The sequence below is a fragment of the Chryseobacterium luquanense genome (assembly GCF_026460945.1).
In the GTDB taxonomy this organism is placed as follows: domain Bacteria; phylum Bacteroidota; class Bacteroidia; order Flavobacteriales; family Weeksellaceae; genus Chryseobacterium; species Chryseobacterium luquanense.
Genome location: NZ_JAOVZV010000024.1, coordinates 1 through 49,499, shown reverse-complemented (window position 1 = coordinate 49,499; position 49,499 = coordinate 1). Strand labels below are relative to the sequence as shown.

At 33.7% G+C, this 49,499-nt stretch carries 45 protein-coding genes; 19 read left to right on the top strand and 26 right to left on the bottom strand.

The features are described from left to right. Window positions 1–17: 17 nt before the first annotated feature. The 5 genes from OEA66_RS19020 to OEA66_RS19000 all read right to left on the bottom strand — a co-directional run bounded on the left by OEA66_RS19020 (window position 18) and on the right by OEA66_RS19000 (window position 4,720). The gene (locus OEA66_RS19020) at window positions 18–713 is read right to left on the bottom strand and encodes a YjjG family noncanonical pyrimidine nucleotidase (protein ID WP_267282891.1); all 696 of its coding nucleotides are present in this window, start codon (window positions 711–713) and stop codon (window positions 18–20) included. Between the two features lie 198 nt (window positions 714–911). Next, on the bottom strand, window positions 912–1,499 hold the full coding sequence (locus OEA66_RS19015; protein WP_267282890.1) for an RNA polymerase sigma factor: 588 nt from the start codon (window positions 1,497–1,499) through the stop codon (window positions 912–914). Between the two features lie 187 nt (window positions 1,500–1,686). Further along, on the bottom strand, window positions 1,687–2,169 hold the full coding sequence (locus tag OEA66_RS19010) for a hypothetical protein (protein ID WP_267282893.1): 483 nt from the start codon (window positions 2,167–2,169) through the stop codon (window positions 1,687–1,689). A gap of 88 nt (window positions 2,170–2,257) precedes the next feature. Next, window positions 2,258–3,538 (bottom strand): methionine adenosyltransferase, encoded by a 1,281-nt coding sequence (metK, locus tag OEA66_RS19005; RefSeq protein ID WP_267282889.1) that lies wholly within the window; start codon window positions 3,536–3,538, stop codon window positions 2,258–2,260. A gap of 231 nt (window positions 3,539–3,769) precedes the next feature. After that, on the bottom strand, window positions 3,770–4,720 hold the full coding sequence (locus OEA66_RS19000) for a LysR substrate-binding domain-containing protein (RefSeq protein WP_267282888.1): 951 nt from the start codon (window positions 4,718–4,720) through the stop codon (window positions 3,770–3,772). Between the two features lie 108 nt (window positions 4,721–4,828). Here OEA66_RS19000 and OEA66_RS18995 point away from each other — a divergent pair, with 108 nt between their 5' ends. The 5 genes from OEA66_RS18995 (at window position 4,829) to OEA66_RS18975 (ending at window position 9,091) form a co-directional block, all read left to right on the top strand. Then, window positions 4,829–6,316: a catalase gene (locus tag OEA66_RS18995; RefSeq protein ID WP_267282887.1), complete on the top strand. Its 1,488-nt coding sequence runs from the start codon at window positions 4,829–4,831 to the stop codon at window positions 6,314–6,316. Window positions 6,317–6,417: 101 nt separating this feature from the next. Beyond that, entirely contained in the window at window positions 6,418–7,185 is a 768-nt protein-coding gene (locus tag OEA66_RS18990) for an enoyl-CoA hydratase-related protein (protein ID WP_267282886.1), read from the top strand. A 34-nt stretch (window positions 7,186–7,219) separates the two neighbouring features. Further along, window positions 7,220–7,651, top strand: coding sequence for a deoxycytidylate deaminase (locus tag OEA66_RS18985; RefSeq protein WP_267282885.1), 432 nt, complete (start codon window positions 7,220–7,222; stop codon window positions 7,649–7,651). A gap of 13 nt (window positions 7,652–7,664) precedes the next feature. Then, entirely contained in the window at window positions 7,665–8,579 is a 915-nt protein-coding gene (gene xerD / locus OEA66_RS18980; RefSeq protein ID WP_267282884.1) for a site-specific tyrosine recombinase XerD, read from the top strand. Beyond that, entirely contained in the window at window positions 8,576–9,091 is a 516-nt protein-coding gene (locus OEA66_RS18975; RefSeq protein ID WP_267282883.1) for an NUDIX hydrolase, read from the top strand. Before xerD ends, OEA66_RS18975 begins: the two co-directional genes overlap by 4 nt. 69 nt (window positions 9,092–9,160) lie before the next feature. On the opposite strand, the gene OEA66_RS18970 is transcribed toward OEA66_RS18975, so the two are convergent. The 8 genes from OEA66_RS18970 to OEA66_RS18935 form a co-directional block, all read right to left on the bottom strand. Beyond that, on the bottom strand, window positions 9,161–9,619 hold the full coding sequence (locus OEA66_RS18970) for a heme-binding domain-containing protein (RefSeq protein WP_267282882.1): 459 nt from the start codon (window positions 9,617–9,619) through the stop codon (window positions 9,161–9,163). Beyond that, window positions 9,619–11,391, bottom strand: a complete 1,773-nt coding sequence (locus tag OEA66_RS18965; protein WP_267282881.1) for an Ig-like domain-containing domain — start codon at window positions 11,389–11,391, stop codon at window positions 9,619–9,621. Before OEA66_RS18965 ends, OEA66_RS18970 begins: the two co-directional genes overlap by 1 nt. A 25-nt stretch (window positions 11,392–11,416) precedes the next feature. Then, window positions 11,417–12,679 carry a serine hydrolase domain-containing protein gene (locus OEA66_RS18960; RefSeq protein WP_267282880.1) on the bottom strand — a complete coding sequence of 421 codons (1,263 nt, stop codon included), beginning with the start codon at window positions 12,677–12,679 and terminating at the stop codon, window positions 11,417–11,419. A gap of 127 nt (window positions 12,680–12,806) precedes the next feature. Beyond that, window positions 12,807–13,736, bottom strand: coding sequence for a 2-hydroxyacid dehydrogenase (locus OEA66_RS18955; RefSeq protein WP_267282879.1), 930 nt, complete (start codon window positions 13,734–13,736; stop codon window positions 12,807–12,809). A gap of 53 nt (window positions 13,737–13,789) precedes the next feature. After that, window positions 13,790–14,317 carry an acyl-CoA thioesterase gene (locus tag OEA66_RS18950; RefSeq protein WP_267282878.1) on the bottom strand — a complete coding sequence of 176 codons (528 nt, stop codon included), beginning with the start codon at window positions 14,315–14,317 and terminating at the stop codon, window positions 13,790–13,792. Next, the gene (locus OEA66_RS18945) at window positions 14,305–15,078 is read right to left on the bottom strand and encodes an HU domain-containing protein (RefSeq protein WP_267282877.1); all 774 of its coding nucleotides are present in this window, start codon (window positions 15,076–15,078) and stop codon (window positions 14,305–14,307) included. Before OEA66_RS18945 ends, OEA66_RS18950 begins: the two co-directional genes overlap by 13 nt. A gap of 195 nt (window positions 15,079–15,273) precedes the next feature. Next, window positions 15,274–17,376, bottom strand: coding sequence for a TonB-dependent receptor (locus OEA66_RS18940; protein WP_267282876.1), 2,103 nt, complete (start codon window positions 17,374–17,376; stop codon window positions 15,274–15,276). Between the two features lie 271 nt (window positions 17,377–17,647). Further along, the gene (locus OEA66_RS18935; protein ID WP_267282875.1) at window positions 17,648–18,415 is read right to left on the bottom strand and encodes a WG repeat-containing protein; all 768 of its coding nucleotides are present in this window, start codon (window positions 18,413–18,415) and stop codon (window positions 17,648–17,650) included. 383 nt (window positions 18,416–18,798) lie between these two features. On the opposite strand from OEA66_RS18935, the gene OEA66_RS18930 reads away from it, so the two are divergent. Next, window positions 18,799–21,579 (top strand): bifunctional aconitate hydratase 2/2-methylisocitrate dehydratase, encoded by a 2,781-nt coding sequence (locus OEA66_RS18930; protein ID WP_267282874.1) that lies wholly within the window; start codon window positions 18,799–18,801, stop codon window positions 21,577–21,579. Between the two features lie 432 nt (window positions 21,580–22,011). Next, a complete protein-coding gene (locus tag OEA66_RS18925; RefSeq protein ID WP_267282873.1) occupies window positions 22,012–24,279 on the top strand; it encodes an aconitate hydratase in 2,268 nt (755 codons plus the stop codon). Window positions 24,280–24,329: 50 nt separating this feature from the next. Here the strand turns inward: OEA66_RS18925 and OEA66_RS18920 are convergent, their stop codons facing one another. From OEA66_RS18920 to OEA66_RS18910, 3 genes are read right to left on the bottom strand one after another with little or no spacing between them, the layout of a single operon-like run. Beyond that, complete coding sequence (locus OEA66_RS18920; protein WP_267282872.1) at window positions 24,330–25,013, bottom strand: LytR/AlgR family response regulator transcription factor; 684 nt, start codon at window positions 25,011–25,013, stop codon at window positions 24,330–24,332. Continuing rightward, window positions 25,000–26,028 carry a sensor histidine kinase gene (locus tag OEA66_RS18915; protein WP_267282871.1) on the bottom strand — a complete coding sequence of 343 codons (1,029 nt, stop codon included), beginning with the start codon at window positions 26,026–26,028 and terminating at the stop codon, window positions 25,000–25,002. Before OEA66_RS18915 ends, OEA66_RS18920 begins: the two co-directional genes overlap by 14 nt. After that, a complete protein-coding gene (locus OEA66_RS18910; RefSeq protein ID WP_267282870.1) occupies window positions 26,025–26,372 on the bottom strand; it encodes a hypothetical protein in 348 nt (115 codons plus the stop codon). The genes OEA66_RS18915 and OEA66_RS18910 overlap by 4 nt, the downstream gene beginning before the upstream one ends. 169 nt (window positions 26,373–26,541) lie before the next feature. On the opposite strand from OEA66_RS18910, the gene OEA66_RS18905 reads away from it, so the two are divergent. The 3 genes from OEA66_RS18905 to OEA66_RS18895 are packed head-to-tail and all read left to right on the top strand — an operon-like array spanning window position 26,542 to window position 31,730. After that, window positions 26,542–27,390: a DUF5694 domain-containing protein gene (locus OEA66_RS18905; protein WP_267282869.1), complete on the top strand. Its 849-nt coding sequence runs from the start codon at window positions 26,542–26,544 to the stop codon at window positions 27,388–27,390. A 34-nt stretch (window positions 27,391–27,424) separates the two neighbouring features. Then, entirely contained in the window at window positions 27,425–29,551 is a 2,127-nt protein-coding gene (locus tag OEA66_RS18900) for a TonB-dependent receptor domain-containing protein (protein ID WP_267282868.1), read from the top strand. A gap of 55 nt (window positions 29,552–29,606) precedes the next feature. Next, window positions 29,607–31,730, top strand: coding sequence for an outer membrane beta-barrel protein (locus OEA66_RS18895; protein ID WP_267282867.1), 2,124 nt, complete (start codon window positions 29,607–29,609; stop codon window positions 31,728–31,730). 66 nt (window positions 31,731–31,796) lie between these two features. Here OEA66_RS18895 and OEA66_RS18890 read toward each other — a convergent pair whose 3' ends face one another. From OEA66_RS18890 to OEA66_RS18870, 5 genes are all read right to left on the bottom strand, one after another. Continuing rightward, window positions 31,797–33,635, bottom strand: a complete 1,839-nt coding sequence (locus OEA66_RS18890; protein WP_267282866.1) for an NIDO-like domain-containing protein — start codon at window positions 33,633–33,635, stop codon at window positions 31,797–31,799. Between the two features lie 151 nt (window positions 33,636–33,786). Then, window positions 33,787–34,464, bottom strand: coding sequence for an RluA family pseudouridine synthase (locus OEA66_RS18885; RefSeq protein ID WP_267282865.1), 678 nt, complete (start codon window positions 34,462–34,464; stop codon window positions 33,787–33,789). 3 nt (window positions 34,465–34,467) lie between these two features. Beyond that, window positions 34,468–34,800, bottom strand: a complete 333-nt coding sequence (locus OEA66_RS18880; RefSeq protein WP_267282864.1) for a hypothetical protein — start codon at window positions 34,798–34,800, stop codon at window positions 34,468–34,470. Next, the gene (panB, locus tag OEA66_RS18875) at window positions 34,800–35,615 is read right to left on the bottom strand and encodes a 3-methyl-2-oxobutanoate hydroxymethyltransferase (RefSeq protein ID WP_267282863.1); all 816 of its coding nucleotides are present in this window, start codon (window positions 35,613–35,615) and stop codon (window positions 34,800–34,802) included. Before panB ends, OEA66_RS18880 begins: the two co-directional genes overlap by 1 nt. Window positions 35,616–35,679: 64 nt before the next feature. Next, window positions 35,680–36,393, bottom strand: a complete 714-nt coding sequence (locus OEA66_RS18870; RefSeq protein WP_267264180.1) for a Crp/Fnr family transcriptional regulator — start codon at window positions 36,391–36,393, stop codon at window positions 35,680–35,682. Window positions 36,394–36,484: 91 nt separating this feature from the next. Here OEA66_RS18870 and OEA66_RS18865 point away from each other — a divergent pair, with 91 nt between their 5' ends. From OEA66_RS18865 to OEA66_RS18825, 9 genes are all read left to right on the top strand, one after another. Further along, a complete protein-coding gene (locus OEA66_RS18865) occupies window positions 36,485–38,860 on the top strand; it encodes a heavy metal translocating P-type ATPase (RefSeq protein WP_267282862.1) in 2,376 nt (791 codons plus the stop codon). A 109-nt stretch (window positions 38,861–38,969) separates the two neighbouring features. Beyond that, window positions 38,970–39,191 (top strand): cbb3-type cytochrome oxidase assembly protein CcoS, encoded by a 222-nt coding sequence (gene ccoS / locus OEA66_RS18860; protein WP_267282861.1) that lies wholly within the window; start codon window positions 38,970–38,972, stop codon window positions 39,189–39,191. A 5-nt stretch (window positions 39,192–39,196) separates the two neighbouring features. Beyond that, window positions 39,197–41,458 (top strand): cytochrome-c oxidase, cbb3-type subunit I, encoded by a 2,262-nt coding sequence (gene ccoN / locus OEA66_RS18855; RefSeq protein ID WP_267282860.1) that lies wholly within the window; start codon window positions 39,197–39,199, stop codon window positions 41,456–41,458. Window positions 41,459–41,474: 16 nt separating this feature from the next. Next, complete coding sequence (locus tag OEA66_RS18850) at window positions 41,475–41,672, top strand: cbb3-type cytochrome oxidase subunit 3 (RefSeq protein ID WP_267264177.1); 198 nt, start codon at window positions 41,475–41,477, stop codon at window positions 41,670–41,672. Between the two features lie 9 nt (window positions 41,673–41,681). Next, entirely contained in the window at window positions 41,682–42,560 is an 879-nt protein-coding gene (locus tag OEA66_RS18845; RefSeq protein WP_267282859.1) for a cbb3-type cytochrome c oxidase N-terminal domain-containing protein, read from the top strand. A gap of 95 nt (window positions 42,561–42,655) precedes the next feature. Then, window positions 42,656–44,110, top strand: a complete 1,455-nt coding sequence (gene ccoG, locus OEA66_RS18840) for a cytochrome c oxidase accessory protein CcoG (protein ID WP_267282858.1) — start codon at window positions 42,656–42,658, stop codon at window positions 44,108–44,110. A gap of 18 nt (window positions 44,111–44,128) precedes the next feature. Next, a complete protein-coding gene (locus OEA66_RS18835) occupies window positions 44,129–44,581 on the top strand; it encodes a FixH family protein (RefSeq protein ID WP_267282857.1) in 453 nt (150 codons plus the stop codon). Continuing rightward, window positions 44,572–45,333 (top strand): sulfite exporter TauE/SafE family protein, encoded by a 762-nt coding sequence (locus OEA66_RS18830; RefSeq protein ID WP_267282856.1) that lies wholly within the window; start codon window positions 44,572–44,574, stop codon window positions 45,331–45,333. Before OEA66_RS18835 ends, OEA66_RS18830 begins: the two co-directional genes overlap by 10 nt. A 10-nt stretch (window positions 45,334–45,343) precedes the next feature. Further along, window positions 45,344–46,360: an alpha/beta hydrolase family protein gene (locus OEA66_RS18825; protein ID WP_267282855.1), complete on the top strand. Its 1,017-nt coding sequence runs from the start codon at window positions 45,344–45,346 to the stop codon at window positions 46,358–46,360. Here OEA66_RS18825 and OEA66_RS18820 read toward each other — a convergent pair. From OEA66_RS18820 to OEA66_RS18800, 5 genes are all read right to left on the bottom strand, one after another. After that, on the bottom strand, window positions 46,296–46,745 hold the full coding sequence (locus tag OEA66_RS18820) for an IS1 family transposase (protein ID WP_267282854.1): 450 nt from the start codon (window positions 46,743–46,745) through the stop codon (window positions 46,296–46,298). The two genes, OEA66_RS18825 and OEA66_RS18820, sit on opposite strands and share 65 nt — an antisense overlap. A gap of 20 nt (window positions 46,746–46,765) precedes the next feature. Further along, complete coding sequence (locus OEA66_RS20570) at window positions 46,766–47,056, bottom strand: IS1/IS1595 family N-terminal zinc-binding domain-containing protein (protein WP_445986222.1); 291 nt, start codon at window positions 47,054–47,056, stop codon at window positions 46,766–46,768. 67 nt (window positions 47,057–47,123) lie between these two features. After that, a complete protein-coding gene (locus OEA66_RS18810) occupies window positions 47,124–47,711 on the bottom strand; it encodes an RHS repeat domain-containing protein (protein ID WP_267282892.1) in 588 nt (195 codons plus the stop codon). A 109-nt stretch (window positions 47,712–47,820) separates the two neighbouring features. Then, window positions 47,821–48,537, bottom strand: a complete 717-nt coding sequence (locus OEA66_RS18805; RefSeq protein WP_267282852.1) for a hypothetical protein — start codon at window positions 48,535–48,537, stop codon at window positions 47,821–47,823. A gap of 5 nt (window positions 48,538–48,542) precedes the next feature. After that, window positions 48,543–49,499 (bottom strand): RHS repeat domain-containing protein (locus tag OEA66_RS18800; protein WP_267282851.1); only part of this gene is annotated, 957 nt, incomplete at its 5' end.

Sequence of the window (49,499 nt, the reverse complement as noted above, 5' to 3'; positions counted from 1 at the left end):
CGGCCCCCCCGAAACTTTTATAAATAATCTCTTATCTGTAAAAGATGTTTAATTGTTTTTAAATTTTCCTGCTGCGGATTTTCATTTAAAACATCAAAGAAAATACAATCTATACCAAAATTTTGCGATCCGATAATATCCGCAATCCAGTCATCGCCAATCAAAATACTTTCTTCTTTTTGAACTTCAGCAAGATTTAAAGAATATTCAAAAATCTCAGGATTTGGTTTTCTAACCCCAACAGAATCTGCACTTGTAATAGTTTGAAAATAATGATCAATTTTGGAAAGAATACATTTTCTTTCAGTAACTTCCTGAAATCCATTTGAAATAATATGAAGCGTATAATTTTTAGATTTTAAATAATCTAAAATATATTCCGCACCTTCAACCAAATGATTGTAATTTAGAATTTTATCTAAGAAATGTTCTTCGAAAAACATTGATAATTCGACATCATCAATTCCAAAACGATTAAAAGTATCATAAAAACGATGTTTTCTAAGATATTCTTTATCAATTTCGCCGTCTCTAATCTGCTCCCAAAGTTTTTCATTAATCTCATGATAAACAGAATGAAATTCTTCAAAATCAATATTGTATTTTAAAGTGATTTCTTCTTTTTCGAAAAGATCTTTTATTGTAAGATAGGCGTTTCTTCGGTGATCCCAAAGTGTATTGTCAAGGTCAAAAAAAATGTGCTGAATTTTCATACAGCACAAAATTAATGATTAATTTTTTGAAAGGTGATAATGATTGTTTTTAATCTTTACCACGTCAAGACTTTTTGAGAAACTAAGCAAAAAATCAATGGTTTGTTTTTTGGGTTTCAAACTTTTTAATTTTAAAGAGTCGATTTTTTTCATAGGCGAAAATTACTTTTTCTTTAAAACGTGAAACCTTATGAAATATTATCTCGTTAAAATAATATTATTCTCTTCCATAATTTTTCTGAGGTTAATCAACGCATATCTTACACGCCCTAAAGTAGTATTAATACTCATATCTGTATGTTCTGCGATCTCTTTAAAACTCAATCCGTCAAAAAACCTGAGTTTTATCACCTCTTGTTGATTCTCCGGAAGAAACTGCAACATTTTCAATAAATCTTCCTGAATCTGTAGACTTACCAATTGATCTTCAATATTTTCCGAAGGTTCTCTTATTAAATCAAAAATAGAAAATTCATCATTATCAAAAGTGGTTTCAGAAACTTTTACATTTTTTGCTTTGGCACGAAAATGGTCTATGATAAGATTCTGAGCAATTCTTTTTGCCCAAAGAATAAATTTTCCTTCTTCATTGTAGCGTCCTTCTTTAAGCATTACAATGATTTTGATAAACGTATCTTGGAAAACATCATTTGCAAGATCCTGATCATTTATTTTGTATAAAATAAATGTAAAAAGCTCTCTTTGGTGGCGATGGATTAATGTTGACAATGCTTCTTCGTCTCCTTTCTGGTACAGAGAAATTAATAGGCTATCTGTTGATTTCATAACTTTTCTCAAATTTATCCGCCGACAAACTTTTTCCTGACTAGGATCAAGTATATATTTTAGTTCGCCGTAATCGGTATTAGAGTAAAGTCTTATCTATAAGCATCAAATTATGCTGTAAATATAAATAAAATTTTAATAACTGTTAAGTAATTATTAAATATTCTAAAGAATTATTTAAAAAAATCTACTTTAACATATCATGTAAGAAGGATGTAGGAATATTTAATGAGAAATTAACATTTAGACCCTTTAATTCTTTACCATTCAAACCTGAATTTCCAACAGGAAAAGCATAACCTCCCGTCAAATCTAAAATCCCAAAAAGAGTAACACCAATTTTTGGAGCAACGTATTTATTAGTTCCTTCCACTCCCGCAAGAAAATAATAAGAGTGGTAAAAGTCTACATTTCTTTCAAAATTAAACAAAATATCACCCTGTAATTTAGGCATAATCGCAAATTCTGAATTTACAGCCCCCATCAAAGCAGAGGCTCCCAACCTGTAAATCACATCATCATTTTTTAGAAACATCAACTTCGCTCCTATTTCACCGAAACTTTGATTTTGGTAAACGTAGCCTACATTAATCATTTTATGAACAGTGTATTGAGCTTTTACCAAAGTTCCTACAAAAAAAAGAAAAAGTATTGTGATTGCAGATTGCATATTCATTATAAAATATTTAGAGTGTAAAAATAAAAAAAACTGCTTTAGCATTTTCATGTTAAAGCAGTTTCTATACCGAAAAGCAGAATTAAATTCCGAAAGCGGATTTAATTTCTTCTACTTTGTCTAGTTTTTCCCAAGTGAAGAATTCCAAACCTTCCAAAGTCAACTCATTTTTGTGACCTTTATTGAAAGTTTTATCTGCAACAAAGTGCTCTCTTCCCATGTGACCATAAGAAGCAGTTTCCTGATAAATAGGATTTCTAAGTTTTAAATTCTGCTCAATTGCATACGGTCTCAAATCGAAAATTGTAGACACTTTTTTAGCAATTTCACCGTCGTTTAAACCAACTTTAGAAGTTCCGTAAGTATTGATGTACAAACCACAAGGTTCTGCAACACCAATTGCGTATGAAACCTGTACCAAAACCTCATCAGCAAGACCTGCAGCAACTAAATTTTTAGCAATATGTCTTGTTGCATAAGCAGCACTTCTGTCTACTTTTGAAGGATCTTTTCCAGAGAAAGCACCACCACCGTGAGCTCCTTTTCCACCATAAGTATCAACAATAATTTTTCTTCCTGTAAGACCTGTATCTCCGTGAGGACCACCGATTACGAATTTTCCAGTCGGGTTGATGTGATATTTAATCTGATCATTAAATAAAGCTTTGATTTCTTCAGTCTGCAAAGCAACAACTCTAGGAATCAAAATATTTTTAATGTCTTCTCTGATTTTATTAAGCATTTCCTCTTCAGCTGCGAAATCGTCATGCTGAGTAGAAACTACAATAGAATCAATTCTTACCGGTTTGTGATCATCAGAATACTCAATTGTAACCTGAGATTTTGCGTCCGGACGAAGATATTTTATTTCAGAATCTTCTCTTCTGATTGCGGAAAGTTCTTTAAGAATAGTATGTGCTAAATCTAAAGCTAGAGGCATATAGTTTGCCGTTTCGTTGGTTGCATAACCAAACATCATTCCTTGATCACCTGCACCTTGAGCATTTGCTTTTGTTTCAAAAGTTTCGTCAGCAACTACTCTGTCAACACCTTGATTGATATCCGGTGACTGTTCGTGGATTGCAGAAATTACTCCGCAAGAATCTCCATTGAACATATATTCACCTTTTGTGTAGCCAATTCCGTTGATTACTTCTCTTGCAATTGTCTGAACATCTAGATAAGCATCAGATTTTACCTCTCCTGCCAAAACAACCTGTCCTGTAGTCACTAAAGTTTCACAAGCAACTTTTGAAGTTTTATCGTATGCTAAAAAGTTATCGATCAATGCATCGGAAATCTGATCGGCGATTTTATCCGGATGTCCTTCTGAAACAGATTCAGATGTAAATAAATAAGACATATTATTCTTTGTATTTTTAAATTAAAAATATGAAGAAAAAAATGATAATTGCCCGAAAATGCTAAAAAGAATTACTGTTTTAGCATTTTTTTAGAGAGGTTGCAATCAGGTCAAATTTTTCCTCGTTCATAAACGTCTGCAAATTTAAGTACTATTTTTTTAATACTCAAAACTTTTCGTTGTTTATTCTAATTTTCTTGAAATTAATGATTTATATAAAATCCCAATAAGTTATTGAGGTTTAATACTTACATAATCTTTCGGAGCACTGTTATAATTAAGTTTTGTATCTAAAGAAGATTTAATAAACGAACCTAATTCGTCAATAATTTTCTGCTTAAATGTCGGCTTATAATAAATAATGCTGATTTCTCTATAAGGGAAAGGTTTTTTAAATCTATAAACTTTGCTTTTTTGCTCTTCTGAAAGTTGATTTAAAGCCAATTCAGGCAAAATACTGATTCCGCCTACTTTATCAACCATGTGAACCAAAGTCTGAATATTTGATGCTAGGAAATCTAAATTTTTAGGCTTCAATGTATTCTCTTTTAAATGACAAATGTTTTCAAACTGATTTCTCAAACAATTTCCTTCTTCTAAAAGCCAAACTTTTTCAACATTTAATTCTTCAGGAACGATAAAAGTATTTTTCTTGTTTGCTTCTGTATCTGAACTGTAAATCATCAATTCTTCGTTAAATAAGAAGTCCTGATAAAATTCGTTGGCATTATCGTAAGGTGTAGAAATAATTCCAGCATCTAATTCTCCAGCTTTTAAAGCTTTGATAATATTATCCGTCGTCATTTCCTTTACGTTCATCTGAATTTTAGGATTATCCTGAAGAAAATGGAAAATTTCAGTTGGCAGAATAAATGAAGAAACCGTTGGAATGATTCCTAAATTAATTGTACCGCCCAAAATATTATTCAGCAAATTGGCTTTATTTTTCAGCTCATTCACTGCCTCAATAATAACTTTTGCCTGATCAATAATTTGCAAACCGACATCAGTAGTTCTTATCGGGTGAGTTGTTCGGTCAAAAACTTTTACATCCAGCTCATCTTCAAACTTCTGTATCATTGCACTCAGTGTTGGTTGAGTTATAAAACACGCTTGAGCTGCTTTACCAAAATGTTTGTACTTATCTACAGCGATAAGATATTCCAATTGCTGAATGTTCATTTGATTAATATTATCTATGACAAAGATATGACGTTTTTAGCATAAGCAATTAAAAATTGGCATAAATTTGATGTTGAAAAATAGAAATAAACCTCAAATCAGAACTATATGGATAGTAAAAAATTAACGACAGGCAGTGGAGCACCTTATTTTGAGCATCAAGATTCACAAACAGTAGGATCGCGTGGTCCGGTTTTATTGCAGGATTTTATTTTGCAGGAAAACCTTGCTCATTTCGTAAGAGAAAGAATTCCCGAAAGAATTGTTCATGCTAAAGGAACTGGTGCATACGGAACTTTTACCGTGACACATGACATTTCACAATATACAAAAGCAAAAATATTTTCAAAAGTTGGAAATTCATGTAGAATGTTTGCAAGATTTTCTACAGTTGGTGGAGAAAAAGGAAGTGCAGATACAGCGAGAGATCCACGAGGATTTGCCTTGAAATTCTACACCGAAGACGGAAATTGGGATTTAGTAGGAAACAACACTCCTGTTTTCTTTATTAAAGATGCTAAAAAATTCCCTGATTTTATTCATACTCAAAAAAGAGTTCCGAAAACTAATCTGAAAAGCGCAACAATGATGTGGGATTTCTGGAGTTTAAATCCTGAATCTCTTCACCAGGTTTTAATTTTAATGTCTGATCGTGGAACTCCTTATGGTTACAGACATATGCACGGATTTGGCTCTCACACTTTTTCAATGATTAATGATAAGAATGAAAGAGTTTGGGTGAAATTTCATTTTAAAACAAAACAGGGAATTAAAAATTTCAGCAATGATGAAGCGACAAAAATGGCAGGTGAAAATCCTGATTTTGCGCAAGAAGATCTTTGCAACGCTATAGACAACGGTGATTTCCCAAAATGGGCAGTTTATATCCAGGTAATGACCGAAGAACAGGCAAAGGAATTCAGATGGAATCCTTTTGACATTACTAAAGTTTGGTTTCAGGGAGATTTCCCATTAATTGAAGTTGGCGAAATGGAATTGAATGAAATTCCTGTTAATTATTTTGCTCACGTAGAACAATCAACATTTTCTCCAAGTAATTTAATTAACGGAATTAGTTTCTCACCAGACAAAATGCTTCAGGGAAGATTATTCTCTTATCCAGATGCACATCGATACAGAGTTGGTGTAAACGCTCATCAGCTTGAAGTTAACAGATGTCCTTTTGCCGTAAATAATTATCAAAGAGATGGTTTTATGGCAGATTCAAGTGAATATCAGGATAAGCCAAATTATCATCCAAACAGTTTTGATGACATCGTACCAGATTCTTCGTATAAAAATTTCGAGTATGAATTAGACAGCAATCATGTTGCAAATTTTAACAGAAATGAAAATGACGATGACCATTATACTCAACCTGGACTTTTATACACAAAAGCAATGAATCAGGAAGACAGAGAACATTTGGTGAACAATATCATAGATGCGATGAGTGGAATTGACGGACCAAAAAGAGATGAAATCATCAACCGACAATTATGCCACTTTTTTAGAGCAAATATTGAGCTTGGCATGAAAGTAGCATCAGGTTTAAGTGTCAATATTGATGCAAACATGATGAATCATTCAAAGTAAACTATTAAATAATAAATACTTAAAAGGGAAAAAATTAAATTTTTTCCCTTTTTATTTGCAAAAAATTTTTAATTTGCAAGTTCTTAAAGATTAAGAGAATAATGACTTACGAAAATATCCTATTAAAGAAAGAAGAAAGAATTGCTGTACTTACTATCAACAGACCTGAAAGTTTGAATGCTTTAAATGCTCAAACAATAAGAGAAATCAGTTCTGCATTGGATGAATTACAGTCTGACAATGAAGTAAGAGTAATTATTTTAACCGGAAGCGGAGAAAAATCATTCGTTGCCGGTGCAGATATAAAAGAATTTAGTAACTTTAATCAGGAAAAAGCAGAAGAGCTTGCAAGAAATGGACAAAATATTCTTTTTGATAAAATCGAAAACTTGTCTAAACCCGTTCTTGCTGCAGTTAATGGCTTCGCTTTAGGTGGTGGTTTAGAATTAGCGATGGCTTGTCATATTAGATATGCCTCAGAAAATGCTAAACTTGGTCTTCCTGAAGTAACTTTAGGACTTATTCCCGGGTATGGAGGAACCCAAAGACTTCCAAAATTAGTAGGAAAAGGGATTGCTAATGAGATGATTTTCTCAGCAAAGATGATTCCTGCACAAAAAGCAAAAGAAATTGGTTTAGTAAATGAGGTTTTCCCGATTGGTGAACTTCTTTCGAAAACAGAAGAATTGGCAAAAATTATAGCTAACAATTCTCCGATGGCAATTTCAAAAGCTATTAAAGCAACCAATCTGTCAGATACGGATAAAGGTTTTGAAACCGAAATTAAATTTTTCGGAGAGCTTTTTGAACTTGACGACAAAAAAGAAGGAGTTACCGCTTTCATTGAAAAAAGAAAGCCAAATTTCTAATACACCACATCACTGATTATTTCGAAAAAAACCGATGCAGATGTATAATAAGTTTGACAAAGCTTATCTAAAAATGGCTCTAGAATGGGCAAAACTTTCCTACTGTGAAAGGAAACAAGTAGGAGCTCTTATCGTAAAAGATAGGATGATTATTTCAGATGGATATAATGGTACTCCATCAGGATCTGAAAACTGTTGTGAAGACGAAACCGGCAAAACCCACTGGTATGTTTTACACGCAGAAGCAAATGCAATTTTGAAATTGGCAGGCTCTACACAATCTGCCCGCGGTGCAACACTGTACCTCACTTTATCGCCCTGTAAAGAATGCAGTAAGCTGATTTTACAGGCAGGAATTTCAAAATTAGTATATATAAATGCTTATTCGGATAATGAAGGAATTGCTTTTTTAAAAGAACATCAGATTGAAATAATACAGGTTTCAGAAAATGAATTAAAAATTTAAAAAACACAACACAATGACTTGGGATGAAAAAATTAAAGATTTTGAAATTTTTCTTCGTTTTGAACGAAATTTTTCAGAAAACACACTCGACGCTTACATTCGCGACATCAAAAAACTTAAAGACTACGCTGTAGGAGACCTTGAAAACACAGGCCCTGAAACAATTACGTATGATAATCTACAGGAATACATTTTCAAATTATCAAAACAAAAATTTAGTGAAAGATCACAAGCCAGATGGATTTCTTCCATTAAAGCTTTTTTCAGATATCTTTTAGAAGACGAAATCCGTGATGATAACCCTTCATCTTTATTGGAAGGACCAAAGTTAGGGCTGTATTTACCCGATACTTTAAGTCTTAGTGATATTGAAAAGATTATTCAGGCTATCGAAATAACTTCAGCTTTAGGACGTAGAAATCACTGCATCATTGAAGTGCTTTACGGTTGCGGATTAAGAGTTTCTGAATTGATTGATATTAAAATTTCTAATATCAACTTTAAAGAAAATTACATTAAAATTACAGGAAAAGGCGAAAAAACACGCTTTGTACCTTTAGCTCAATTTACCGCAAAGCTTTTGAAAGAGTATATTAATGAGGTACGCTCTAAATGTAAAATCAACAAAAAGCATGAAGATATTCTTTTTCTCAACAGTAGAGGAACTTCCATGTCTCGTGTGATTGTATTTATTATCATCAAAGAACTTACCGATAAAGCCGGAGTTAGCAAGAAAATTTCTCCGCATACTTTCAGGCATTCGTTTGCCACTCATTTGTTGCAAAACGGTGCAGATTTGCGTTATATTCAGGAAATGTTGGGACATTCAAGTATTACAACAACCGGAATTTATACCCATCTAAAAACAGAAGAACTTCGGGATGTAATATTGAATTTTCACCCGAGAAATGCTAATATTGTTGAATGAAAATATTAAAATTTTGTCCGAATTGCGGAAAAGAAACCCTCAATTGGGATGGAGAAAAAAAGTGGAGCTGCCCAGAATGCAGCTTCAATTTATATAATAATGTTGCAGGAGCCGTTGCAGTGATCATCCGTTATGGTGATGAAGTTTATTTAACAAGAAGAAATCAAGAGCCTAAAAAAGGGAAACTTGATTTGGCAGGAGGATTTGTAGATCCAAAAGAAAGCGCAGAAAACACTTGTAAAAGAGAACTCTATGAAGAACTTGAACTTGAAATAGATATCAAAAATTTAAAATATCTCACAAGTCTTCCAAATGTTTATCAATACAAAGAAATCGATTATAATACAATTGATTTGTTTTATGAGTACAATGTTTCTGAGAAGTTTGACGTTAATTTAGCCTTATCTGAAATTTCTGAAACGCAATGGATTAAAATTTCAGAAATCAATTTAGATGATATTGCTTTTGATTCTCAGAAAACATTCTTTGAAAACTATATCAAGAATATTTAATCAGAATCTTAAAAAAAATAAATTCCCGCAAATTTAGAAATCTGTGGGAATTTTTATTTTCTGTTAAACCTAGTAAGTTTTTGAATTCAGTATTTCTTCAAAATATTTAGTCAAAACTTTTCTATCATTTGTAGTGAGATTTGCTTCGTCATGATAAATAATGTAAGCGGGCATTGGCATTACTTTATTTTCAATTGTCTGAATCGAATTTTTAAGCATACTTTGCTTTAAATCTTTATTATAAGTTTCCCAAATTGAAAAATTAAGATGTTGTCTTCCGTCATTAACGTGACTTTTCACAGACCATGAAAACGGAGCAATATAAGCATATTTTGGATAAACGGTCTCGTTTGAATGACAATCATAGCAAGCATTTTTGATTAAATCTACAACTTCTTTGGGAGTATTTTTAACATCAATAAAATTCTTGGTTTTATCTACAGGTTGATTCACTTTATCAATAGGAATAAACTGAATTATCGCAAAGCCAACCAAACACCAAAATACTATTTTTTTAAACTTCTGCATTATCTGTTTAATTGAAGTTCTCTACCGTTTCCTCTTGTTCCAGAATTGTTATTTTGAATTGTAGTATTCGTTGTTGGTCTGGTTTGAGTTGGTTGAGATTTAGTGTTTTTATCTGTTGTAGTCGTCGTTCCCATTTTACTCGTATCAAGAACTCTTACATCTTTCAAATCCCAAGTTTCTTTCGAAGTCCATAAAGGACGGATTAGAGCAGTTTTGTAATAAATATAAGAATCTTCGGCAAAAGTTCCGTTTTCGAAATCTGCTTCGTCCCAGTATTTATTTTCATTATTATCAACCAAAATTCGGAGAATATATTCGCCAGGTTTGAGCACATCAAAAGTTACTTCACTTCCGCTTGTATATTTTTGGTAAATAGGTTTTTCACTTGAATCTAAAAGCTGCAACCAGTATTTTTTGTCGGGAGCATTTTCAAGAATAACCTTTAAAAGCCCGTAATTTTCAATTTTATCAACTTCAAAATCAAAACGTTTTGAATCTGGATTTTTATCAAAATAAGAAGAAATTGTTGTTTTAGGAATAGTCAAGTGATATTTTTTTCCGGAAATAAAATCTGACTGAATTAAAATTTGATATGGATTGGTTTCAGAAATTTTTGCCGTGAAAGGCTGAACTATTGTGCTGTCAATTTTTAAAGACCATTTATCAAAGTTAATTTTGTCTACTATGTAATTTGATAATATTTTAAAATCAGTTTTTGGAGGCAATAAAGATCCGCCATTATCACTGTTAATATTCATCACATTTTTCTTATTATACTTAAAGAACGTAGAAACAGTATCCTGTACTTTACCTGTATCATAGCTGAATTCCAATTTTTCATTAACAGTTTGTCCAACGTCACTTTTTACAGCATCAAACCAAATTTTCACAGAATCTGATTTTGGAGTATGAGTAACTTTAATATCTTTCAACTTTTCGCTTACAGAAAGTACTTTTACTTCATCCGGATTTCCTTCAAATAACATCATCACTCCACCTGCCATATCTTTAAACTCAGGTTTTTTGAAAGGTTTTTTTGATGGGTAAAGTTTTAAATTTAAACCTGAAATAGACTTTTCTACAGTTACCGTATCTTTTCTAAAAGCAATTTTTTCTTTTCCGGGATTGTAAATAGAATTTTCATTATCATCATCGAAAGCAATAATCTTATATTTTCCGGGGGCCAAATAATTTAATTCATAATAACCGTCGTCATCAACTTTTGTAATGTAGTAAGGTTTTTGTCGATAATCCATACTGTCTTTCAACTGATAAAGACCTACAACCATTTTATTATCGGAGCTGCTTTTCTTTTTTATTGTAAAACCATCTGTAACTTCACCACTGATGTATAAATCATCCAATTTTTCACCCGTTGAAAAAGCAAAATTGTAATACCTCAAAGGATTTCCTTCGCTGTTATCTACAATTGCATTTCCAAAATTGAAATTATATGTTGTATTTGCCTGCAAAGTATCAGTCCATTGAATGACCATATATTTATTGGCAATATTTGACGGAAGAATTCTTTTAATATTCTTTATTGGCGGGGAAATATTAAGATTTTTATTAATATCTTTTAAAGTAATATATTCGTTAAAATCAATTCGCAGTTCTTTGATGTCTCTTCTTACATTCACTCTTGTGGTATCTATATTTGAACCGATAACTTGCGGAGCTAAAGTATCTTTTGCGCCTCCAATTGGCGAACCAACTCTCGCACAAGACTGTACAAGAATACCGATGATAAATAAAAGAAAGAATCTTTTCATGAAATTATTTGAGCAAAAATAAACATTATTCTCCAAAAACTTCAGTTTGAGTTTTCAAAGTATCCTGATTATCATTCATTATGCTGTGAAGTTTATCTTTTTGAGCCGGAAAATCTTCAAATAATCCCGACAAAGCCAAAGCTGTGTAAACCTTTCCTGAATATTTATTTCCAATTGCAATAATTGTCACTTTAGATTTTAAAAGATGAGCAAAAACGGAATTTGTTCCGTGCCACCATCCGTTGTGATACGTAAGTTTTTCGCCATTGTCAAAAATTTTCATTCTAAAACCTAAACCATAATTATTTTGCCCGGCTTTCTCATTACTGTAAGGAGTGAAAACCATTTGCATCAATTCAGGTTTTAAAAAATCTTTAGAAAACATTGCTTTAGAAAAATTAAGCAAATCTCTCGGTGTTGTATAGACATTTTTATCACCGTAAATCAAATCCAATCGATCTAACGGATACAATTTATTTCCGCCATAATAAAAAGATTGTGATGCAGTTGGAATATCTTTCTCCTGAAAAATATAAGTATTTGTCATTTTCAACGGAGTGAAAACCATCTCTTTCATCGCTTGTGGAAAAGGAGTTTTGGTCACTTTTTCAATCAATAAAGCTAAAAGTGCAAAATTGGTATTGCAATACATAAAACCAGTATCAGTGTCTCTTGCCAACTCAGGTTTGTATTTAATAATCATATTTAAAACATCCTGATTTGTAATGTAGGTCTTCGAAAGTTCTGCGGGAGCTGGTTGAATTTTAGTAATAAAATATTCGTATTTCGGCAGTCCGCTTCTTTGGTCTAATAGAGTCTGAACCGTCACATTAGGATAAGGAAACCCGGGGAAGAATTGCGTTAAATGATCTGATAATTTTATTTTTCCGGCTTCGATTAATTTCATCATTGCCATTGCCGTCATTGTTTTTGAAACTGAAGCGACATGAAGTGGCGTATTTTTATCAATCTTGTTTTGATTGCCTTCTCGTGCAAAACCGCGGTAATTTTCATATAAAACATCATCACCTTGCGCAACAAGAAAACTTCCGCTCAGATTACCACTTTCCCAAACTTTTTTATAGTACTGATCGATATAATTTACAGCTTGTTTTTTGTCTACCAAACTGAAATCACGATCTGCAAAAACTTTGCTTAAATCTACGTTTCCGTAATTCGGAAGATTTGTGGTAGACTCTGCAGTTGCAGCATTGTTTTCGGATTTATTTTTACAGGAAAACAGGAATAAAAATAGGGTTGTAACGAGTACAAGGTTAAGCTTCTTCATGGGTTCAAAAAATGAGTGGCAATTTAATAAAACTCAGTTCAAATATGAAAAGGCGATTATCAATTATGAATTATTTAACATAAAATTTCACACCCTAAATGAGTAATCTAATTCGTTGGTTTTTGAACTAACAAAACGATGCAATAATTTTATCTACAATAACCTGCGCTAATTTCTCTTTACTCTGATGTGTCCAACCTGCTATATGAGGTGTTACGATTGCTTTTTCTGAATTTAAAAGATAGCTTAAATCTTCATTGTCTACTTCAAGATTTTCAAATGAAGACTTTTCATATTCCAAAACATCAAGACACGCACCTTTTACTTTTCCGGATTTTAATGCCTCAACTAAATATTTCGTTTCAATATTTTTTCCTCTTGCTGTATTAACAAAATAAAAGTCATTTTTCATTTCTGAAATAAACTTTTCATTTATTAAATAGTGAGTTTCCTCTGTCAATGGAATATGTAAACTTAAAATCTCAGCTTTTTCCTTTAATTCTTCTAAACTTACTTGTGTTGCAAATTCATCTGAAAGATTTGGCAGAATATCATGGAAAATCACTTTACAACCGAAACCTGAAAGCCTTTTTGCAGTCGTCTTTCCCATGTTTCCGTAACCAATTAATCCAACAGTTTTTCCTAATAGCTCGTCACCACGATTTTCTTCACGAAGCCAGACTCCGTTTTTTACTTCCTGAGAAGCGATGAAAAGTCGGTTCATTAAAATCAACAACATTCCAACAACATGTTCTGCAACAGAATCACGATTTCCTTCCGGAGAATTGATCAATTGAATTCCTAATTTTTCAGCAACAGGAATATCAATGTTTTCCATTCCCGCTCCTACTCTTGCAATGAATTTTAAGTTTTTACCTTTCTCCAAAAAATTAGCATCCAAAGGAATTCTGCTTCGGATAATTACACTATCATAGTTTTGAATTTTAGCACAAACCTCATCATAAGAAGACGAGAAATCTTCTTCCAGAATAAAGTTTTTTTCTAAAAGCTGATGGGTAATAAGAGGATGGTTTTTATCTAATAATAAGATTTTCATTTTTGTAACTTACATTTAAAAATAAACGGAAGAAAAAATCCTTCCGTTGTAAATTATTGTTCAATCTCTCCTGCAAATAATTTTTTCAATTCTATAGAATCTGTAGGTTTCATTCTTCCTGAAAGAATTAAAGACAATTCTTTTCTTCTTAATGCTGCATCAAATCTTTCTACTTCAAGTTCTGTTTCAGGTTCCATTTGTGGAATTGGAATTGGTCTGTTGAATTCATCAACTGCAACAAAAGTGTAAATTCCTTTATTGGTCTGAATTTTTTTATGATTAATAGGATCATCCAACCACACATCAACATAAATTTCCATAGAAGTTCCAAATGCGCGAGAAACTTTAGATTCCATCACAACAATTCCACCTTCAGGAATCGGATGATCGAAAGAAACATGATTTACAGAAGCTGTCACCACTCTTCTTTCGCAGTGTCTTGTTGCTGAAATCGACGCACAACGATCCATTCTTGCCAACAATTCGCCTCCGAAAAGGTTTCTAAGCTGGTTGGTATCATTCGGAAGAACGATATTTGTCATCACCGTAAGAGATTCTGACGCTTTTTTTATTTTTGCCATTTAGGTTTTGATTTTTGAGTTGCCGGAACTTTTACAGATTTCACGGCTGTTTTTTTAATAGAATCCTGAATTAAAGAATCTTTTTTCAGTTGAGCCTGCTTTGTAGAATCATTAATCTTCAATTGAGCAGAATCAATTTTTACCGGAACGGTTTTTTCAATTCTTTTGGTTTTGGTTTGTACCGAAACATCATCAAAAGATTTTTTACCGAAAAGTAATTCCTGTTGCATGTAACCAAAATACAGAATTCCTAAAACCGGAATAATGAAAAGGAAAATCCACAAAATAGATTTGTTGAATTTATAATCTTTCTCTTTATTAACCGTAGGAATTGAGCTTTCATCATTTTTAATATCCGAAAAACGAATTTCTTCCAAACCATAAAAATCCGGATGATCAGATTCAAGGCGATTTCCCTTGAAAGTCAAAATTCCGTCTTCAATAAAAATAGTTCCAAGATTTTGTATTTCTAAAGTTTGCTCTGCCTGAAGTTTTTTCTTCCAGAAATCGGTCTGAACCTGCAGTTCGCTTTCAGCAGAATTCTTAGAAACACCTTTTTCGGTGCTTATAAAATTTACCAGATCATCTGATGAAACCTGATAATCTGAATGGAAAGCAATCTTGCTTGAAGGCGGAAGAATACTTCCGTTTTCAGAATTGATGACTGCCTTGGTATTTTCGAGTGAGAAAACGCCAAACTGCGGAACCACAACTGTTCCGAATTGCTTCAGATATTCTAAAATGTAAGCTGAAATATTCATTTGACCGCAAATTTATGACTTTTTCGTGACTTTTTAAGAGATTTATTTTTAGTTTAAAATGTTAAAAATCATAAATAAAATATTGAGATTTTGTTTAACTCTTAATTTAAATATAATAAAAAAGACTGCCGAAACAGTCTTTAAAAAATTTAATAAGAAAACTAACTATAATAAAGTGAAATGGTGTTTTATTGATTATTGAATTTTCCAGCTGATTCCGAACATAAAATTGGTTCCAGCCTGAGCGAAGTAAATCGGACCATTGTAAACATAACCGTTATTCACATATTTTTGATCGAAAATATTATTGACCAAAAGCTTTAAAGCGACATCGTGCTTCGAAATTTTAAAGTCATACTGTACATTAAAATCTGTCAGAAAATAATCCTTCAACAATAAACTCTGCGTCTCTGTATTGTCTAAATACTGCTTTCCAACATATTGATTCATTAAAGCAAAATGGAAATTCTTAGTAGGATTAAATTTCAGGCTTAAATTAGCAATTACATTCGGCGAAAAGGAAATTTCAGTATTTCCGAGATTATTGATTCCGCTTTCATTTTCAATTCTAAAATCTAAATTTCTGTTTTGGCTTAAACTTACATTTCCGGAAACTTCCCATTGTTTTGAAAGTTTTGCCAAAGCTCCAACTTCAATTCCTCTTCTGTAACTTTTCCCGGAATTGGTTCTGATAAATTCTCCTATATTGCTTATCTGCCCGTTTAAAACCAACTGATTCAGATAATACATATAATATATATTGGCAGTAAAAGCAACCGGACCAAACTGTTTTTCGATTCCTGCTTCCACATCATGAAGACTTTCAGATTTTACATCATTGTTTGATATTAAATCATCACGATTCGGTTCACGTTGCGCATGAGCATACGAAACAAAGACTTTTCCGTTTCCTAATTTATAATTTACACCAGCTTTTGGATTGAAAAATAACCAGTTTTTTTTCAAATTTGCGCCTTCATCATCACCTTCCATCAAAATTTTGGTATCGTAGTCGATATTTCTCAACTGTAAATCTCCGAAGAATTCAAAATCATTTACCTTAATTAAAGCTTTCGCAAAACCGGCAACTTCATTCTTAACCGAACGATTTCGGTAATATTCATGTTGCGGAATTTCAGCAAAGAAAACATCTCTTACATTACCGTAATGTCTACCATAATATTGGTTTCCGACAACCCCAAAGTTCAAATCAAGATAATCGAATTTTCCATATAAAGTAGAAACTACACCGTAGAAATCATTATTTAACCATTTTTTTCTAATAAAATCTGAAGATTTATTTCCATTAAAATCAGGCAAATTATATCTTGCGTAAGGATCACCTTGTTTATAATTCTCATAATAACCTCTTCCTTTTGTATAATGAAGCGTTGTTTCGAGATTCCAATTATCATTTAACCCTTGTTCCCAAAGCAATTGATAATGATTTTGTCTGTAATTATCGGTTTCATTATCATAAAAACCAACAATATTTTCCCAGTTTGCATCATAGATTGCTCCTGATAAATTGGTTTTAGGATTGGTTTCCCAAGTTTGACGATCAACACCATTCCAAGCTTGATATGTTTTTTCTTTTCCGCCAAAAGCCATCAAACGAAGTTTCGTTTTTCCTTCTTCAAATAGTGCTGTGAAATTGTATGAATTTAAATCTGAAGCAGCCCTGTCAATATATCCGTCAGAATGAATGTTAGAATATCTTCCCATTATAGAAAGACGATCTTTCCAGAATTTTCCAGAACCAATTTCTGCAGAGTATTTGTACGTATTAAATGATCCGTAACTGTCATCTGTTTTAAAATAAAACTTGTCTTCCGGCTCTTTTGAAATCACGTTGATACTCGCTCCGAAAGCAGAAACTCCATTATTTGAAGTTCCAACTCCACGCTGAATAACGATTTGCGACGCAGAACTCGTTAAATCCGGAACATTTACGAAAAAAGTCCCCTGACTTTCTGAATCATTGAACGGAACACCATTCATCATCACATTAATTCCTCTTCCGGCAACTCCACGAATTCTAAATCCGGTGTAACCAACCCCATTTCCGGCATCGGAAGTGGAAATAATTGAGGTCTGATTTTTCAAAAGAATAGGTAAATCCTGTCCAAGATTTCTACTGTCGAGATCTTTTTGAACATTAATAATTTCTTTGGCAACGGGAAGCCTTTTGGTGAAGTTTACAGCTTCAATTTCTCTGGCTTTCAGAGAATCTGGGTTTTGAGTTTGTGCGAAACTCAAAGAACTTGCGGTAAGTCCTAAAAAAAATAATCCTTTCATTCTTATAAATTTTAAAAATTTAATGGAATAAAAGGGGCGACTATAATTTATATCTGATAAGTTATGATTGATAAATGATTTTTAAAATATCCTTTATCATCTATTATTATCATTTATAATAAATGTTTCCCTAAACAGCATTACCTGTTCCAGGTTCATTGGGTATAATCTCAGCTCCGATTGGGGCACCCCTTTAATTTCAGCGGCAAAATTACAAAAAATATTTTAACTCAAAAATATGATTTTTTAGATATAAATTTTCACACAGAATTTAATACGAGCGATTATCAGAATCGATATAATAGTAATTTTTATCGTCTTTAGTTACATCAAACATCTTCCCCAATTTCCAGCTGTAATTTCTTTTTATGTCTGAATATTCAAATGGAATAATGATTTTATTATTAACATCAATCACTCCAAATTTATCGTTATACGTTGCGACAATCATAGGATTTGAAACATCATCACCTTCCAAAATATAGAGATACTGGTAATTGGGGTAAATAGTGAATTGATTTTTATCTGACGGATTTTTAAATTTTGAATCTTCAATAATCCCGTATTTTCCGTTGAGAATATAGGCATGAAATAGAGATTTTTTCAAATCAAACTTACATTTTCCTAAATCGTCATTTTTATATTGATATACTCTTTTGCCTGATTTATTGATTCTAAATGTAACTCCGGATTTTTCAACTGTTGCAAAATCTACCGTGCCAAATTTCTTCACTTTATCATTGGGAGAGTTTAAAAGATTGCAATCTTCACCAAAAAACATCACCAAATCATACTCCGGCTGAATCACAAATTTTCCTTTTTGATTAACAAAACCAGATTTTCCATTCTTTTTTTGCGGAATCAATAACGGAATATTTTCATTAACCATTGGAAGACCATGAGAATTTTTCTTAGTAGCCGCTGAATTAGAAACACCTTTTGACTTATTTAAATCATTAATTTTCAAAGCTTTAGACTGAGAAAAATTAAAATTAAAAAATAGAACTAAAAAACTCAACATCAATATTCTTAAAATCATCTTTCATGTAAATTTGTGCCAAAAATAGAAAATATAAAAAACATATTTATAAAGAATCTAAATAATTTAGCCTAAGAAAAAAATTAAAATTCCGTATTTTTGGAAACATTTTTAAATGTACGATAATTTTAAAACGTTTTAAGGTATCGCATTTGATTTTATCATTTAAAATCTAACAACGTTTTATCCGAAAAAGAGTTCACGGCGAAATCAATTGCAAAGTAAATTCTTACATTTTCAGAGAAAAGTCCTTATTAATATTTACCCATTGGGACAGATTATCTCACATTTTCAGAAATGTTGTAGATTATACAGCTTCTGCACTTTAACAGATGTCTACCAACCAATAATCTACCTTTAATTTTTAAAAAGAACTTCTATTTATGAATATTTATCAGGATTACATCCAAGAGATTGAAGAAAGAAAAATTCAGGGTCTTCACCCAAAACCAATTGATGGTGCTGAACTTTTAAGCGCAATCATTGCACAAATTAAAGATAAGAATAACGAATACAGAGCAGATTCTCTGAAATTCTTTATCTACAACAGTTTACCGGGAACAACACCTGCAGCAGTTGTGAAAGCTCAGTTTTTAAAAGAAATCATTTTAGGTGAATCCGTATTAGAAGAAATCACTCCTGCTTTTGCGTTTGAATTGTTATCTCATATGAAAGGTGGTCCGTCAATCAAAGTATTGTTGGATTTAGCTTTAGGAAATGATGTTGCAATTGCTAAAGAAGCTGCAAACGTTCTAAAAACTCAGGTTTTCCTTTACGAAGCTGATACGGATCGTTTAAAAGAAGCATTCCACAACGGTAACGAAATTGCAAAAGAACTTATTGAAAGCTACGCACAGGCTGAATTCTTTACAAAACTTCCTGAAGCTCCTGAAGAAATTAAAGTAGTTACCTATATTGCTGGTGAAGGTGATATCTCTACAGACTTATTATCTCCTGGAAATCAGGCGCACTCAAGATCAGACCGTGAACTTCACGGAAAGTGCATGATGACTCCAGAAGCTCAAGAGGAAATTAAAGCTTTGCAGGCACAACATCCTGACAAAAGCGTGATGTTGATCGCTGAAAAAGGAACAATGGGAGTTGGTTCATCAAGAATGTCTGGTGTAAACAACGTGGCACTGTGGACTGGTAAACAAGCGAGTCCTTATATTCCATTTGTGAATTTCGCACCAATTGTTGGTGGAACAAACGGAATTTCTCCGATTTTCTTGACTACTGTTGACGTAACTGGTGGAATTGGTATCGACCTTCAGAACTGGGTAAAAAAACTAGACGCAGAAGGAAATGTTATCCGTAACGAAAATAATGAGCCAATTCTTGAGGAAGTTTATTCTGTAGCAACAGGAACTGTTCTTACCATTAATACAAAGACTAAAAAATTATACAACGGCGATCAGGAATTGAAAGATATTTCCAAGTCATTCACGCCGCAAAAGATGGAATTTATCAAAGCTGGTGGTTCTTATGCGATCGTTTTTGGTAAAAAATTACAAACTTGGGCATCTGGGATTTTAGGAATTGAAATTCCTACGGTTTACGCTCCTTCAAAAGAAATTACAAAAGAAGGCGTTGGTCTTACTGCTGTTGAAAAAATATTTAACAAAAACGCTGTTGGTTTGGCGCCAGGAAAAATATTGCACGCTGGTTCAGACGTTCGTGTAGAAGTAAATATCGTTGGATCTCAGGATACAACGGGTTTGATGACTGCACAGGAATTGGAATCAATGGCTGCGACAGTAATTTCTCCAATCGTTGACGGTGCTTACCAATCTGGATGTCACACAGCTTCGGTTTGGGACAAAAAAGCTCAGGCTAACATTCCTAGATTGATGAAATTTATGAATGATTTCGGTTTGATCACTGCCCGTGACCCGAAAGGTGAATACCACGCAATGACAGATGTAATTCACAAAGTTCTGAATGATATTACAATTGACGAGTGGGCAATCATCATCGGAGGTGACTCTCACACGAGAATGTCTAAAGGTGTTGCTTTCGGAGCGGACTCAGGAACAGTAGCTTTAGCTCTAGCGACTGGTGAAGCATCAATGCCAATCCCGGAATCTGTAAAAGTAACTTTCAAAGGCGACATGAAACATCACATGGATTTCCGTGATGTAGTACATGCGACTCAACTGCAAATGTTGCAGCAATTCGGAGGAGAAAATGTATTCCAGGGTAGAATCATTGAGGTTCACATCGGAACACTTCCTGCTGATCAGGCATTCACATTTACAGACTGGACTGCAGAAATGAAAGCAAAAGCTTCAATCTGTATTTCTGAAGACGATACTTTGATCGAATCATTGGAAATTGCGAAAGGCAGAATCCAGATTATGATCGATAAAGGAATGGATAACCACAATCAGGTTCTTCAAGGTTTAATTAACAAAGCGAATAAGAGAATTACCGAGATCAAATCTGGCGAAAAACCAGCTTTAACTCCGGATTCAAATGCAAGTTATTACGCAGAAGTAGTGGTTGACCTTGACATTATTGTTGAGCCAATGATCGCTGACCCAGACGTAAACAACGAAGATGTTTCTAAAAGATATACGCACGACACGATCAGAGACCTTACTTATTACGGAGGCGATAAAAAAGTGGATTTAGGTTTCGTAGGATCTTGTATGGTTCACAAAGGTGACCTGAAAATTGTTTCTCAGATGCTAAGAAACATCGAACGAAGAGACGGTAAAGTTGAATTCTTAGCTCCTCTTGTAGTTGCTGCTCCAACGTATAACATCATCGATGAATTGAAAGCTGAAGGTGATTGGGAATTGCTAGAGAAATATTCAGGTTTTGAATTTGACGATAATGCTCCAAAAGGTGCTGCACGCGTTGAATACAAAAACATGATGTATCTTGAGCGTCCGGGATGTAACCTTTGTATGGGTAACCAGGAAAAAGCGGAGAAAGGAGATACCGTTTTGGCAACTTCTACAAGACTTTTCCAGGGAAGAGTAGTTGAAGATTCTGATCGTAAAAAAGGAGAATCTTTATTAGCATCAACTCCAGTGGTTGTATTGTCTGCGATCATCGGAAGAATTCCAAGTATTGAAGAATACAAAGCAGCTGTTGAGGGAATTGATTTGACGACTTTTGTACCGTCTATCAAAGAATTAGTTACTGTGGGTCACTAATTGATTTTTAAGTAAAAGTCGAAAGGCTTTTTAAATATAAAATGGAAGATTTCTTGCGAAGTCTTCCATTTTTTGTTTAGAACATTTCCATTTAAGACTCAGTATGTTATATTTTATCTTAAATCAATACCTTCAATTCTATTTTTTCTTAACTTGATAGTTAGAAATAATCTCAGTCATTCATCATTTTTATCCTTTATTAAAGATTGGAGGAACGGTATTTGATGAATTATAAAGGATTAAAATTTTCTATTTTATTTGAATAATTAATGAACTATTGAATTCTTATTTAAGTTTACTGCTTTGTAATAATTAAAAGCATTCAAAAAAAGCCATTGTGTGCTTTTGTGTTCAAGATTAATCTTTACCTTAAACAAATATTCAAAAATTAAAAATAGAGAATTACGAAAAACAGAAAAATTAAATTAAGATATGACATTCGACATTGACATGATCAAAAAAGTGTACGAACGCTATCCTGAAAGAATTGCAGCAGCAAGACAAATTACAGGAAAGCCTTTGACACTTTCAGAAAAAATTCTTTACACCCACTTGTGGGAAGGAAACGCAACAAAAGAACATGAAAGAGGAAATTCCTACGTGGATTTCGCTCCCGATAGAGTGGCCATGCAGGATGCGACGGCTCAGATGGCTCTTTTACAGTTTATGCAGGCTGGAAAAGCCAAAGTCGCTGTTCCGTCAACTGCTCACGCAGATCACCTGATTCAGGCGAGAGTGGGTGCAGAATCAGATTTACAGGAAGGAATCAATAAAAACTCGGAGGTTTTCAACTTCTTAGGCTCTGTCTGTGATAAATACGGAATCGGTTTCTGGAAACCCGGAGCCGGAATTATCCACCAGGTTGTTTTAGAAAACTATGCATTTCCTGGAGGAATGATGATTGGAACCGACTCTCATACGGTTAACGCAGGTGGATTAGGAATGGTTGCCATCGGAGTTGGTGGTGCAGATGCAGTTGACGTAATGGCCGGAATGGCGTGGGAATTGAAAATGCCAAAATTAATCGGTGTAAAGTTAACCGGTAAAATGTCTGGCTGGACCTCAGCAAAAGACGTTATCCTAAAAGTTGCCGGAATTCTTACCGTAAAAGGAGGAACCGGATGCATCGTAGAATATTTCGGTGAGGGTGCAATCTCTTTATCCGCAACAGGAAAAGGAACCATTTGCAACATGGGTGCAGAAATTGGTGCGACGACTTCGACTTTCGGATATGATGATTCGATGAGAAGATATCTCGCTTCTACCGGAAGACAGGATGTTGTAGATGCTGCAGACCAAGTTGCGGAACATTTAACGGGTGATGCTGAAGTTTATGCAAACCCTGAACAGTATTTTGATCAGGTGATTGAAATTAACCTTTCGGAATTGGCTCCTCACTTGAACGGACCGTTTACACCAGATTTGGCAACACCGGTTTCTGAATTTAAAGCAAAAGCAGAAGCGAACGGTTGGCCCATTGAAGTGGAATGGGCATTGATTGGATCGTGTACCAACTCTTCATACGAAGATTTATCAAGAGCTGCCTCCATTGTAGAAGATGCAGTGGCAAAAGGTGTAAAACCAAAAGCTATTTTAGGAATTAACCCTGGTTCTGAGCAGGTGAAATTTACCGCAGAAAGAGATGGATTCCTTGACTCTTTCAGAAAATTTGAAAATGCAAGAATCTTTACCAATGCCTGCGGACCCTGTATCGGACAGTGGGACAGAGAGGGTGCTGACAAAGGCGAGAAAAACTCAATCATTCACTCTTTCAACAGAAACTTTGCAAAAAGAGCCGACGGAAACCCAAATACCCATGCTTTCGTAGCTTCACCGGAAATGGTGGCAGCAATTGCAATCTCAGGAAGATTAGATTTTAATCCAATCACAGATACATTGACCGCTGAAAACGGTGAACAGATAAAATTAAACGAACCTAGCGGTTCTGAATTGCCTTCAAAAGGTTTTGCCGTTGATGACAATGGTTACCAAGCTCCATCTGCAGACGGTTCAACTGTTGAAGTAAAAGTAAGCCCGACCTCAGACAGACTTCAGTTACTGGAAGAATTCCCTGCTTGGGACGGTAAAAACATTACCGGAGCGAGAGTTTTAATCAAAGCTTTCGGAAAATGTACAACGGATCACATTTCTATGGCTGGACCATGGTTGAAATACAGAGGACATTTAGATAATATCTCCAACAACATGTTGATCGGCGCTGTAAACGCGTACAACATGGAAACCAACAAAGTAAAAAACCAGTTGGATGGTGCTTACGGCGAAGTTCCTGCTGTACAGAGAGCGTACAAAGCTGCAGGAATTCCTTCGATTGTTGTAGGAGATCAGAATTACGGTGAAGGTTCTTCAAGAGAGCACGCAGCAATGGAGCCAAGACATCTTGGCGTAAAAGCTGTTCTGGTAAAATCATTTGCAAGAATCCATGAAACCAACCTGAAAAAACAGGGAATGTTGGGATTGACGTTTGCTGATGAAACAGATTATGATAAAATTCAGGAAGATGACGTGGTTAACTTCTTAGATTTGGATCAGTTTGCTCCAGGAAAACAATTGACTTTAGAATTCATTCATACCGATGGAACTAAAGATATTGTTTTGGCAAACCATACCTATAACGATCAACAGATTGATTGGTTTAAGGCAGGTTCTGCTTTGAATTTGATTAAGCAACAGGAAAATTAAAATTTCTTTTAATACAACGAAAGCAACTTCAAAACTGGAGTTGCTTTTTTTTATTTTAATTTATCTAAAAGATTCATTTTATAACTTTCTCCAATCGGAATTTCGTGATTTGAGTTGAGAGTGATCTTTTTTAAACCTAAACTTTTCACCTTATCTACATTAAGAATAAAAGACTTGTGAACTCTTGTAAAATTTTCAGGAAGTTGATTTTCGAGAGACTTTAAAGTTTCCAACACAATATATTCCTGAGTTTCAGTTTTAATGTTGACATAATCTTTGATGCTCTCTACATAAAGAATTTCATTAAAATTAACACGATACTGTTGACCGGAAGATTTTACGAAAAAATGATTTGCATCTTTCGTTGCATTTAAAGGAAAACGTTCCTGAGCTTTTAGAATACTTTTATTAAATCGGTCAAAAGAAATCGGCTTTAAAAGATAATCAACCACATTGTGTTCATACCCTTCCAAAGCATATTCTGAATACGCAGTCGTAAGAATATATTTCATTTTGTCACCGACAATTTTCATGAAATTAATTCCCGTAAGTTCCGGCATCTGAATATCAAGAAAAACAAGATCCGCTTCATTTTTCTGAATAAATTCTAAAGCTTCGATCGGATTTTCTGAAGAGAATACCAATTCGAGAAACGGAATTTTTTGCACATAATTTCCGAGAAGTGAAACAGCTAAAGGTTCGTCGTCTACAACAATGCATTTAATTTTCTTCATTCTTCAAATCAATCTTTAAATCTACTGTAAAATCAGTTTCAGTTTCAACAATATTCAGTTTATATTTGTTAGGATATAAAATTTCAAGTCTCTTTTTGACATTCTCTATTCCGATTCCGGAAACGGTGTCTTTCATTTTCTCCTTTTTATAATTTAAAAGATAAAAATGCAGCATTTTATTTTCATCTGAAATTTTCATTTCAAAACCTTTATTTCTGAAATCTCCATGTTTAAAAGCATTTTCCACGAACGGGACTAAGAGCATTGGAGAAATATTCAGCATTGGATAATTTAGTTTTTTTTCTACATTCAATAGTTCAGGATGTTTTAGCCTCAGCTTTTCAAGAGCAATTAAACTGTCGAGATAACCAATTTCTTTATCCAAAGTAATAAAATCTTTTTCAAGATCTTTCGTGCTGTATCTTAATAACTGTCCCAATTCTTCAATAGCAGGCAAAGCTTTGTCTGAATTCTGATACACCAAAGAATAAATATTATTTAAAGTATTAAAAATAAAATGAGGATTAATTTGTGTCTTTAAGGCTTGGAGTTGTGAGTTTTTATTTTCTTCAATTAACCGAAGTTTTTCTCTTTCGGTTTTCAGCGCATTATTCAACAACCAAATTAGAGTTGCCACAAAAATAGCCGTGTAACTGAAGAAAATATTATCATAAATATAGTAAACCAAACTTGTTTTCTCGTGATAATTTCTAAAACCAAAAAAAACAGGAAAAAGAATCTCTTCGACAGAATACCTTAATAAACTGAAAAATAAAAAAATACCCACTATTCCACCAAAGATTGCATACAATCTCTGCTTCTTATAAACCCAAGGCATTAAAACAAAATAATTAACATAAAAAGTGGACAGATTAACGAACAGAAAAGAATAACTTAAAATATAGCTTTGAAGTTCTGCACCTGCTTCTTTCGGTAAAAATGCAAACCTGAATTGGTAATAAATAAAAAATAACCAATATAAAAGATGCAAAAGGATGATTTGCTTTTTTTTCATCGTAATTCTTTATTGTTAATAAAAATACTTTTGGAAGAGTAATAATGCAAATATATTGAAACAGCTGTTGTGTTTCTGTTTTCTAACTTTAAACAGCCTTTTTTAGGCAACCTATATTTGAATTCTGTCTTGCCCAAAATTACAGCAGGTATTTTTAGCTCAGAAACTAAAGCTATATTTTTATCTGAAAGATTTCTTATTTCTAAAGTCACAGGAGCATTTACCTTATTAATATCAATATTTTCGTTTGGAGCAATTATTATTGTTTTCCAGACATCTACTTTGTGATTACCCGCAAAAAGCTGCATAAAAATCACACCCGAAAGAAGAATTATATTTTTCATTTACCAAAAATAGATACAAAAGCATTTCTAAAACCTTTCGAATCTATGAACACCCGTTTTTCTTCGACGAAAATGTTTTAAACTGACATATTTCCCGATTGGTCGAAACCTTATTTCATCAAATTATCGTGAGATATAAATTTGTCAAAAATATTTAAAACAAATCATTATGAAATCGTCAATTCTAATAGTATTATTAACTATCTCTACTTTTTTATTCGGACAGAAAAAGCCATCTGAATATTTCCCCGATCCGAAAACCAAAGTTATGGTTGTTGGTTCGTTTCATTTTGAATATCCCAATTTGGATGCTCATAAGACTTCAAAAAGTGATCAGGTAGATGTTTTAGAACCTAAGACAGCAGCTGAAGTAACAGAGTTAATCAATTACATTAAAAAATTCAAGCCTACAAAAATCACTATCGAAGCCTGGCCGAATTGGAAAGCCAATGAAAAATTAAAAGAATATAAAGACGGCAAACACAAAGATCAGAGGGATGAGCGTTACCAACTTGCAATGCGCATCGCAACAGAACTTAAGATCAATGAATTATATAGTATTGATGCGAATTCGGTTTTGGATGATCTTACAGAAAAATTTGGTAAGAAAGACTCATTGTATTTTAAAAATCTATTAGAAGATTATGATTTTTTAAGTGACGATGCTGTTTCTAAGCAGTATAATAAATTCATTAAAAATACAGAGCCGAAAAATTTCAAATCACTCCTTGATATGTTCAAATATATGAACAGCAAAGAATATCATCAGTACGAATACGGAGCGTATTTAACCGGAGATTTTAAATTAAGAGAACACGACGGCGCAGATCTCCTTGCGTTATATTGGTATAACAGGAATCTTAGAATGTTCAGAAAAATTCAGGAGATTCCGAAAAATACTGAAGACAGAATCTTGGTTATTGCGGGAAATGGTCACGCCTCCGTTTTAAGACAACTTTTCACTTCTTCTCCTGAGTATGATTACGTTGAGTTTTCAACTTTAGATCAAAAAAAATAATTCTTCTTTTTTCGAAACAAAACTGTTCTTACTCATGAAAAAGACATTCATCATCGCCACGTCATTCTTATCCATTTCCCTTTTTGCTCAAAAACAGGATACTTTACAAGTCAAAAATATAGAAGCTGTTACTGTTAATGGAAAGAAAAAGTTACTTCTAGAAAGGAAAGCAGACCGGCTGATTTTCAATGTAGAAGCATCAATTGCTTCGCAGGGAATGGATGGTGCAGAAACCTTAGCCAATGTTCCGATGCTGAAAGTTGATGATAATTTGGGAACCATTTCTATCACAGGAAAAAGCAGTGTCAATGTTATGATTAATGGAAGGATGCTGAATCTTTCTGGAACTGCTCTTTTGAACTATCTGAAAACAATTCGTTCAGAAAACATTGCCAAAATAGAGGTCATCACTACTCCACCTGCAAAATATGAAGCGCAGGGCAACAGCGGATTAATCAATATTATTTTGAAAAAAAATCCGAATTTAGGCTGGAGTGGTTCTATAAACACGGGACTCAATCAACGGACTTATTCAAGCGGAAATATCAACGGAACGCTGAACTACCAAACTGAAAAATTGAATATCTCACTAAGAACTGGTTATCTGGACGGAGCAAAACGTTCAGAAGAAAACTATACGATTACAGGAGCTTCACAAAACTATAGCCGCTCTGTAAGAAAAGATCTGTGGAAGGAATTGACGCCCAACCTAAATCTTTCGTACAAGATCAATAAAAACTCTGAACTTGGGATGGAATACATTTATACTCATGAAAAATCCGGAATGGACATCGTTAATGAGACAAGAAATGTAAGTTCTGATTCTACTGTTGAAAATCTTCTGACCAATACTTTTCACCGTGAGAAAACTCCGACTCATACTTTAAGTGTTTATTATGATCTGAAATTAGATTCATTAGGAAAAAAACTGAGTTTTGCCGGAAATTTTTTTAAGAATAATTCTGATACCGATGTTAATTTTTCTACTTTAAAACAGAGTGATCAAACTATTCAGGATGTAAAAACAACTTCAATCGTTGCACCACAGGTTTTTTCTTTACAGGGCGATCTGGAATTACCTTTTTCATTCGGAACCATTGAAACAGGTATAAAATTCAATCAGTTTAAAAATTCAACCGATCTTCAGTATTTCAACATCATCAACAACCAATATATTCCGGATTTGCAAAGAGCCAATTTATTTGAATATCAGGAAGAAAATTATGCTGCTTATTTTAGTTATGCTAAAAGTTTCGGTGAACATTGGGAAACAAAAGCCGGACTTCGTTATGAAAACACACAGGCAAAAAGTTTTACCCCGTTGACCAACATTGGCAATTCATACAATTACGGGCAATGGTTTCCCTCTGCTTTTATTTCATACAAAGAAAAGAAAAATGTTTTCAGTCTTTCTTATTCAAGAAGAATCAATCGGCCAAGTATGAACAATCTCAATCCTTTCAGATGGTATGAGAATCCTTATTCTTATTCTTCAGGAAATCCATTGTTAAAACCATCTTACATTAATAACTTAGAATTGGGATATACATACAACAGCAAATTTTCTGCAAGCATTTACTATTTAAAACTTAAAAACGGTTTCGGACAACTCTCGTTATTAGACGGGATTTCACAAATCGGGACTTATCTTAATTATTACGATAATAATTTTTATGGATTTAATGCTTCTTACACCGATCAGTTTTTCAAAATTTGGGAAGCAAGTTTATCATTAAATGGCTCGTTAACCGATTCTAAAGTGTATAACATTGATGCTCAGCCACAAAAAGGGCATTCTGTAAGTTATTCTTTTAACAACACTTTTACGTTAAATAAAAACAAGACGTTGTACTTTTTTCTGAATTACAGTCAGGATTTACCTTACCAAAACGTGAATTCTTCTTTTCATAATTTTTCAAATTTAAATTCGGGAATAAAAATTTCTCTGATGGAAAAACAACTGCAGATCAATGCAACCGTAACCAATATTTTTGCTCAAAAATATCAAGGCGATATCTATTTCAGCAATAACAGCCAGCATTTTAATAATTACTGGGATGGAAGAGGTTTCCGTTTAAATGTAAATTATACATTAGGGAATTATAAAAAGAAAGTCACTACAAAAAGCATCAATTTTGAAGAAAAAGACAGAGCTCAATAAAGTTTTGTAACAAATCTAATTTTTCAACGTCTAACAGAATAGATTTACTCACATTATGAAGAAAACTTTATTTGCTCTCTCACTTTTAGGTTCAGTTTTAAATTTCGCTCAGGAAACTAAAGACAATAAAGAAACCAAGGAAAAAGAAATCGAAGGCGTTGTTATCACCAAAACTAAAAAAGCCGTTGAGCAAAAAGCTGACCGTACGATTTTTGATTTTTCTGAACAGCCCAGCTTAAATTCCGGTTCTTTAATGGAAGGGGTAAAAAAACTTCCTGGTTTGGTGGTATCTGATATGGTAGGAATGATGTATCAGGGAAAGCCACTCGATGTTTACATGGATGGAAGACCTTTGAACATTTCAAGTAATGAACTGAATGCTTTTCTGGAAGGAATGCCCGCAAATTCGGTTGACAGAATTGAAATCATTACGCAACCCGGCGCAGAATTTCCTGCAACTTCTGGAGGTGCTATTTTAAATATTATTACAAGCAAGTCGGCAAAAAATTACCTGACTGCAGTTTACAATGGAGGTTACCGTTTTTCAAGTTATGATAAATACAGAAGCAGGTTTAATAATTCCATAGCTTTAAACTCAAGAAATAAGTGGTTTGGGTGGCAGGTAAATCTTGGGCAATATTACCGTGAGAGTTTATCCCTTTCTGAGTTTGATAATTTAAGCAGAAATAATTCTAGTTCTTTAGGAAGAACATATTATATGAATTCGGCTTTCACTTTTGAACTTGGAAAAGACAGATTGTTGTTAAACTACGACATTAATCACAACAACGGCGGTTCGTCTGTTGTTACTGATGAATTTTTAAACGGAGTGACACGGTCTAATTTTTCGAGTGATTCCAAAGGTTTAAGACAGGAAGTTGCGGCAACGTATCAGAAAAAATTTGAAGACAAAAATAAAAAGCTTGATTTTAAAGCAATTTACACCAACAGCGATTCAGAGTTTAATCAATTTGGAGCTAAATCATTAAACAACTCTTCTTTATTTAATTTATATAATTTCAAAATCGATTATTCACAGCCTCTGAAGATTCTGGATGAAGGAAAAGTAAGCTTCGGAGGATTATTTGACCAGCAAAATTTTGAAACAAAAGATGGAAGTCTTGTGAATCTTGATTACACAAGACAGACTACTTCTGCCTATTTGGAATTTCAGGCAACTTTAAAGAAGTTTGATTTTATCGCCGGAGCAAGAGCTGAGAATTATGACATCACAGGAATTACAAGATTCTATGACAAAAACAATGTTTTAAAGGAAGCTAATTTAAACCCATTCAAAAAGTTTAAAGTTTTTCCAAATGCAAGTGTGCAGTATAATTTGATGAAACAGCTTTTTGTAAACTTAAATTACAACAAGAAAATCAGCCTGCCAAGTGTTTCGCTTCTAAACCCAAACAACAATACACTCACAACAGAAACACTTACATCAACCGGTAATCCCAATCTACAGCCGACAATTTATGACAATGCGGAAATCAAAATCAGCGCATTTGATTATGCCTACATTGGCTATAACACAAGTTGGGTGAAGAATCAGATTGTTCAGAAAGTTTCAAGGGAAGGCAATTTAATCAGAAACGAACAGGTACAGGTCAACAGCATCAGAACACATAACTTCAATTTCGGAATGCCGATTCCGTTTATGCTTTTCACAACGCCTTTCAGCGAGCTGATGAAATTTAATGTAAACCCTGATAAAATGAACTTATTATATGTTTATACAGGATATCAGATTCAGGAAATGCCGGATATTAAATCAAAAGGTTTCTGGATTTTCAGTTTGATGGGACAGTTTATTCTTCCAAAAGACATCAGACTTCAGGCGAATTATAACGTGATACCAAAAGGAGGAAATTTCTATTATTTTCAAATTGAGAAACCTTTGAACAATGCTTTTGATCTAACAATATCAAAAAAGTTCATGGCCGACCGTCTTAATCTTTCCCTCTATGCAAGAGATATTTTTAATCAGAATAAAAGTGTCATTGTAGCGAATTCTTTAGGTGGAAAAGTATTTACATCAAACAAATTCGACAGCAGAAGTTTCGGGATTACCGTCAATTATAAAATTCCAACCAAAAATAAACTGGCTAAAGAAGATCCTAATATGATTAAGCAAACCACCCAAAGTGAAAATAACGGTGGTATTTTGCAACAGTAAATTTTATATAAAAGAAATCGGCTCTAATTTTTTAGAGCCGATTTTTATTTGGAAATTAGATTAAACTTATTTCTTCATAATCTTATGTGAAAATCTTGAACCATCTTTATAATCTAAAACAAGAATATACATTCCTTCTTTTAAATCTGATAAATTGATTGTAGATGAAACTCCATCAAATGATTTTAAAATCCTTCCAGAAACATCAATGATTGAAACAGATTTCACATTTTCAACATTATCGATATTAATAACATCAGTAAAAGGATTTGGATAAATTCTCAGTTTATTTTTAGCTAAAACCTCCGAAGTTCCTAAAGTTTTAAGCTCATAAGAAAGATTATCTATTGACAAACTGTTTGCCGGTGTTCCCGGATTTTTCAATGCTAACTGAGTTACACCCACTGGAAGAACAGGAATATCAAATGAAAAAGGATACGTTGTATTGGTGGTAGGAACGCTGAATGTTGTCATTTCAACAAAATTATTCGAAGCATCCACATATCCTATCTGAAGAATTCCATTTGCTGTAACAGAAGCTTTAGCATCAAACTTTAATCTGTACTCCCCAGATTGTAAAGTAGACATAGGTGGTAAAGCTACATAGGCAATACGTGCTCCAGATGTCCATAAATAAAGAGTATTACTTCCGGTAATCGTCGTACTATTTGAAATATGCCCACCATTTGTTGTCCCCAAATTTGTCCAGCAAATAGGTAAAACTCCGGCATTTCCATTAGTTGTTCCTGTATATCCTTCAAATCCTTCAAAATAAGACCCCGTTAAAGTATTACATTGCGTAGCAAAATTAGTAACAGAAGTCCAAACACTTTTATCTGAAGAACTACATGCTGATCTTACCCAAACATAGTAGTTTGTAGAATTTTGTAAAGGTCCTATTGGCGTCGTTAAACCCGGAACATTGCTTACATTTGGTGTAGTAGATGACGTAGGTGCGGTATTGGTAGTTGAATAATAAACATCATAACCATTTGCGGGAGCAACTGTAGGAGCGAACCAATTAACTGTTGCAGTAGTTGTTGTAATATTATTTACATTTACCCCATTCGGAATCCAACATGTAGGCGGAGTCCAAGTATAAGTAAATCCTGCAGATGGCATTCCTGGTGTTGCATTGGTAGTATGTGAAGCTTGTGTACTACTATTTGCAGTTCCAGCATTAGAACTCATGAAATCTAATGTTGTAGCATTAAGCCTGTTATTAAAATCTGCATTTGTAGTACCTCTTAAACCGATTTGAGCAGTTGTAGCAGCACCAGTTGTTCCAACTAAAAAAGCACCACTATCGTAAACCATTTTGATTACATTGGAGGTTTCCTGTAATCTGATTTGGAAAGAAAATGCATACGCTGCAGTAGTAGAAATAGAATAAGCAGGTCTAAAATTCTTCCACTGGATAACGACTTCCCGGTTAGGAGCAGCACCAACAGTTTCCCAGCTGATATTTCCTGTTACACTGTTGAGATCAAAAACACTGTTGAGATCTCGTCCCCACGCAGAAACAGCTCCCTCATAAGCAGCTGTATTTGAAATGGGAGTGAGGTTCGTAGAAGTTGGAGCAGTTGCTCCAAAAGTTACAAAACCATTTGTTGTTACATTTAAAGAGCTATATGAAGTAGCATTAAATGTAAAATTGAACGGAAGTGTTACTGAATAAACATTACTGTTGAGACTCGTAGTAGATGTGTTTCCGGTTGCTGTTTCTAAAACCGTTCCCGTGATGGGTGTAAAAGTTCCTGATGACTGCGCAAAATTGTAAGTACTCACTTGAGCATTTACAGCGCTATAACTTGCAAATAAAAATGCAAGACCTGCAAACGTGCCTTTTAAATAGCTTTGGTTTGATTTTCTTTTAAAAAAAGAACAATTGTAGATTTGTTTCATAGAAATTTGAATTAGTAATTGAAACAAATATATGAAATTTACAAATACCTAATTAAACACCCAATCAATACAATAAATACAAATAAAATGAAATAAAAATTTAAAATTCAACAATAAAAATAACCAATGTTTAAAAAAGAAACAATTCAAATTATTCTTCACAAGCCCGCCATATCGCATCATTCTGCGGAACAGGAGCAACAATTTCCACCGCTTCTTTTGTAACCGGATGAATAAACTGAAGCTTTCTTGCGTGAAGGTTAATTCCGCCATCAGGATTTGAGCGAGGAGCTCCATATTTCAAATCTCCCTTAATTGGAACTCCAGTTTTTGACAACTGAGCACGAATCTGATGATGCCTTCCGGTTTCCAAATCAATTTCCAACAGAAGATAATTATCTAAAGTTTTGATGACGTTATAAGTCAGAATTGCCTCTTTAGCTCCATCTGTCGCTTTAGGAAAAACAATCGCCTTGTTATTTTTCTCGTTCTTCTGTAAATAATGAACCAATCTTTGGCTTTGCGGAATCATTTCTTTAGCAACAACCGCCCAATATGTTTTTTTGACTTCTCTATTTTTAACCATTTGCGTTAAACGGGAAAGCGCTTTTGAAGTTTTAGCATAAATGACCAATCCAGAAGTTGGTCTATCAATACGATGCACTAAACCCAGAAAAACATTCCCGGGTTTATTATCTCTTTTTTTGATGAAATTTTTGATGGACTCAAGTAAAGGTTCGTCGCCGGTTTTATCTCCCTGAACGAGTTGTCCCACTTTTTTATTAATAACTAAAAGATGGTTGTCTTCGTAGACGATTTGTTCCTCCATAACTTACTGACGATACTGAGATCTGCTGATAAAAGAAATAACAACTCCCCCTAAAAGGCCAATTGTTTTAATAATATTTAGACTTGATTCAATAGGTAAAAAAGCTCCAACAATACACAAACCAGCAGCTGCATACATTGGATACATAAATTTAGGATTCGTCAACATCAACATTCTTCCCTGAACAATAAAACTGATTCCTATTAAAATATAAAATAATCTTGCTGAAAGAAAATAATTAATGTCTCCCGGGAAAATTTTAAACCATCCTACTGCAAGACAAATAATTGCCAAAATAGAGATGATTCCTTGTGCGGTTTGTAAATTATTTCTCATTAATAACTTTCATTTTGATTAGGAAAATCAGCACTTTTCACATCTTTTACATATTGTGAAACTGCTCCTGTAATTTCCGTATATAAATCTAAATACCTTCTTAAAAATTTAGGCGAAAAACCCTTGTTCATACCTACCATATCGTGGTACACCAAAACCTGTCCGTCACAATTAGCTCCAGCTCCGATTCCGATGGTTGGAATTGATATGCTTTCTGTCACTCTTTTTGCCAAATCAGCTGGAATTTTTTCTAAAACAACACCAAAACAGCCTAATTCTTCTAGCAATTTTGCATCGTTGATTAATTTTTCTGCTTCAGCTTCTTCTTTAGCTCTTACTTTATAAGTTCCAAATTGATAAATCGATTGCGGCGTCAATCCCAAATGTCCCATAATCGGAATTCCGGCATTGATAATTTTCTTAATTGATTTTGAAATTTCTTTACCACCTTCAATTTTAATCGCATGAGCTCCGCCTTCTTTCATCATTCTTACCGCAGATTGCAAAGCGATATCCGGATTACTTTGGTAGGTTCCAAAAGGAAGATCCGCAATCACCAAAGCTCTATCGGTACCTCTTACAACACTTTGTGTATGATAAATCATTTGATCTAAAGTGATTGGAAGCGTCGTTTCAAAACCCGCCATTACATTGGCTGCAGAATCACCAACAAGAATAGTATCTACACCACCTGCATCCACCATTTTAGCAGTTGTAAAATCGTAAGCGGTAAGCATTGTTATTTTTTCCTTGTCGAATTTCATTTTACGCAAGGTTTCGGTTGTAACTCTTTTAATTTCAGAATGAACAGACATATTATTTATGATTGTTTTAAAGTTAAAAAGTCGGCACTTGGCCGACTTATATTTATTTTGAATTTTATAAAACTACGTGTCCTAGTTTCATTAATTTGTCGTGGTTGAGAATTTTGATATTTCTACCGTCTACTTCGATGAGCTGATCTCCTTTAAACTCAGAAATCAAACGGATTGCACTTTCTGTAGCCGTTCCGATGATATTGGCAATTTCTTCTCTTGTTAATGAGATTTTGATGAAACCTTCAGGATCTGTACCCAATTTCTGCTCAAGAAGAATAAGAATTTCGGCTAATCTTTCGCGCACCGTTTTTTGAGCTAAGAAAGTAATCGTATTAGAAGACTCTCCCAATTCGTAAGAAATTTTCTGAAGCATGATGAAAGAAAGTTGAGGATCTACCTCCAATAAAGACATAAAAATATCAGCTGGAAGAAAAGTACATTCTACATCCGTCATTGCTTCAGCTTTTGCCTGAAAATTTTCACCACAAAGCAAAGCTCTGTAGCCGATGATATCACCTTCTTTTATAAATCTTAAAATCTGATCTTTCCCAAAAGATCCGGACTTCGATAATTTAGCAGCACCGGTTTCCAAAAAATAAACTCCTTTAGGAATTTCACCATCATCAAAAATGATGTCATGTTTCTGAAAAGTCAGTTTCTTTTTAGCATTAATGTATCTTTCAAAATCAGTATTGGAAAGCCTCTCTTTGAAGGATTTATCGTTAAAAACCCTGGCAAATCTTTCTTCAATAGCAATCTGTTGTTCCTGCGACATTCTTATATGACATTTGTCACAAAAATAGAACATTTTAAATCGATAAACAAAAAAAAAATGTTATAATTTTGTGTCTCAATAATTTATGAAGGTGAGCGAGAACTGTTTTCATTGCGGACAAGGGATAGAAAAAGAAAGAATTTCTTTTGATGAAAAAATTTTCTGCTGTACTGGCTGCAAATCTGTTTATGAAATCTTAAACATCAACAATCTCAGCAACTTCTATGAATTAAATAAGAATGCAGGAATCAGACCTGACGAAAATTCTTCGCAGTTTGATTATCTCGATACTCCCGAAATTTTCGACAGAATTACAGATTTCTCAGAAGGAAACACAAGTTTAGTTACATTTAGAATTCCAGTAATTCACTGTTCATCTTGTATCTGGCTTTTAGAAAGTCTTCATACTTTACACGAACACATTCATTATTCTCAAGTTAACTTTACAAGAAAGACCTTACAGGTTTCATTCAATCATAACGAACTAAAATTAAGTGATTTAGCTAAATTTTTAACAAATCTTGGTTACAAACCTGCCATCAATCTTGAAACTGCTGACAAAAATGAAGATAATTTAGATAAATCTTTACTGGTAAAACTGGCAATTGCCGGATTTGCTTTCGGAAACGGAATGTTTTTAGCCTTCCCGGAATATATTGGTGGCGAAGATTTCTGGATGGAACACTATAAAGGTTTATTCAGAATTTTGATGTTCTTACTTTCAGTTCCAGTTGTATTTTATTCTGCTTCAGATTATTATAAATCAGCTTGGTATGGTTTAAAAAACAAAATCGTCAACATCGACGTCCCGATCGTTTTGGGAATATTCGTTTTGTTTGGACGAAGCATTTATGAAATTGCAACCGATTACGGACCGGGATATTTTGACACGTTGTGTGGGCTTTTATTCTTCATGCTTTTGGGGAAAATTTTCCAGAAAAGAACGTATAGCTCACTTTCTTACGACAGAGATTACAAATCATTTTATCCGATTGCAGTAACTAAAGTTGATTTCCATGGAAAGCAGGAAAATATTTTGCTTTCTGAAATTAAAATCGGAGACAGAATTTTAGTGAGAAACCAGGAAATTATCCCTGTTGATGCAATTTTAATTAGCGGAAAAGGAAATATCGACAATAGTTTTATTACGGGAGAAAGCGCAAGCATATCTAAAAATCCAGGCGATAAAATTTTTGCAGGCGGAAAACAGATTGGCTCTTCCCTTGAACTTGAAGTGATTAAAAACGTTGACCAGAGTTACCTTACCCAACTTTGGAACAAGGAAGCTTTCAAAAAGCACGAAACCGGACTTGACACATTAATCAACAACATTAGTAAGTATTTCACATTCATCATTTTAGGAATTGCATTGGTTGCAGGAATTTATTGGTACTTTATTGATCTGGAGACGATGTTTCAGGTGATTTCTGCAGTTTTAATTATTGCCTGTCCTTGCGCATTGGCCTTATCTTCTCCATTTACTTTTGGTCACATAATGAGGATTTTAGGTCGAAATAAATTCTACGTAAAAGACACTTTAACGATTGAGAAAATTGCAAAAGTAAACGCTTTAGTTTTCGATAAAACAGGAACCATCACACACAGAAAAAAATCAAATATCAGATATGAAGGTTCTGAAATTCAGGAATTTGACTTATTAAACATTAAAAGTTTAGTTAAAAACTCAAATCACCCGCTTTCTAAATCTTTGTATGAATTTTTAGAAGTTCAGGATGACTACTTCCCTGTTGATCAATTTGAAGAAATCTCAGGAAAAGGTTATGAAGCGAGCGTAAGAAGCAATATTTACAAAATCGGTTCTGCAAAATATAACAATCAAGAGTCTAAAAACCTTGAAACTGCGGTTTACATCAGCAAAAACAATGAGTTTATCGGGAAATTTATTTTTAAAAATGAATACCGCGAAAACCTAAGCAATCTTTTCAAAAAACTTATTAATTATAAGATTTTCATTCTGAGCGGCGACAATTCTTCTGAGGAAAATCAGCTGAAAGAAATCATTCCGAATTACAGTTCGATGGCATTTAACCAAAATCCGGAAGACAAACTGAATTATATCAAAAATCTTCAGGACGAAGGCTTAAAAGTCATCATGCTCGGAGACGGATTAAACGATGCCGGAGCTTTAAAACAAAGCAATGTTGGAATTGCAATTTCTGACGACAGCAATAGCTTTACGCCATCTTCAGATGTCATAATGAACGGTGAAAAAGTATCTCAGCTTGACAACTATCTTAATGTTTGTAAAGGTTCGATTACGATTGTAAAACTGACTTTCTTGATCAGCTTTTTATACAATGTTGTGGGATTATCGTTTGCCGTAACCGGAAATATGAGTCCACTTTTTGCTGCTTTAATTATGCCGGCAAGTTCGATTACCGTGATTTCTTTTACCACCATTTCAACATGGATTCTGGGGAAGAAATATTTCAAAAAACAGGCTTAAAAGCCCTTATTTAGACTGATTTTAAATTAGCCAAAGCCGCTATTTCGTGATAATTGTCATTATTTTTCACTAATTTTGAACCCCGAAAATAGGTTAATTTTGTTGTCAGATGGATATTCTATATTTAATGATCTTATGCAGCGTTTCTTTGGCTGCAGTTTTCTTGGTTATTTTTATAGTAAACGCCAGAAAAGGACAGTTTGAAGATGATGAATCTCCAGCTGTGAGAATACTCTTTGATTCCGGTGAAATAAAGGATAAAAAAGAAACTGGCAACGAAAATAAAAAGGAAAAAGGAGATAATAATAAATTTGAAGAAAAAAGTGAATAGTTAATATGGAGACACAAAAGTTTAGTTATGACAACAATATTGTTCGAGCATTCCTTTACGCGACCATAGTTTTTGGAATTATTGGTTTCGTGTTTGGATTGACGGCAGCATTGATGCTTTTCTATCCTGAGCTTCCTGAATTTTTGTTCGGAACTGACGATACAACAATCAACAGTTTGGCATCAGGAAACATACAAGGGTTAATTAATACCAACGGTGCGTTAGGTTTTGGTAGAATAAGAATGCTACACACCAATACGGTAATCTTTGCATTTGTTTGTAACATTGTTTATGTAGGAGTTTATTATTCTACACAGAGATTATTAAAAACAAGAATGTATAGTGATACACTTTCTTGGGTTCATTTCTGGACTTGGCAAATCATGATTGTAGCGACTTTCATCACATTCTTTATGGGGATCAATACTTCAAAAGAATATGCTGAGCACGAGTGGCCAATCGACATATTAATTGCAATATCTTGGATTATCTTCGGAATAAACATGATATTGACGATCAAAAAGAGAAGAGTAAGACATCTTTACGTTGCAATATGGTTCTATTTGGGAACTTGGGTAGCCGTAGCAATGCTACACATCTTCAACAATCTTGAAGTGCCTTTATCATTCTCAGGATGGAAATCTTATTCAGCTTATGCAGGTGTAAAAGATGCTATCGTTCAGTGGTGGTACGGTCACAATGCAGTTGCATTCGTATTGACAACTCCGGTTCTTGGTTTGATGTATTATTTCTTACCAAAAGCAGCAGACAGACCTGTATTCTCGTATAAACTTTCGATTATTCACTTCTGGTCATTAATTTTCGTATATATTTGGGCTGGGCCTCACCACCTTCAGTATACAGCATTACCAGCTTGGGCTCAAGCGGTGGGAACAGGTTTCTCAATCATGCTTATTGCCCCATCTTGGGGAGGAATGCTAAACGGTCTTCTTACCTTAAGAGGAGCGTGGGATAAAGTAAGAGAAAATCCTATTCTTAAATTCTTTGTAGTTGCAGTTACTTGTTATGGTATGGCAACTTTCGAAGGGCCTTTATTGGCAACAAAAAACATCAACAAAATTGGTCACTTTACCGACTGGGTAATTGGTCACGTTCACTTAGGAGCATTAGGATGGAATGGTTTCATGGCATTCGGTGTTATCTATTATTTGGTACCAATTATGTGGAGAACCAAAATCTGGTCTGTAAAATTAGCAAACTGGCATTTCTGGTTGGGAACTTTAGGAATTATTTTCTATGCTGTCCCAATGTATATCGCTGGATTTACACAAGGTTTAATGTGGAAGCAATTTAATCCTGACGGAACTTTATTGTGGAAAAACTGGTTAGATACTGTAACTGCAATTATTCCTTACTATAAATTAAGATTCTTAGGAGGTTTATTCTATCTTTCTGGAGGTTTGCTATTAGTTGTGAATGTTTATAAAACAATTAAAAAAGGATCATTCCAAAAAGAAGTTCCTGCAGAAGCTCCGGCTTTGGCAAATATCAGCAACAAAAGAAAAGAAGGAGAAGGATTCCACCTTTGGTTGGAAAGAATGCCGATGTTATTAACAGTAATGTCATTGCTTACTATTTCAATAGGAAGTATGGTAGAGATTATCCCTACTCTATCTCTTAAGAAAAGTGTACCTACAATCTCTGCGGTGAAACCATATTCACCATTAGAATTGGAAGGTAGAGATTTATATATCCGTGAAGGTTGTAACGCTTGTCACTCACAGATGGTAAGACCGTTCAGAGACGAGATTGTAAGATTTAACGGTAAAAACGGACAGTATTCTAAAGCAGGAGAATTCGTTTACGACAGACCTTTCCTTTGGGGATCAAAAAGAACAGGACCAGATTTGCATAGAGAAGGTGGTAAAAACCCAAGTTCTTGGCATTACAAACACATGTATAACCCAAGATCTACATCTGCAGGTTCTATCATGCCTCGTTACCCTTGGTTGATTTCAAACAATTTAGATAGATCTAAAATGGTTGATAAAATCAAATTTATGAAGAGTACTTACGATGTACCTTACACAAAAGCTCAAATTGACTCTGCTGATAAATGGGCAGATAATCAAGCAGCGAAAATTGTAAAGGACATCTTTGTAGAAGCAGCCGACTTAAAAGATGCTTATGCAAAAAGACCTAAAGGTGAACTAGAGAAGAAAGAAATCATTGCTTTAATTTCTTATTTACAGAGATTGGGTACAGATATCAAAACGACAGAAATAAAAACAGCTAGTAATAACTAAACATTAAAAGCGTAAGATGATTCCTCAAAACTTTAAAGACATATTATCCAATACCGACAATGCAGGTTTTTACCAAACATTGGCTCTGATATTCTTTATGCTGTTTTTCGTTTCTCTTATTATATATGTTTTTAGCAGGCCTAAAAAATATTATAAAGAAGAAGAGCATGCACCTCTTGAGGATGACGAAGATGATTTTAATTTAAAAAATTAAACAATTATTATGAAACAAAGAACACCGGTTGTTGTAAACATCTTGATAATAACAGTATTATTAGTAATATTTTATTATTTATTTGTTCAGAGCTACTCGTTTTTAGCTTCACCATATTTCTGGGGAACAGTTGTGATCAGTGCAATTTTAGCATACATTCACAGTGCGATTGGAGATTTGATTGAAAACAATAAGTTCAAAAAACTATCTGTTGAAGAAAAATCTGCTTATCTTAATGAAAAGAAAATTCCTTTCTTAAAGAGACAATATGATGCAGCTTTCAAAAAGCAGTCTGATTCTCACGAAAAAGACATATTGATTGACCACGGTTTCGACGGAATTATGGAATTAGATAACCAGTTACCAAAATGGTGGTTAGGTTTATTCTACTTCGGAACTGTATTTTGTATTGTTTACATTTGTGCTTATGCATTTACAGACTTCGCTCACCCAATCAGCGAATACGATAAAGAATATAAAGAGCAGATGGCTGCAATTGAAATTTTTAATGAAAGCCAACCTCCTATTACGATAGAATCAGCAGCATTCTCTGAAGATAATATCGCAGCAGGTGAAGAAATTTTCAAAAGCAACTGTGTATCTTGTCACTCAGATGGTGGTAAAGGTGGTATCGGTCCTAACTTGACAGATAACTTCTGGCATAACCAACCTGAGAAAACATTATTCAAAAACGTTTTCCACGTTGTTGAAAATGGGGTTGCAGGAACTGCAATGCAAGCTTGGGGTAAAAACGGAGTTTTAACAGGAACAGACATCCAAAATGTTGCAGCTTACGTTTATTCTATCAATCAGATGAAAAAACCAATTACTCCTGCCGAAGGCGGCGCACCTCCTTACGGTGACGAAGCACATTGGGAAAAACAGTAATTTTAAAAAATAGAAAATATATGAAAAAACATAATTTGTTATTAGATGAAAATAGTAACGAATTATGTTTTTTCTTTTTTAAAACCTAGAATAAAATGTCAAAAATAGATGAAGACATCGCTCGTGGCGGACAGGGACAGGTTTTAGACCCTGAAACCTATAGAGATTCTATAGGCACAATGGAACAATCCGGGAAAAGAAAATGGGTTTTTCCAAAGAAACCGAAAGGTAAATACACCAACAAAAGAGAATTGGTAAGCTATATTCTCCTCATTATCTACTTTGCCATACCATTCATCAAAATCAATGGGAATCCGTTTTTTTTGTTTAATGTTATCGACAGAGAGTTTTTCATTGCAGGACAGCCTTTTTATCCTCAGGATTTCTTTATCCTTACTTTAGGTGCTATTGCTTCTCTTATATTCATTATTATTTTTACGATAGCATTCGGAAGAATTTTCTGCGGGTGGATTTGCCCTCAGACAATTTTTATGGAATCTGTCTTTCGTAAAATAGAATTTTGGATTGAAGGAGACCGTAACAAGCAAATGAAACTGGACAGACAGGAATGGAATTCTGAAAAAATCTGGAAAAGAAGCTTAAAGTGGTCGGTTTATGTTGTGATTTCATTAATTATTACGCACTTCATGTTCATGTATATTGTAGGATATGAAGAAGTAATTAATATTATCTCACAAGGACCATTTGCCAATACAACCAATTTTATTGTGATGATTCTCTTCACAGCAGCATTTTATTTTGTATTTGCATGGTTCAGAGAACAGGTTTGTACTTTGGTTTGTCCATACGGAAGGTTACAAGGAGTTTTAATTGATAAAGAAACCATCAACGTTTTTTATGATTTTAAAAGAGGTGAAAATCGTTCTAAATGGAGAAAAGGTGAAGACAGAAAAGCTGCCGGAAAAGGAGACTGTATTGATTGTTATCAGTGTGTTGTCGTTTGTCCGACCGGAATTGACATCAGAGACGGGCAACAATTAGAGTGCGTCAACTGTACCGCTTGTATCGATGCCTGTGATGAAGTAATGGAAAAAGTGGGTCTTCCAAAAGGACTGGTAAGATATGCTTCTGAAAAAGAAATCGAAACAGGAACTCCATACAAATTTACAGGCAGAATGAAAGGTTTTGCTGTAGTTTTAGTTTTTCTGGTAGGGTTTTTAGGATTCTTATTGTACAACCGTGGCGAAATGGAAGCAAAATTCATCAAACCTGCAGGAAGTACATTTTTTGTAAGAGACGGAAAAATAATCAATACTTACAATTACACTTTTTTGAATAAAACGAACGATAAGAAAATTGTTACCATTAAAGTAATTGATCCTGCTCATGCCGAAATTGGTTTCAGTGCATCCAGCAAAATTACGGTTGACAGAGATAAAATTTCAAAAGGAACTATTAACATCAGCTTCCCTGAATCCGAAATGAGTTTATCCAAACAAAATATAACGATTGGAGTATATGACATGAAAGGAAAGTTGATCGACTCATATCAAACCTATTTTGAAGGTCCTTTTAAATTACAGTTTTAATATTTTAAGTTTTAGATTATGAAAAATTTCACTTGGGGACACGGCGTATTTTTAGCGCTTGCCTCTTTTATCATATTTATTTTATCGATGTTGTTTTTATTTCCAAACGGACAAAAAAATTCCGAAATGGTTACAGAACATTATTATGAAGAAGAACTTCAATATCAATCGGTAATCGATGCTAAGAAACGTGCAGATGATTTGGCCGAAAAACCGGTATATTCTCAATCTCCAACAGGAATCAAATTAACTTTTCCTGAAGATATCAACAATTCAAATTCTAAAATCAGCTATGTTCTCAACCGTTCAGATGACCAGAATTTAGATGTAAAAAGAAAAGAAACATTAGACGCAGCACGCTCATTCATAATCCCTAAGGCAGTTTTAAAAAATGGAAATTACACATTAAGACTGATGTGGACAAAAGACAAAGTCGACTACAGACTCGACTATGATGTGATATGGAAATAGCATTGATTGTTTCTGCAATTGGTTTAGGTTTCGCATCCGGTTTTCACTGTATCGGAATGTGTGGTCCCATTGCGTTATCAATGGGTTTAACTAAAAAACAGGCAACTAATTATTACCTTCAGAACATTACTTATCAGTTCGGAAGAATTTCTACTTATGCTTTTTTGGGAGCAATTCTGGGAATTATCGGACAGGGATTTGAAATGGCCGGTTTTCAACAATATCTTACCATTGGAGTAGGAATTTTGTTAATTATTATGGCATTATTTTCATTTGGTGGAAAAGATTTCGCCTCTAAAATTCCGTTCATCTCTAAATTTCTCTTTAAAGTTAAATCCAACTTAGGAAAATTACTTCAGAAAGCCGATTACCGCTCAAGATTCACCACAGGAATTTTAAACGGATTTCTACCTTGCGGAATGGTGTATATGGCATTAACGGCAAGCTTGGCAAGCGGAGGAATTTGGCAGGGAGCTTCCTACATGGCATTATTCGGTCTGGGAACACTTCCGTTTATGTTTACCGTTGTTTTAGTTGGAAATTTAATTAATCAGTCTTTCAGAATTAAAGTACTAAAATTCATTCCTGTTGTAATGATTATCCTTGGTGGATTGTTTATTCTAAGAGGTCTCGAACTCGGCATTCCTTACATTTCTCCTCCATCGGAAGCAATGAAGGTTTCTCCCGAACATGATATTAATTGTCATAATACAGACCCGAATCATAAACATAATCCGGCAACCTGTCATTAAATTAAAATCAATGTGCTCTAAATTCACCATCTTATTTTTAATCATTTCACAGTTTATTTTTTCACAGAAAGGAAAAATCATCAATAATCAATCGACTGCTTTTGAAATTTCAGATAGAAATGACAAGATTGAATTTATGGTTGTTGATACTGAACTAAAAGATAAAAAGCCTATCTTTCTTTGGTGTCAAGGTTCACTTCCCTATCCACTTTATGTTAACTCAAAAGAAGAAGGAATCTGGATGATTGGTGGCGGAATTACCAATTTCAACATTACCAATATTGTTAAAAATTATCACTTGGTTATTATCGCAATGCCGGAAACTCCACTAATTGCTGACGAAAAATACATTAATGAATCCTATTGGTATTTTGGAAATTCTAAAAATAAAAATGAACCAACCATCGAGTTTCAAAAAGCAGATTATTTAGAAAACTATGTTCAACGAGCTCAAAAAGTTTTAAAATTCCTCAAAAAACAAGATTGGGTTGATAACAGTAAACTTATTGTAGCCGGACATTCTCAAGGCTCAAAAGTAGCAACAAAAATTGCGGTTGCAAATAAAAATGTTTCTAAACTTGGCCTATTTTCAGCCAATCCTTTTGGAAGAATTGATCAGATGATCAGGGATTACAGAAAAGATGCGGAGCAAAAACGCATTTCCTGGGAAGAAGCCGACAAAATGATCGAGAAAGAATATCAAACATTCAGAGATGCCCAAAATCCCCAAAAAATTACAGAAACTCCCAGTTTATTGGCTTGGAAATCTTTTTCTGTGCCTTTATTGGATGATTGGTTAAATTTCAACAAACCAATTTATATGGCTTACGGAACTCATGATATTGCGAGTGATCTGAATGATATGGTTCCGCTCTTTTTTATCAGAGAAAACAAAAATAATCTGACCTTAACAAGACATTTAAATCTAGAACATAATTTCTTTGAAGTTGAAAACGGAATAGTTAATCATGAAAAACCACACTGGGAAAAAGTGATGAATGATTTTGTGGAATGGACATTGAGATAAGTAAATTTACGATTTCCAAAAGCTTATTACAACTCCAAAAATATATTTTTAAAATAGAACTTAAAACGACTGTACTCCGGCTGAAACAAATAGTCTTCTGTTCAATCTTTTTAGATGAGTTCTCAGATTGAGTTTTTTTTCTTTCAATACCATTTGTTCCGTATTTTTTAGTATTATGAATTTCATTAGGAATGAGATATCTATAGTTTCTCAATCTGTCTGTATCTATTTTTTCAGCTTTGGGACTAATCAAAGTTTTTACAATGGCATTAAGTGTTTTGTTATTTCTTTTACATACATAAAAACTTGCGACTTGTTTTGTAATTTTATCAATTGCATAAACCAACCAAATCGGATTGGCTTTTCTTCTTATGAAAATTCTCATCTTCATAACTTGATTAAACTTTATGATAGGAATTTTAGTTCACCTGTAATTTCAATAATTCTTTTGAGCAAGGTGGTTGTTGATATTTTTAATATTCTTGCAATGCTTCTAATTTCTAAACCTTCTTTAGTAAATAGAATAATCTTGCGGTTAATATTTCTCTTGTAAGTATTGTATCTAAAATGAAATACAGTGGTTGCTTTACATTTTTTGCATTGGTATCGTTGCTTGCCACTACAAGTCTTACCATATTTTATAAACTTAGAAACCTCACCAACACATTTGGAATATGAGAAATTCTCTACATTCATATTTACACTTTTTATTTATAAAAGCAAAACGAGTAACCATTTAGATTACTCGTTTTTTGATTGATTTTTATTTGATTCCTTTGGGATGTCTTGTTAATAAAGGATACCAACATATCTGAAACATTGCCGGATCATTCCAACCTGCAGCTTTTAGTTGATCTACCATAGAGAACAATGTACCCACAGCTCCACCATTTCCAAAATAATCTTGTAAAAAACCAAATGCAGTCGGAGTACCAACGAATAATATTCCACCACCAACGGCACCAGTAGCATCAATATAACTATTTTGTTGATAAATAGGGTTTAGATGCATATTTCCTGCACCATCTGTAGAAAACATGGGACGGTTTTCATTTGAAAAATTATGATAATCATAAAAACTGTCCATCGCACTTCTCCCATCCGGATCAATAAACTTCATAGGATTATTATTCCCGTAATGATAAGGTGTAAATCTTCTTGATGTTTCGGCTAAAGGATCTACAACACCCCATCTTCCAAGATCAGGCATATAGAATCTTGCCCCATAGTCATACATTCCGATTTCTTCCTGTAGCTCTTTACCGTTGTATTCGTATTTGTAGCTTCCACCAGCATTAATTCCTTCACTGTATCTTAAGCCAAATGCATAGTAATCATTTTGCTGTACTATAGCCGCTGTATTTCCTTCTCTTGTAAAACTTACCCGTATGTTACCTAAATGATCATTACAGTGGCAAATATAGCGGTTACCTTAATTCCTGCGTTATACCTTAATTTTTTCATTTATATAAAACCTTTAAAAAAGTTGGATTAATGGGACCTTTAAAAATATAGTCTGAATATACAGCATTTGTAACCCCCTTAGCTTCATTTTTTAACTCATTTAAAATAGGAAAAAAATAGCTATTAAACTCTTCGATTTTTAAATGTTTTGTTGGTAATGTAATTTCTTCAATAACAAAAATTTTGTCATCAATAACTACACAAAAAGTATTGTTGATATAAAATGAAAATTTATCTTTAAATAGAATATTATAATCTGGTGGATTAAATCCATTTATATAATTTTTAGGTAAATCTAAATCGCCTAGTAGAATATTTATATCTCCTCCTTTTGATATCTCATCAAGCTTGTCATTAGGTAAATAAAATGTGTAAATAAACTTCCCCTTTGAATAAACTTCAACAATCTGTTTTTCAGGTTTGCTTTCAAAGTTTATATACTGCAAAAGATTGGTGGTGCCATTATCATCTTTTATTATTTTCTTAAAAGTAAAGACAGGATGAATAACTAATTCTATATCAGCTATATCATATATCAAGTCTTTTCTTCTATTTCCATATTTATTATTGGCTTCAACCATTTTCTTAACAAATGATAAAGCTTTTTCTTTATATAAAGTTTTGTTATAAATGTACACAATTGAATCTTGTTTATCTTGTGAAAAGATAATATTAAAAAATAAAAATAAAATTATTGTTAATTTAGTTTTCATATCTTTTAGGGTTTTGATAGGGAAAATATATTATAAACTGTTTGAGATACACCATATTCATTCTGAAAGCTTGATAGTTCTCCACTAATTTTACCATCTTCTGGATCAAAATATTTAATTTTTTTCATTTTGTTAAAATCAGGACTATATGTGATTTCTGTTACTAATACAGCATGTGCAAAACTACGACCTGCCATATCTTTATTACTAAAACCAAGATAAACTGGATGTCCTGCTTGTAAACTCTCTACTATAAATTTAATTGCTTTTGTATTCATTTTTGATGCAACTCCATCATTAAAATAATAATCTCCAGTATCTTTGTTTTCATATAGGGCGTCAACTTTCAACCCTAAACTTTCAAAAAATTCTTTGGTTTTATTTGCTTTAATTCCTCCCAATGTATTAGCATATTTTTGCAAATTTTTCACATTAATATCCATTCCCAAAAATTTCGCTGCGGATCTACCAATAGTAGGAACGCAATCTGTTTCTCCCGTTTGCGGTTTATCAGCTCTTATATTCATTGTAACTTTCAACCATTCTGCAGGAGAATAGGCAGGGTCATTAGATTTTGTAAAATTAAAACTGCCATCACCGCCTGCTGAACCACCCAGATCAAAAAAACTATAATTCTGTGAGGTTGAGCTATTACTATTTCCGGAATACATTCCTTGAAGAAAGCTAAGCGCACCAGCAGCATGATCTCCATCATATATAATGTGACTTCCGTCTCCATTAACGTCTCTAACATTTCTTCCATCCGGATCAATAAACCTCATAGGATTATTATTCCCGTAATGATAAGGCGTAAATCTTCTTGATGATTCTGCTAACGGATCTACAACACCCCATCTTCCAAGATCAGGCATATAGAACCTTGCACCATAGTCATACATGCCCGTTTCTATTTGTAATTCTTTGCCATTGTATTCATACTTATATTGTCCGTCCGAACTATC

Bases quoted from the DNA above. Each gene is read 5' to 3' on its own strand.
- OEA66_RS18965 (WP_267282881.1), bottom strand. From the start codon at position 11,391: ATGAAAAGATTCTTTCTTTTATTTATCATCGGTATTCTTGTACAGTCT.
- OEA66_RS18930 (WP_267282874.1), top strand. From the start codon at position 18,799: ATGAATATTTATCAGGATTACATCCAAGAGATTGAAGAAAGAAAAATT.
- OEA66_RS18820 (WP_267282854.1), bottom strand. From the start codon at position 46,745: ATGAGAATTTTCATAAGAAGAAAAGCCAATCCGATTTGGTTGGTTTAT.
- ccoS (WP_267282861.1), top strand. From the start codon at position 38,970: ATGGATATTCTATATTTAATGATCTTATGCAGCGTTTCTTTGGCTGCA.
- OEA66_RS18920 (WP_267282872.1), bottom strand. From the start codon at position 25,013: ATGAAGAAAATTAAATGCATTGTTGTAGACGACGAACCTTTAGCTGTT.
- OEA66_RS18910 (WP_267282870.1), bottom strand. From the start codon at position 26,372: ATGAAAAATATAATTCTTCTTTCGGGTGTGATTTTTATGCAGCTTTTT.
- OEA66_RS18900 (WP_267282868.1), top strand. From the start codon at position 27,425: ATGAAAAAGACATTCATCATCGCCACGTCATTCTTATCCATTTCCCTT.
- OEA66_RS18880 (WP_267282864.1), bottom strand. From the start codon at position 34,800: ATGAGAAATAATTTACAAACCGCACAAGGAATCATCTCTATTTTGGCA.
- OEA66_RS18975 (WP_267282883.1), top strand. From the start codon at position 8,576: ATGAAAATATTAAAATTTTGTCCGAATTGCGGAAAAGAAACCCTCAAT.
- OEA66_RS18885 (WP_267282865.1), bottom strand. From the start codon at position 34,464: ATGGAGGAACAAATCGTCTACGAAGACAACCATCTTTTAGTTATTAAT.
- OEA66_RS19020 (WP_267282891.1), bottom strand. From the start codon at position 713: ATGAAAATTCAGCACATTTTTTTTGACCTTGACAATACACTTTGGGAT.
- OEA66_RS20570 (WP_445986222.1), bottom strand. From the start codon at position 47,056: ATGAATGTAGAGAATTTCTCATATTCCAAATGTGTTGGTGAGGTTTCT.
- OEA66_RS18805 (WP_267282852.1), bottom strand. From the start codon at position 48,537: ATGAAAACTAAATTAACAATAATTTTATTTTTATTTTTTAATATTATC.
- OEA66_RS18835 (WP_267282857.1), top strand. From the start codon at position 44,129: ATGAAAAATTTCACTTGGGGACACGGCGTATTTTTAGCGCTTGCCTCT.
- OEA66_RS18895 (WP_267282867.1), top strand. From the start codon at position 29,607: ATGAAGAAAACTTTATTTGCTCTCTCACTTTTAGGTTCAGTTTTAAAT.
- OEA66_RS18870 (WP_267264180.1), bottom strand. From the start codon at position 36,393: ATGTCGCAGGAACAACAGATTGCTATTGAAGAAAGATTTGCCAGGGTT.
- OEA66_RS19000 (WP_267282888.1), bottom strand. From the start codon at position 4,720: ATGAACATTCAGCAATTGGAATATCTTATCGCTGTAGATAAGTACAAA.
- OEA66_RS18995 (WP_267282887.1), top strand. From the start codon at position 4,829: ATGGATAGTAAAAAATTAACGACAGGCAGTGGAGCACCTTATTTTGAG.
- metK (WP_267282889.1), bottom strand. From the start codon at position 3,538: ATGTCTTATTTATTTACATCTGAATCTGTTTCAGAAGGACATCCGGAT.
- OEA66_RS18905 (WP_267282869.1), top strand. From the start codon at position 26,542: ATGAAATCGTCAATTCTAATAGTATTATTAACTATCTCTACTTTTTTA.
- OEA66_RS19010 (WP_267282893.1), bottom strand. From the start codon at position 2,169: ATGCAATCTGCAATCACAATACTTTTTCTTTTTTTTGTAGGAACTTTG.
- OEA66_RS18990 (WP_267282886.1), top strand. From the start codon at position 6,418: ATGACTTACGAAAATATCCTATTAAAGAAAGAAGAAAGAATTGCTGTA.
- OEA66_RS18960 (WP_267282880.1), bottom strand. From the start codon at position 12,679: ATGAAGAAGCTTAACCTTGTACTCGTTACAACCCTATTTTTATTCCTG.
- OEA66_RS18935 (WP_267282875.1), bottom strand. From the start codon at position 18,415: ATGATTTTAAGAATATTGATGTTGAGTTTTTTAGTTCTATTTTTTAAT.
- OEA66_RS18945 (WP_267282877.1), bottom strand. From the start codon at position 15,078: ATGAATATTTCAGCTTACATTTTAGAATATCTGAAGCAATTCGGAACA.
- OEA66_RS18845 (WP_267282859.1), top strand. From the start codon at position 41,682: ATGAAACAAAGAACACCGGTTGTTGTAAACATCTTGATAATAACAGTA.
- OEA66_RS18955 (WP_267282879.1), bottom strand. From the start codon at position 13,736: ATGAAAATCTTATTATTAGATAAAAACCATCCTCTTATTACCCATCAG.
- OEA66_RS18985 (WP_267282885.1), top strand. From the start codon at position 7,220: ATGCAGATGTATAATAAGTTTGACAAAGCTTATCTAAAAATGGCTCTA.
- panB (WP_267282863.1), bottom strand. From the start codon at position 35,615: ATGTCTGTTCATTCTGAAATTAAAAGAGTTACAACCGAAACCTTGCGT.
- ccoN (WP_267282860.1), top strand. From the start codon at position 39,197: ATGGAGACACAAAAGTTTAGTTATGACAACAATATTGTTCGAGCATTC.
- OEA66_RS18970 (WP_267282882.1), bottom strand. From the start codon at position 9,619: ATGCAGAAGTTTAAAAAAATAGTATTTTGGTGTTTGGTTGGCTTTGCG.
- OEA66_RS18890 (WP_267282866.1), bottom strand. From the start codon at position 33,635: ATGAAACAAATCTACAATTGTTCTTTTTTTAAAAGAAAATCAAACCAA.
- OEA66_RS18830 (WP_267282856.1), top strand. From the start codon at position 44,572: ATGGAAATAGCATTGATTGTTTCTGCAATTGGTTTAGGTTTCGCATCC.
- OEA66_RS18825 (WP_267282855.1), top strand. From the start codon at position 45,344: ATGTGCTCTAAATTCACCATCTTATTTTTAATCATTTCACAGTTTATT.
- OEA66_RS18915 (WP_267282871.1), bottom strand. From the start codon at position 26,028: ATGAAAAAAAAGCAAATCATCCTTTTGCATCTTTTATATTGGTTATTT.
- OEA66_RS18940 (WP_267282876.1), bottom strand. From the start codon at position 17,376: ATGAAAGGATTATTTTTTTTAGGACTTACCGCAAGTTCTTTGAGTTTC.
- OEA66_RS19015 (WP_267282890.1), bottom strand. From the start codon at position 1,499: ATGAAATCAACAGATAGCCTATTAATTTCTCTGTACCAGAAAGGAGAC.
- OEA66_RS18925 (WP_267282873.1), top strand. From the start codon at position 22,012: ATGACATTCGACATTGACATGATCAAAAAAGTGTACGAACGCTATCCT.
- ccoG (WP_267282858.1), top strand. From the start codon at position 42,656: ATGTCAAAAATAGATGAAGACATCGCTCGTGGCGGACAGGGACAGGTT.
- OEA66_RS18850 (WP_267264177.1), top strand. From the start codon at position 41,475: ATGATTCCTCAAAACTTTAAAGACATATTATCCAATACCGACAATGCA.
- OEA66_RS18950 (WP_267282878.1), bottom strand. From the start codon at position 14,317: ATGGCAAAAATAAAAAAAGCGTCAGAATCTCTTACGGTGATGACAAAT.
- xerD (WP_267282884.1), top strand. From the start codon at position 7,665: ATGACTTGGGATGAAAAAATTAAAGATTTTGAAATTTTTCTTCGTTTT.